Origin of the sequence: Sphingobium sp. YR768, assembly GCF_900111125.1 — a bacterium.
GTDB lineage: Bacteria > Pseudomonadota > Alphaproteobacteria > Sphingomonadales > Sphingomonadaceae > Sphingobium.
In genome coordinates this window covers 1-55,651 of sequence record NZ_FOGE01000026.1, presented here as the reverse complement: position 1 = coordinate 55,651, position 55,651 = coordinate 1, and the positions used below count along the sequence as shown (strand labels likewise).

The following is a 55,651-nucleotide window of genomic DNA, read 5'->3' as shown; positions in this document are numbered from 1 at the left end:
ATCGCGCCCATGGCGTCGACCTGCGCACCGGGGCGCGGATGGATTGTATCGAGGTCAAGGACGGCAAGGCCACTGCCGTGCTGATGGCTGATGGCGAGCGGATCGAAACCGACATGGTGATCGTGGGCATCGGCATCATTCCCGAAACCGGCCCGCTGATCGCCGCAGGCGCGGCGGGCGGCAATGGCGTGGACGTGGACGCATATTGCCGCACCAGCCTGCCCGACGTCTATGCCGTGGGCGATTGCGCATCGCATGCCAACCGCTTTGCCGGCGGCGCGCAGATGCGGCTGGAATCGGTGCAGAATGCAAACGATCAGGCGAAGGTCGCCGTCGCCCATATATTGGGCAAGGAAGAGGCCTATGACGCGGTGCCCTGGTTCTGGTCGAACCAATATGATCTCAAGCTCCAGACGGTCGGCCTGTCGACCGGCTTCGACCAGGCGGTGCTGCGCGGCGACACCGCCAATCGCAGCTTTTCGGTCGTGTATCTGAAGGGTGGCAAGGTGATCGCGCTCGATTGCGTCAACATGGTCAAGGATTATGTGCAGGGCCGCGCGCATGTGCTGGCCGGCGCGGCGCTGGATGTGGCGCAACTGGCCGATGCGAGCGTGCCGCTGAAGGAAGTAGGGCTGGCCTGATCCCTTTGCTTTGGTGCTCCTGCGAAAGCAGGAGCCCAGGGCGGTAAGGCGCACCTAATTGCCTTAGGCTCCTGCTTTCGCAGGAGCACGTCATCCCCTGAACATCGCCTGCATCGCCGGTTCCCACGGCCCGCCGCGATAATGCCAGGCGGCAAGGCCCGCGATCGTCAGCGGGCGGGGGCGGAAATCGGCGCGGAGTTGCGCCGCCAGCACTTTCGCTTCCTGCGGCGACACCTTGTTCTGGACCGTGACATGCAGCCGGGGCCGGGCCTGATCCTGCGGGGTCAGCAGGCCCGTAAAGGCCTCCGCCAACTCCTCCCGCATCGCCATCAGGTCCGGACTGTCGACGCGGAAGGCGACGCCCCGTCCCAGCAGCATCACCTCCGTCAGGCGCGCGGCCGGTGGCGGTCCGGCGCACAGGCGCTTGAGGCGCGCCGCCACCTCCGCCAGCGCGGAGGGCGGCAAATGGTGGAACAGGGTCAGATGCGCCGGGATCAGATTGCGCTCGGGCGGGAAATGGGCGCGGCGCAGGCCATCGGCCCAGGCGAAATCCGCGCGGCCCAGCAGCGCCGTGACGATGATCGGGGCGCCCTCCCCGCCTGTCCCGCCATGGGGCGTCAGCATGTCATCCCCGGCTTCCCCCCTGCCGCGACAAAGCGTAGGATGCGATCATGACGGTCGCGCAACGGCGGGCCGCCTATTCGGGAGGGAGTCACCATGTCGGCACCACGATCCTTCATCCTCATCGCCATCGCGTTCCTGCTGTGGAACCTGATGGGCGTCGCATCCTTCGTCATGCAATATATGATGGACCTCAACGCACTGGAAAAGACGGATCCGGGCGGAGCGAAGATTTTCGCCGCGATGCCGGCCTGGCTGTGGCTGGACTATGCCGTCGCAGTGCTGGCCGGAACGGGCGGCGCGATCGCATTGCTGCTGCGTCGGCGGGTCGCCGTGCCACTGTTCCTGCTGTCGCTGATCGCCGTGGTGGTGCAGTTCGGCTATGTCTTCATCGCCACCGACATCATCGCGATCAAGGGCGTGGCGGTGGCCACGGCCTTCCCGATCCTGATCTTCGTGATCGCGATCCTGCAATGGCGCTATGCCACGGCCCAGCTGGCGAAGGGGGGCATTCGATAAATATCGTCATTGCGAGCGCAGCGAAGCAATCCATGACGCACCATTGGATTGCTTCGCTGCGCTCGCAATGACGAATTCTTCAAAGCTCCCCGCGCGACCGGCGGATTTCGAACCATTTGCGCACATTTTCATTATGCTGCTGGTAGGTGTCGGCGAAGATATGGCCGCCCTTGCCGTCGGCGACGAAATAGAGCGCCTTGGTCTGGGCCGGGTGCAGCACCGCGAGGATGGACAGGCGGCCCGGATTGGCGATCGGCCCCTTGGGCAGGCCGGTCATGGCATAGGTGTTGTAATCATTGACCGCCGCGATTTCCGATTTGCGGATGCGGCGGCCCAGCGGCTTGCCCTTGGTGATCGGGTAGATGATCGTCGGATCGGCCTGAAGCATCATGTTGGTGCGCAGACGGTTGGAGTAGACGCCCGCGACCATAGGCCGTTCCGCCGGGACGCCGGTTTCCTTTTCCACGATGCTGGCCAGGATGATGGCTTCGCGCGGGGACTTGGCGATGGTGCCGGGGTCGCGTTCCGCCCACAGCCTGGCCAGCGCCTTGTCCATCGCGTCCTGCATGCGCTTGAGCACCACGGCGCGCGCTTCCCCCTTGTCGAAGGCATAGCTATCGGGCAGCACGCTGCCTTCTTCGGGCACCTTGATGTCGCCGGTCAGCTGGTCGTTCGCCATCAACCGCTCATAGACGAGGATGGACGGCATGCCTTCGGGGATGGTGATGAGGCGCGTGAGCGTCTTGCCGCCCTGAAGGATGGACAGGATATCGCTGTTGCTGGCGCCGGCGGGGATGATGAATTCGCCCGCCTTGATCGACTTGCCGCCGCCGAACACCTTGGCGCGGGTCAGGAAAGCGTCGGCGGAGCGCACGGCCCCCGCCTGTTTCAGCAGCACCGCCGCGTCCGACAGGGTCGATCCCTCCGGCACGGTGATACTGACATCCCTGGTGGCCGGCCCCTGCTCGCTCCAGCCATGGACGAAGCGGAAGGCGATGAAGGCCGCGACGATGAGGCCGATCAGCATAATGATGCAGCCAAGGCGGCGCATGGGATTTCCCGATCGTCTTGCCATAGCCGTCAACCGATCTCGTCATTGCGAGCGGAGCGAAGCAATCCATGTGGGTGACGATGGATTGCTTCGCTCCGCTCGCAATGACGGTTCAATGTCAGATCGCCTTCATGATCAGCGAGGCGTTGGTGCCGCCGAAGCCGAACGAGTTGTTCAGCACCGCGCGCACCTTGCGTTCCTTGGCGACGTGCGGGACCAGGTCCACGCCCTTGCAGCTTTCGCTCGGTTCATCGAGGTTGAGCGTCGGCGGGACGATCTGGTCGCGCATGGCGAGGATGCAGAAGATGCTTTCCACCGCGCCCGCGCCGCCCAGCAGATGGCCAATGGCCGACTTGGTGGACGACATCGACATGGTGGACAGGTTGTCGCCGAACAGACGCTTTACCGCGCCCAGTTCCAGCTCGTCGCCCAGCGGGGTCGATGTGCCATGCGCGTTTACATAGTCGATGTCCTCAAGGGACAGGCCCGACTTTTTGAGCGCCATCTGCATCGAACGGAAACCGCCGCTGCCTTCCGGGTGGGGCGCGGTGACGTGATAGGCGTCGCCCGACAGGCCATAGCCGATCACTTCGGCGTAAATCTTGGCGCCGCGCTTCTTGGCATGCTCATATTCTTCCAGCACGACCACGCCCGCGCCTTCGCCCATGACGAAGCCGTCACGGTTGACGTCATAGGGACGGCTCGCCTTTTCCGGCGTGTCGTTGAAGCCGGTCGAGAGCGCGCGCGCCTGCGCGAAGCCGGCGATGCCGATCGGGCAGATCGCGCTTTCCGCGCCGCCCGCCAGCATGACGTCGGCATCGTCCATCGCGATCATGCGCGCAGCATCGCCGATCGAGTGGGCGCCGGTCGAACAGGCGGTGACGACGGCGTGGTTAGGCCCCATCAGGCCGTATTTGATCGACACCTGACCGGAGATCAGGTTGATCAGGCGGCCATGGACGAAGTGCGGCGACACGCGGCCCGGCCCCTTATTGGCCAGCACCAGCGATTCGCTTTCGATGCCCGGCAGGCCGCCAATGCCCGAACCGATCGAGCAGCCGGCGCGCAGCCGCTCTTCTTCCGACATATTGTCCAGACCCGCGTCGCGCAGCGCTTCGCTGGCGGCGGAGATGCCATAGACGATGAAGGGATCGACCTGGCGCTGGATCTTGTGATCGACGTCGAGCGAAGCGTCATAACCATATTCATGGTCCTTGGGCTTCACTTCGCAGGCGATGCGGCATTTATATTCGCTGGCGTCGAAGCGGGCGATCGTGGCCGCGCCCGATTTGGAGGCGATGATATTCTTCCAGCTGGTTTCGACATTCCCGCCCAGCGGGCTCACCATGCCAAGGCCGGTTACGACGACACGACGCATATGCTTGCTCCGAATTACCGATGGGCTTTGCGCCGCCCATGTAGCCATTGAAAGCGCGTTTTCAAACCACGCGCCAGATACGAAAAGGCTCCCCGCACTCCGGGATCACCGGACAGGAGGAGCCGTTTCTTATGCGTAAGCGCGGCCCTTCCCCGGTGGGATCAGGCCGGAAAGCGCCTTACTGCTTGCTATCGATATAATCGATGGCGTCCTTGACGGTGGCGATCTTCTCGGCCGCATCGTCGGGGATTTCGACGCCGAATTCTTCTTCGAACGCCATCACCAGTTCAACGATGTCCAGGCTGTCTGCGCCCAGATCGTCGATGAAGCTGGCGTCTTCGGTCACCTTCTCGGCTTCCACGCCCAGATGCTCGACGACGATTTTCTTTACGCGATCCGCGGTCTCACTCATGAGAGGTCCTTCTTGACTGGTATCGTTGGTGGTTGTGAATAACCGTTAAGGCATTGCCCTAGTGCCAAGCCCCGATAGAGGCAAGAGGGAAGGCCGCCAAGCCCCTTCATTCACCTGTGCAACGGTCCGGCAACAAAAACCGACCGGTCCACCGGCCATAACGGCTTATTTACCAATATTTCAGCGCTTTTGTGCGACAGACGCGGCATGGCCACCCTCCCCTTGCTCGACTCTCTGGTCACCCGTGCGCGGGTCCAACTGGCGGCTGTGCTGGTGCTGGCGACGACGATTATCGGGGTCTTCAGCCTGTTCTGGGGCGCGCATGGCACGGTGGATTCGCTCGGCCGGCCATTGGGCACCGACTTTTCCAACGTCTGGACGGCGGGATGGATGGCCGATCATGGCCGCGCGGCGGAGGCGTGGAGCTGGCCCGCGCAGCATGAAGTGCAAAAGCAGGTCCATCATGATCGCGACATTCCCTTCTTCCCCTGGCCCTACCCGCCACCCTTCCTGATCATCGCGACCTTGCTGGCGCAGCTTCCTTATGTCGCCGCGCTGCTGATTTGGCAGGGGCTGACGCTGGTTCTGGCCCTGAACCTTGTGCGACACATCCTGCCGGGCGACCACGTTGCGATGTTGGCCGCGCTGGGTGCGCCGGTGACGCTGGTATGCCTGGGCCATGGCCAGAATGGCTTTCTGACCGCCAGCCTGCTGGGCGCGGGCATGCTGCTGATCGACCAGCGACCATGGGTCGCGGGGATGTTGCTCGGCGCGCTGGTCTATAAGCCGCAATTTGCCGTGCTGATCCCGCTGCTGATTCTGGCGCGGGGCAATTGGCGCGCTTTCGTAGCGGCGGGCGCGACGGCGGGCGGGCTCTGCCTGCTGACGCTGGCGATCTGGGGCTGGCCGGTCTGGCAGGCCTTTCTTGATTCCCTGCCCGCGACGCAGCATGTCATCATTGAGGCAGGCGGACCCGGCTGGTTCAAGATTCAAAGCCCCTTTGCCGCCATCCGCCAATGGGGCGGGTCGATCCCCTTCGCCTATAGCGTACAGGGCATCGTCACCATCATCGCCATGATCGTGGCGGGGTGGGCGGCGCGGCGCGGATCGATGGAATTGCGGGGTGCGGCCGCGCTGGCCGCCGCCCTGCTCTGCACGCCCTATGTGCTGGATTATGATTATGTGCTGCTGGGCGTGGCCTGCGCCTTCTTCGTGGCCGATGCGCTGAAGCGCGGCTGGTTGCCCGGCGAGCGATGCTGGCTGGCCTATGCCTGGGTCGTTCCGGGAGTCGGCCGGGCCTTGTCGGAATGGAGCGCCATCCCGTTCGATCTGATCGCGACGCTGGGCTTCACGGTGCTGATCGTCCGGCGACTGGCAGCGGCGCGGCACAGCATGTCTGGCGAAGACCCGATTAACCATGTTTTAGCGCAGAGCCGATAGAGGCGTGGCCATGGAGCAGGCGCACCCGATCAGGAACCGGCACCCGGACGGGCAGGATGATGGCGGCTGGCTGCTGCTGGGCCTGACATTGTTGTTGATGCTGCCGCTAGAACTGTTCGATCCCTTTTCCTGGTCCATTCACAGCCTGATCAAGCCCTGCGGCTTCGCCTTGCTGCTGGGGGTGATCGGCCGCTTCTACACTCGCCATCGCCCCGACCCGAAGATCAGCGCGATGGTGACGGGATTGCAGGTAATGATGTTGTTCAGCGCAGCGGGCGCTTCGCTGTCCTATATGGTCGCAGCGCGAGGCGGTGCCATGTGGGACCGGCAGTTGACGCTGTGGGACCATGCCGTCGGACTGGACTGGCTGGGATGGATGCATTGGGTGAACGCGCATCCACTGTTCGCGCTGACGATCAACCTCGCCTATCGCACGCTGATCCCGCAGATGATCGCGCTGATCCTGATATTGGGGCTATGTGGTCGCCTCGCGGCGCTACGCATCGTGATGCAGGCGGCGATGATCGCGGGGCTGACGATCATCCTGCTGTCGGGGCTGCTGCCCTCCGCCGGAACCTATAGCTATTATGCGCTCAATGCGGCGGATTTCCCCAATCTGCATCCGGCCGCCGCCTTCCTGCATATGGCCGATATGACGGGGTTGCGCGATGGGACGCTGCGCCTGCTGACGCTGGACCGGATGGAAGGGATCATCACCTTCCCCAGCTATCATGGCGCGCTGGCGGTGATCTTCTGCTGGGGCTTTTCGCGGGCCAGCATCGCCCCGGTCCGCTATGCCGGCATGACGATCGCGCTGCTCACGCTGATCGCGACGCCGGTCGATGGGGGGCATTATTTCAGCGACGTGATCGCCGGCGCGCTGATCGCCGCGATCAGTCTGGCGGTGGCGCACCGGACCATCCACATGACGGTCCGGCTGCGCCCCGCGAGGGCGGCCAGCGCCGTACTGGCGCCAGCAACCTGATCGATCAGATCATCGCCATGCCGCCATTGACGTGCAGCGTCTGGCCGGTGACATAGCCCGCTTCCTTGCTCGCCAGATAGACGACGGCCGCGCCGATATCGTCGCCGCTGCCCAGATCGCCGGCGGGGATCTTGGTCAGGATCGCGCCCTTCTGCGTGTCGTTCAGCGCGTCGGTCATGGCCGAGCGGATGAAGCCGGGGGCCACGCAGTTGACGGTGATGCCGCGGCTGGCCAGTTCCTGCCCCAGCGACTTGGACATGCCGATGATGCCGGCCTTCGACGCGCAATAATTGGCCTGACCGGGATTGCCGGTGACGCCGACGACCGACGTGATCGAGATGATGCGGCCGAAGCGCGCCTTCATCATCGGCTTGGCGGCGGCGCGGACGAGGCGGAAGGCGGCCTCCAGATTGACCGAAATGACCTGCGACCATTCCTCATCCTTCATGCGCAGGATCAGATTGTCGCGGGTGATGCCGGCATTGTTGACGAGGATGTCGACCTTGCCACCCAGCGCTTCCACCGCCTGCGGCACCAGCGCGTCGACCGAGGCCGGGTCGGACAGGTTGCACACCAGCGTCTTGTGATCGCCAGCCAGTTCGGCGGCGAAGGCCTTGAGCTTGTCCTCATTGCTGCCCGACAGCGCGAGCGTCGCGCCCCGCGCTGCCAATGCCTTGGCGATCGAGGAACCGATGCCACCCGAAGCGCCAGTCACCAGCGCGGTCATGCCTGTAAGGTCGAACATAGTCATTACTCCATTATATTTTGTTCGCGCAGAGGCGCAGAGAGCGCAGAGTCGATGTGGTTATTGACGAGACGGCGGACGCCCTCCTTCATCGTTTCACCACCAAAATTCAGGATCAAACCCACCGGTTGCTGCATAAGCCGGAGATAGGTGAGAAGCTGTTTGGCGTGAACCTTATGCAGTTGGTCAAGAGATTTGATCTCTATCACCAGCCGGTCGTCCACCAATATGTCGATGCGAAACGCGCCTTCGACATGCACATCTTCAAATCGAATATCGACCTGCTTTTGCCGGTCGACCTTATAGCCCATGCGCAGCAGCTTGGCGGCCAATATGGCTTCATAGACGCTTTCGAGCAGTCCCGGACCCAAGTCCCGATGAATGCTCATCGCTACACCGATCACATCTCTCGTGATGTCGTCGATCGGCTTCACAACCCCTCCGCGTCCTCTGCGCCTCTGCGCGAAAAATCAAAACGCCGCCAGTGCCGCCTCGATATCGTCCATCGTCACGATGCTGCGCACGGTCGCGTCGGGGGCGATGCGCTTGACCATGGGGCCGAGCACCTTGCCGCCGACTTCCACGAATTCGGTGACGCCCGCGTCCCACATCGCGCTCACGGATTCGCGCCAGCGCACCCGGCCAGTCACCTGCTCGACCAGACGCGCCTTGATCTCTTCGGGATCGGCAATCGGTGCGGCAAGGACATTGGCATAGACCGGCAGCAGCGGCGCGGAGAGCGTGGCGGCGGCCAGCGCCGCCTCCATCGCCTCGGCGGCCGGCTGCATCAGCGGGCAGTGGAAGGGCGCCGACACCGGCAGCAGCACGCCGCGCTTGATGCCGTGATCCTTGACCAAAGCGACCGCCCGTTCGATCGCGCCGTGATGGCCGGAAATGACGACCTGCGAGGGATCATTGTCATTGGCGACGGTGCAGACTTCGCCCTCAGCCGCGGCGTCGGCCAGCGCCTGCGCCTTTTCGATGTCGGCGCCCAGCAGCGCGGCCATCGCGCCTTCGCCCACCGGCACGGCCGCCTGCATCGCCTGACCGCGCAGCTTGAGCAGGCGCGACGTGGTGGCGATGTCGAACGCCTCGACCGCGCAAAGCGCGCTATATTCGCCCAGCGAATGGCCCGCGACATAATCGCCCTTGTCGGCGAGGCTGAAGCCGCCTTCCGTCTGCATCACGCGCAGCGTGGCGATGGCATTGGCCATGATCGCGGGCTGGGCATTCTCGGTCAGGGTCAGATCGCTGTCCGGCCCCTCCACCATGATGCGGAACAAATGCTGCGACAGGGCGTCATCGACCTCCTGAAACAATTGCTTCGCCGCCGGGCTGGCGTCGGCCAGCGCCTTGCCCATGCCCACCGACTGGCTGCCCTGCCCCGGGAAAAGAAATGCCCGCATGATCTACTCCAAGCCAAGCGCCTGCCGAAAAGCGCTGAAATATAAAATCGTTACACTTTGAGACATAAATGTCGTTGAGCCGTACATACGCTTGCGGCAGGCAAGTGATGGATGACCCAACCCCTTTGCAGGGGATTAGCGTGGCGGCCCCTTTAACGATGACGGAGTGCAAGGAAAAGGTGCGATATCGCATATCCTGGATCAGCGGCACGGCGCTTATGCTGTCCGCCTGCGCCGCCGGCCCCGACTATCATGCGCCGCAGACGGGGGCGCTGGGCGTTCCCGGCGCCTATAGCCAGGGCGACGGCGCGGCGCTGGACGAGGCCGATCTGGCCCAATGGTGGACGCGCCTGAACGATCCCGTGCTGACCGGCCTGATCGATCAGGCGGTCACCAACAATCTGGATATCGTGCAGGCACAGGCCCGGCTGCGTCAGGCGCGCGAAAGCCTGCGTCAGGCCAATGCCAGCTTCCTGCCGCAGGTCAGCGCATCGGGCAGCGGCGGCAAAAATTATCGCAGTCAGGCGGGCGGCACCCGCGTCGACGATAGCGGCAATGTGATCAGCACTGGCGCCAGCAACTGGTCCAGCAGCTATTCGGCCAATGCATCGGCCAGCTGGCAGATCGACCTGTTCGGCGAACTGTCCCGATCGGCGGAAGCGGCGCGTGCCGATCTGGCGGCGTCGGGCTATGACCTGGCCAATGTCCGGATGACGATCCTGTCCGAACTGGTCACCAACTATGTCGGCGCCCGGCTGGCGCAGGAGCAGTTGAAGGTCGCGCGCGAAACGCAGGCGATCCAGCAGGATAATTACAAGATTGCCGACTGGCGGTTGCAAGCCGGCCTCGTCTCCTCGCTGGACGAGCAGCAGGCCAAGGCGCAACTGGCGCAGACCAACGCCACCATCCCGCAACTGGAAGCAAGCCTGAAGGGCAGCCTGAACCGCATCGCCGTGCTGACCGGGCAGGCGCCGGGCGAAGCGACCCGCGCGCTGGAAACGCCGGCCGCCATCCCCGTCGCATCGACGCAGATCGCGACCGGTATTCCCGCCGACACGCTGCGCCAGCGGCCTGATGTGCGCAGCGCGGAACGGGCACTGGCCGCCGCCACCGCGCGCATCGGCGTCGCGCAGGCGCAGCTTTACCCCTCGCTCAGCATCAGCGGCAATCTGGGCACGACCTCCAACGCCTTCAGCGACCTGTTCAGCCTGATCACCGGCGGCGTCTTCGGCAATGTGGCGCAGACCATCTTCGATGGCGGAAGGCTGCGTTCGCAGGTCCGCTCGCAAAAGGCCGCGACCGACGCCGCCTTCGCCGCCTATAAGCAGAGCGTGCTGGGCGCGCTGGAGGATGTCGAAAATGCGATGGCTTCGCTCAGCAGCGCGCGCCTGCGCAAGGTCGAGTTCGCCACCGCTTATGAAGCGTCGAACAATGCCGCGATCATGGCGCGCAGCCAGTATCAGGCGGGCCTGACCGATTTCCAGACGCTGTCGACCAGCGAAACCACCCTATTGAACGCGCGCAACAGCCTGGCTTCCGCGCAATCCGACGAGGTTCTGGCCATCGCCCAGCTATATAATGCGCTGGGCGGCGGCTGGCAGAGCATGGACAACCGCCCAAATGAGCAATGACGTGACCCCGGACAAGGATCTCAGCGACTTCCTAGGCGAAAAGCCGCAGAAACCGTGGCGCAAATGGGCGATGCGGGGTGGCGTGGGCGTCGTCCTGCTGATCCTCGTCCTGCTCGTCGCCCGCTGCTTCTCCGGCGAGGACAAGCCCAATTTCGCGACGCGCGAGGTGCGCAAGGGCGACCTGACCGTCAGCGTATCCGCCACCGGCAATCTGAAACCGATCAATCAGGTCGATGTCGGGTCCGAACAGTCGGGCAAGATCACCGCCGTCTATGTCGATGTGAACGACCGCGTGACCAAGGGGCAGAAGCTGGCCGAACTCGACACGCGCCGTCTGGTCGACACGGTGAACCAGAATCAGGCGCAGGTCGCCTCCAGCCAGGCCAGCGTCGCACAGGCGCAGGCGCAGGTCGCGCTGGCGAAAGCCACGCTCGACCGGCAGGAAACGGTGTTCAAGCTGTCGGGCGGCCGCGTGCCGGCCAACACCGAGATGGATTCGGCCCGCGCCGATTATCAGAGCGCGATCGCCAATCTGCGATCGGCGCAGGCGCAGGTCCGCGTGTCTCAGGCCGGATTGTCCACCGCCCAGACCAACCTGTCGATCGCGCAGATCGTCTCCCCCGTGAACGGCGTTGTCCTGTCCCGCGATATCGAGCCGGGCCAGACAGTCGCCGCGTCGCTGAACGCGCCGGTGCTGTTCACCCTGGCCGAAGACCTGACGCAGATGGAAGTCGAAGTGTCGGTGGACGAAGCGGACGTCGGCCAGGTGAAGGATGGCCAGACCGCCAGCTTCGCCGTCGATGCCTTCCCCGGCCGCACCTTCCCGGCGAAGGTCACGCGGGTCAATGTCGGGTCGAATGCGTCGAGCAGCAGCTCCTCCTCCTCGTCCAGCACCACGACGACCAGCACAACCGGCACGGTGGTCGCCTACACGGCGGTGCTGTCGGTCGACAATCGCGACGAAACCCTGCGCCCCGGCATGACCGCGACGGCGGACATCGTGACGCAGGAACTGCATGACGTGCTGCTGGTGCCCAACAGCGCGCTGCGCTTCAAGCCAAGCAGCGGCGCATCGGGCGGCGGCATCACCAGCGTCCTGCCCGGCCCCGGCCGGATGCGGCGCGGCGGCGCCAATCGCCAGGTCAAGTTCGGCGCGGGCAGCAGCCAGACGGTCTATATCGTAGGCGAGGACGGCAATCCCAAGGCGGTGCAGGTCACCGTCGGCGCCAGCGACGGATCGCGCACCGCCATCACCGGCGGCGATCTGAAGGCCGGGGCGCGGGTCATCACCGGCCAGCTTGCCGCCGGGCAGCAGGCCCCCGCCGAAGACCAGAAGGCCGACAGCGGCAGCGACACCAAGGCGCCGGATCGCCGCCAGAACAATCCGGCCGCCGATGGCACGCCCGCCAGCGTCGGCAAGCTCGGCAATTCCGGCGACTCGGCGCCAGACACCGCCCCGGTCGCGCCGACGGAAACACGCGGCACCGGCCGCCCGAGCGGAACCTGATCGCCATGGCTGCCGATCCCATCATCTCCCTGCCCATTATCTCCTTAAGGGGCGTCACCAAGATATATGGCGAAGGGCCGACCGCGTTTCAGGCGCTCAAGGGCGTGGACCTCGACATCCAGCAGGGCGATTTCGTCGCCGTCATGGGACCGTCCGGTTCGGGCAAGTCGACAACGATGAACATCCTCGGCTGCCTCGACGTGCCGTCTGGCGGCACCTATTTGTTCAAGGGTCATCATGTGGAGACACTGGACCGCGACCAGCGGGCGCTGCTGCGCCGCCGCTATCTGGGCTTCGTGTTTCAGGGGTTCAACCTGCTGTCGCGCACGACCGCGCTGGAGAATGTCGAACTGCCCCTGCTCTATCGCGGTGAGGACAAGAAGCTGCGTTATGAAATGGGCATGGCCGCGCTGGACAAGGTGGGCCTCAAGGACTGGTGGGATCATACCCCGGCCGAACTCTCCGGCGGGCAGCAGCAGCGCGTCGCCATCGCCCGCGCCATCGTGACCCAGCCCGATGTGCTGGTGGCGGACGAGCCGACCGGCAATCTCGATTCGCAGCGCTCGATCGAGATCATGGAATTGCTGACCGACCTCAACAGGAATAGCGGCATCACCGTGCTGATGGTGACGCATGAGCCGGACATGGCCGCCTATGCCCGCACCATCGTCCATTTCCGCGACGGGCTGGTCGAAAGCATCGAAGCGGGGGTGACGGCGTGAGGGTGGTCACAATGACCGTTCGCCCTGAGCGAAGTCGAAGGGCATCGCTGAACGCAGTGAAGCGCCTTCGCTACACTCAGGCAAAGGCTTCGACTTCGCTCAGCCCGAACGGATTTAGGGATTACAGCCCGTGCTAGGCACTACAGTCATCCTCGCCTTTCGCGCGATCAACCGGCACAAGCTGCGCAGTTTCCTCACCACGCTGGGCATCATCATCGGCGTGGCCGCGGTCGTCACCATGGTGACGCTGGGCAATGGCGCGACTGCGGCCGTGCGCGAACAGATTAGTTCGCTGGGCGCCAATGTGCTGCAATTGCGGCCGGGTCAGGGCTTCGGCCGGGGCGGCGGCGGTCCCAGGCCGCCGGACTTCAAGGAACGCGACCTGACCGCCATCGAAAACCAGCTGACCGGCGTGCGCGCCGTGGCGCCGGTGGTGCAGTCGAGCGGCACCGCCATCTATGAAGGCAATAACTGGTCGACCACCGTCTATGGCACCACCTCCGCCTATTCGGAGGTGCAGCAGTGGAAGGTGGCGGACGGCCGCCTGTTCCTGCCCGACGAAGAGGAAGCGGGCAAATCCGTCTGCATCATCGGCAATACGGTGCGCACCAACCTGTTCCAGGGCACCGAGCCAGTCGGCCAGCGGATGCGGATCAAGGGCGTATCCTGTCAGGTCGTGGGCGTGCTCGCCACGCGCGGTCAGGGCGGCTTTGGCGATCAGGACGATGTCGTGGTCATGCCAATCAAGTTCGTGCAGCGCCGCTTCACCGGCGACCGCGACATCAGCCAGATCATGGTCGCGGTGGACGACGCCTATGACACCAGCACGGTGCAGGCCAGCCTTGAGGAACTGATGCGCGAGCGGCGCAAGATCAAGGCGGGCGATCAGGACAATTTCAACGTCTTCGACACCAAGCAGATCAGCGACACGCTGACCGGCACGACCACCATCCTGACCCAGATCGTCGGCGCGGTGGCGGCGATATCGCTGCTGGTCGGCGGGATCGGCATCATGAACATCATGCTGGTGTCGGTGACGGAGCGGACGCGGGAAATCGGCATCCGCCTCGCCATCGGCGCGGTCGCGCGCGAGGTGCTGATGCAATTCCTTGTGGAGGCGATCGTGCTATCCTGTCTGGGCGGCCTGATCGGCCTGTTCCTGGCGCTGATCGCCTCCGTCGCCATCGCGCCGCTGATGCAGGTGCCCTTCCTGTTCGACGTGAAGGTCAACGCCATCGCCTTCCTCTTCTCGGCCGCGATCGGCGTGGTGTTCGGCTATTTCCCGGCCCGCAGGGCGGCGGCGCTCAACCCGATCGATGCGTTGCGGCATGAGTAGGTGAAGGGATGCGGGCGAGGCGCGGGACGACTGGTGGCGACCAACGGTGGTCATTTATTGGGGAATGCGCGATGCTCGGAAGCTGACGTTTACGGGAGCACCTGATTTCCCGACATGAAGGCGGTCGCGACGACGAGCGGCGGCTACGACACTGTGTGGATACGGCAAGCCACATTGTGCCATTCCCCTCCGCTGAGACGAAATAGGCAGTCACCACTAGCACCGTCCAGTGAGCTTGCTTGATAACCACCCGAGATTACAATCTCGTTCCCATTCCGTGAAAGGATAAATGCATCCATGTAAGTCCCGTAGCGACGTGCAACGAGCCTTATGACTTTCTTTCCACACCTGATCTTTTTCGGCAATTGCGTATATCCGCCTGCCTCTTGTTGGAGACGCACAATCGTATTTTTGGCACCGCCATCAATGTCTTGACTTATGAATTTCAAGGTCGAAAGTGCAACTTCGCTGACTGCACAGACAACGGCACGGTCTTGCTCGTTGAGTATCTGTGTAGCGGACGCAGGCTGCACATTTACCAGAGCCCATGGGGCGAGTGACATTACCACGATCAACCGCATTGAACACTTATGGTCGATGCATCCGAAGTCTGCAATTCAGTTATCTGTCCACGGCCAGCATGCCGCATCAGGGCGTTGCCAATGGCCTGATTGTCCCGCTCGTTTTCCCGAGGCTTGATTGCCACTCCGTTCATCCTGATTTGATGCCGGAAAACGCCGTCGGATTGGACGAATGCGCGACAACCCCAAATGCAGGGTTTTTCGTCACTTCATTACGGCAGCTATTGGCCCGCACATTCTCGGAAGCCGACATTCCGCTCTCCACCCAAGTACGTCATTCCCGCGACGCTTTTATCAGAGCCCTGCCCCTGCCGCCTCCCCCGCCCCCAACCTTTCCTATCCGTCCCTTTTCTGATTCCTTTCGGGGCATGGTCCGGAACCGATTTGCTTCGCCCTCACCCAGCGGCCCGCGCGCCCGTGACGCGGAAATGGCGCTTACATGGCGCAGGCCTGCCGCGTCGGCGGTGCGCCGCAGACGCGCGGCAGGCGCGTTCCGAAACCCGCCCCTGTGGCGTTACCGGTGCCTATCCGGCGCGTCACAGGCGCGTTCCGGGTGCAAAACAGGCACTTATGCCCGACGACATTGTGAACTTCGGACTATCCTATTGGACGCGGGCCTATTGGACGCGGGCTGGATCAGCCCACCGGTCGCCTCGCCCGCAGCGCCTGCGCCAGCGTGCCTTCGTCCAGATAATCCAGTTCGCCGCCGACCGGCACGCCATGGGCGAGCTGGGTCAGGCGGATCGGGAAGCGCTCCAGCCGTTCCGCCAGATAATGGGCGGTGGTCTGCCCCTCCAGCGTGGCGTTCATCGCCAGCACCACTTCGTCCACGCCGCCCTGTTCCAGCCGGGCGACCAGCGCGTCGATGGTCAGGTCTTCGGGCCGCACCCCCTCCAGCGCAGACAGGCGACCGCCCAGCACATGGAAGCGGCCGGGGAAGAGGCGCGACTTGTCGAGCGCCCAGAGGTCCGACACATCCTCCACCACGCACAGCGCGCGCGGATCGCGGCGATGGTCGGTGCAGATGCCGCAGGGATCGACCGTGTCCACATTGCCGCAGACATGGCAGGTGACGAGCCGTTCGTTCACCGCCTCCAGCGCGCGCAGCAGCGGCTCCATCGCGCCCTCGCGCCGCTTGAGCAGATGCAGCACCGCGCGGCGCGCCGAACGGGGGCCAAGTCCAGGCAGGCGGGACAGCGCTTGGGTCAATGCTTCGATTTCTGGTGAGGCCATATCGTGAGATAAGGGGTTGCATGTCATCCCGACAAGAGCTTTGAGGAGCTTCTTTGGAAATGCGCCTTCGACGCATTTCGGATGCGGTGCCGGCCCGCTCCCCCACCCGGCCACCCAACGGCAGTATCATATGGGTGGCCGGGTGGCGGGGCGGGCCGGTGCGGAACCGGATAAAGATCATCATGCGTATCATCTATATGGGCACCCCCGATTTCGCCGTTCCTGCGCTCGACGCGCTGGTGAAGGCAGGTCATGACGTCATTGCGGTCTATAGCCAGCCGCCCCGCCCCGCCGGTCGCGGCAAGGCGCTGCGCCCCTCCCCCGTGCATCTGCGGGCGGAGGAACTGGGCATAGAGGTCCGCACCCCGGTTTCGCTGAAGGATGCCGAGGTGCAGGCCGCCTTCGCCGCGCTGGACGCCGATGTCGCGGTGGTCGCCGCCTATGGGCTGATCCTGCCGCGCGCCGTGCTGGCCGCGCCGCGCCATGGCTGCATGAATATCCACGCCTCCCTGCTGCCGCGCTGGCGCGGGGCGGCGCCGATCCAGCGGGCGATCCTGTCGGGCGACAATGTCACCGGCGTCACCATCATGGATATGGAGGCGGGGCTGGACACCGGCCCGATGCGCGCCAAGCATGTCACCCCCGTCGAGGGCAAGACCGCCGGCGCGCTGACCGCCGAACTGGCGCAGGCCGGTGCGGAACTGATGGTAGAAGTGCTGGACGATATATCGCTGCACCCGCCCATGGTGCAGCCCGACGAGGGCGTCACCTATGCCGCCAAGATCGACAAGGCGGAATCGCGCATCGATTTCGGCAAGGGCGCGCATCAGGTCGAACGGCTCGTTCGGGCCTTCAATCCCTTCCCCGGCGCCTTTTTCGAATATCAGGGCGAGCGTTTCCGTATCCTGGCCGCCCATGTCGAACATCATGCCGGGGCGGCGGGCGCATTGCTGGACGACAGCCTGCTGATCGGCTGCGGCCATGACGCGATCCGCCCGACGCTGATCCAGCGGGCGGGCAAGGGCGCGATGACGCCGGGCGAATTGCTGCGTGGATTTGCCATGCCCGCCGGGAGCCGGGTGGATGGGTGACTATTCCTATAGCCCCTCCCTTTCAGGGAGGGGTTGGGGTGGGTTGCGAGCAAAGCGAGCCTGCCACCACGGCCGTCTGGCGATTGCTGACGCAATCGCACCCACCCCCGGCCCCTCCCTGAAAGGGAGGGGAGAAAAGGCATGACCCGTTTCGCCTTCACCGTCGAATTTGACGGCCGCCCCTTTATGGGCTGGCAGCGGCAGGCGCATGGCCCCAGCGTGCAGCAGACGATCGAGGATGCGATCTTCGCGGTCACGGGCGAACGCGCCGTCATTCATGCCGCCGGGCGCACCGATGCGGGCGTCCACGGCCTGGCGATGCGCGCCCATGCGGAGGTGGACAAGCCGATAGACCCCTTCCGCCTGATGGAGGCGATCAACGCGAAGATGCGGCCCAATCCGGTCGCGATCCTGGCGTGCGAGCAGGTGGCGGACGACTGGCATGCCCGTTTCTCCTGCATCGGTCGGTCCTATGTCTATCGCATCGCCAATCGCCGCGCGCCGCTGACGTTCGAAACCGGACTGGCATGGCGGGTCATCCAGCCGCTCGACGCCGGGGCGATGCAGGATGCGGCGCAGATATTGGTCGGGCGGCATGACTTCACCACCTTCCGGTCCGCCCATTGTCAGGCACACAGCCCCGTCAAGTCGCTGGACCGGCTGGATGTCGAACGCGATGGCGACCGCATCGCCATCCATGCGGCGGCGCGATCCTTCCTGCATCATCAGGTGCGCTCGATGGTCGGCTGTCTGGCGATGGTCGGCATGGGGCGCTGGTCCGCCGATGACCTGCGCGATGCGCTGGAGGCGAAGGATCGGGCGGCGCTGGGCCTCAACGCCCCGCCAGACGGGCTCTATTTCGTGCGGGCGACCTATCCGTCAGATGAAGGCGGCGCCGCATAGCCGGTTTTTGCCGGCGCGCTTGGCGGTGCGCATCGCATCGTCGGCGCAGGCGATCAGCCGGTCGAGATCGGCCGGATCGGGCAGGTCGGTCGTGACGATGCCAAAGCTGCCGCTGATCCCCATGCCATAGGTGGCCAGCGCCAGCCGTATCGCCTCGGCACTATCCGACACCGGCTGATGGTCCCATTCGGTGGCGAGCAGCAGAAATTCGTCCCCGCCGATGCGCGCGACGATATCGCCGGGACAGGCCTGATCCTTCAGCAACTGGCCGACATCGACCAGACAGCCGTCGCCGGCAGCATGGCCATATTTGTCGTTCAACTGCTTGAAGCCATCCAGATCGAGGTAGAGGAGGCTGACGCTGCGCCCCTGCTGCCCGGCATCGGCCAGCATGTCCCGCGCCCGGCAGGCAAAGCCGCGGCGGTTGAGCAATCCGGTCAACGCATCATGCAGCGCCTCGAAACTGGCCTGCCGCAGGTCCGACAGATCCTCGATCACGGCGACATAAAATTCGGGCTGATCCGCCTCATCCCGCGCCATCGCGACGGTCAGGTTGATCCAGATGATCGCCCCGTCCGCCCGGACATAACGTTTTTCCATGGAGTAGCGCGGTATCTCTCCACTGTTGAGGCGCGCCAGCAGCGCTTCGTCCGCGTTCAGATCATCGGGATGGGTGATCTGCTGAAAACCGGTGCGAATCAGCGTATCGGCATCATAGCCGCTGATCGCGCAGAAGCGCGGATTGACCAGCAGGAAGCGGCCATCCAGCCCGACATGGGCGATGCCGACCGGCGCGTGGAGAAAGGTTGCCTCGAACCGGCGCTGCGCCAGTGCGAGCGCCGCCGCCATGCTCCTATCGATTGGCGAAAGGTCTGAAACCGGCCGATGATTGTCATTATTCGAAAAATGCCGGTGGGACTGCCTGCTCATGCCCCCTCTTGGAGGCCAATCCGTAAATAGAGGCTTTACCGTTGCTGCATTTCCGTAAAATTTCTCAGATGCTAGTCTTGAACGGCGTGAAATCCGTACCGGAATCATAGATATCCAGCCCTTCGCGTCGCTTGACGAAGGCGACCATGGCATAGGTGACCGGCGTCAGGATCGCTTCCCAGCCGACCTTCATCGCCCAATTGGTGACCATGACGGTCAGCACCTGCGCATTGGTCCAGTCACCATAGAAAGCGAGGGGATAGAAAAGCAGGCTGTCGACGCCCTGCCCCACGATGGTCGAGCCGATGGTGCGCATCCACAGATGCCGTCCCTGCGTCAGCAATTTCATCTTGGCGAGGACGAAGCTGTTGGCGAATTCGCCGGCCCAGAAGGCGCAGACCGACGCAAAGACGATCCGCCAGGTGCTGCCAAACACCGCTTCATAGGCTTTCTGGTCGGGCCAGCCGTCCGCCGGAGGCAGAGCGACCACCACCCAACTCATGAAAGCCATGAACAGCATCGCCGCAAAGCCCACCCAGACGCAGCGCCGCGCGCGGGCATAGCCATAGACTTCGGTCAGCACGTCACCCAGCACATAGCCGAGCGGAAAGAAGAGAATGCCTGCGCCAAAGGTGAAGCCGCCCAATGTCGACAGCTTCGCCGCGCCGATCAGGTTGGACAGCAGCAATATGGCGACGAAGGCCGCCATGAAGAAGTCGTAATAGCGCAAGGGGCGCGTACCCAGCGCCGCTGCGTCGATCTTATGAATGGCCCCTTCGCTCATGGCGGTCATGCTTATCGCGCAGACAGGCGATTGCAAGCGGGCTCCACGCCCGCTATCGCGGCATCCGCACGGCCCCGTAGCTCAGTTGGATAGAGCATCCGCCTTCTAAGCGGATGGTCACAGGTTCGAATCCTGTCGGGGTCGCCAATTTCAGCCGTAAAACAGCATGAACAGCAGGCCCATGAGGGTCAGCAGCAGCGCGAACCACAGGAAACCGAAATCGGGCTTGTCGGGGTCACGCATAAGTCAGTCCATCATAAAGCAGCGGCCCGCCCCGACTTTCCAGAACCATGATATGATTCCCGGAAGCCAGGGCGGGCCGGCGCGATTTTATCAGAGAATCGTCTGGCCGGTCTTCGCCCAGTCGGCGGCGAAGCCTTCGAGGCCCTTGTCGGTCAGCACATGCCTGGACAGCATCTTGATGACGGACGGCGGGGCGGTCATCACGTCGGCGCCGATGCGGGCGCTTTCCAGCACATGGATGGGGTGACGGACCGAAGCGACCAGGATTTCGGTGTCGAAGCCATAATTGTCGTAGATCAGGCGGATATCGCCGATCAGCGCCATACCGTCGAAGCCATTATCGTCATGGCGGCCGACGAAGGGCGAGATGAAGCTGGCGCCAGCCTTGGCGGCGAGCAGGGCCTGATTGGCCGAGAAGCAGAGGGTGACGTTGACCAGCGTGCCATCGTCGGTCAGCGCCTTGCAGGTCTTCAGCCCGTCGATGGTCAGCGGCACCTTGATGCAGACATTGTCGGCGATCTTGCGAAGGACTTCGGCTTCCTTCATCATCGTTTCATGGTCGAGCGCGACCACTTCGGCGGACACCGGACCATCCACGATACCGCAGATTTCCTCGACCACTTCCAGGAACTTGCGGCCCGACTTGTGGATCAGCGAGGGGTTGGTGGTGACGCCATCGAGCAGGCCGGTGGCGGCGAGTTCACGGATTTCGGCGGTGTCGGCGGTGTCGACGAAGAATTTCATGGGATGGACTCCGGGGATGGGCGAATCGCGCCCCTTTAGCGGCTGCGGTGCGGATTCGCCATCTTGCGCGACACGAATTGCATCGGCGATGCGGCCAGACTAAGCCGTCGGCACCTTTCCAAAGGACCAGACATGTCCTGTTCGCCCCGCGCCCGCTTCGCCACGGGGCTATGCCTCTTTCTTGCGCCCATGCCCGCCATTGCGGCCGAAAGCGAGAGTCAGGCGTGGATGACCGAACTGGCAACGATCCGGGCGAGCGACAGCGACATCGTGACCATTGATTCGAGCCAACGCCTGCGGTCCGACGCGGATAGCGGCGGTGAGCAATTCGTCGCGCGGATCGGACTGGACCATACCGTCGCACCGCATCTGCAACTGGGTGGCGGCATCGCCTATCTGGATAGTGAGGTCGACAAGGAGATGCGCCTGTTTCAGCAGGCGATCGTGACGAAGGGAATGTGGTTGATCCGCAGCCGGATCGAACAACGATTTTTCAGCACGGCCGATGCGCCAAGCTGGCGGTTCCGGCAGAGGGTGCAGGCATCGGTGCCGATCGATCGCGCGAAGAAGTGGACGGTGGTCGCGGCGACCGAACTCTTCTTTCACCTCAACCGTGCCCGGCCCAGCGACAAGACCGGCCTTGCGATGATGCGTAACCAGATCGGCCTGCGCCACCCGATCGCCAGAGCGCTGGACGCGCAACTCCTTTATATGCGGCAGCAAAATTTTCGGGATGGGCGGCCGGATGTCGTGTCGCACATCCCCTGGCTGACGCTAAGCTGGCGGCTGTAGCCGCGAAGCCATTGCGCCCCGCGCCCAGCGCTTTAAGGACAGTGGCATGTCGTCCCGCGCCCGTGTCCTGATCCTGAACGCTGCCCTGGGGCCGCTCGATTATCGTGTGCCGCATGGCATGCGGGTGGAGCCGGGCAGCATCGTCGTCGCGCCGCTGGGGCCGCGCCAGCTGATCGGCGTGGTGTGGGAGGAAGATAGTTTCCCCGATATCGAGACGGTCGGCGACAACAGGCTGCGCAATCTGCTGGAGGTGGTGGACGCCCCGCCTTTGCCTGAACCGCTCCGCCGATTGATCGAATGGACGGCGGACTATTATCTGTCGCCGCCCGCTGCCGTGTTGCGCATGGCGCTGTCGTCCATGGCGGCGCTGGAGGGCGCGCGGACGGTGATCGAATATCGGGCGACCGGCGCGGCGCCCGACCGGATGACCGAGCAGCGGAGCCAAGCGCTGGATCGGATCGGCGAGCGGCAGGGGCTGATCCGCGAACTGGCGATGATCGGCGGGGTCAGCGACGCGGTGATCCGGGGCCTGATCAAGCAGGACATATTCGAGGCGGTGGAGGTCAGCGTCGACACGCCCTTCCCCATGCCCGATCCCGACCATGCGCCACCCGAACTGTCGGAAGCGCAGCGCAGCGCGGCAAACCAGATGGCGGACGCTGTGCGCGCGCACGACTTTGCGCCCTTCCTGCTGGATGGCGTGACCGGATCGGGCAAGACGGAAGTCTATTTCGAGGCGATTGCGGCGGCGATCCGCGCCGACCGGCAGACTTTGGTGTTGCTGCCTGAAATCGCGCTGACCGAGCCGTTTCTGGAGCGGTTCGAGAAGCGGTTCGGTACGGTGCCGGTCAACTGGCATAGCGGGTTGCGCCAGAGCGAGCGGCGTAGGGCCTGGCGCGCCATCGCCAGCGGACAGGCGCAGGTGGTGGTCGGCGCACGATCGGCGCTGTTCCTGCCCTATCCGAACCTTGGCCTGATCGTTGTCGACGAGGCGCATGAGGCCAGTTTCAAGCAGGAGGAAGGCGTCCATTATCACGCGCGCGACGTGGCGGTGATGCGTGGACTGATGGAGAAATTTCCCGTCGTGCTGGCTTCCGCCACGCCCGCGATCGAGACGCGGCATCAGGTGGAACTGGGCCGCTATGCCGAAATCAAGCTGCCGTCGCGCTTTGGCGGGGCGGAGATGCCGACGATCGAGGGCATCAACCTGCTGACCGATCCGCCAGAGCGCGGCCGCTGGATCGCGCCGCCTGTGGTCAAGGCGATCGACGCGGTGATGGAAAAGGGCGAGCAGAGCCTGCTCTTCCTCAACCGGCGCGGCTATGCGCCGCTGACCCTGTGCCGCCATTGCGGCTATCGCTTTCAATGCCCCAATTGCACCGCCTGGATGGTGGAGCATCGGCTGACGCATCGGCTGGCCTGCCACCATTGCGGCCATGTCGTCCCTGCCCCGCGCCGCTGCCCGGAGTGCAAGGAGGAGGATTCGCTGGTCGCCTGCGGTCCCGGCGTCGAGCGGATCGCGGATGAGGTGAAGGCGCTGTGGCCGCAGGCGCGGATCGCCATCGCGACATCGGATACGCTGCATTCGCCGGCGCGAGCGGCCGATTTCGTGAAGTCGGTGGAGGCGGGCGATATCGACATCATCGTCGGCACCCAGCTCATCACCAAGGGCTATCATTTCCCCAACCTGACTCTGGTGGGGGTGATCGACGCCGATCTGGGGCTGGAGGGCGGCGATCTGCGCGCGGCCGAGCGGACCTTCCAGCAGATCGTGCAGGTAGCCGGGCGCGCCGGACGTGGGGAGAAGCCGGGCAAGGTCTTCATCCAGACGCGCATGCCCGAAAGCGAGGTTATCAAGGCGCTGATCGACGGCGATACCGAACGATTCTATTGGGTCGAGACGGAGAATCGCCGACGCGCCAACGCCCCGCCCTTCGGCCGCTTCGCCGCGATCATCATATCGAGCGAAAATGCCGATGAGGCGGCACAGACCGCCCGGCTGATCGGCAAGTCGGCGCCGATGATAGAGGGGATGCGAGTCTATGGCCCCGCCCCTGCGCCGCTGTCCGTGCTGCGGGGGCGACATCGGCACCGCCTGCTGATCCATGCGACGCGGCAGGTCGATGTACAGGCGGCGATCCGCGAATGGCTGGGCAATCTGGCGTGGAAATCGGGAACGCGCGTGGCTGTGGATATCGATCCCTACAGCTTCATGTGAGTATCAGGACGCATCGGCGGGCGAGACGATGATCACCACGCGGCGATTTTCCCGGCGTCCGTCCGAAGACCGGTTGCTCTCCACCGGCACCCGCGCGCCCATGCCCACGACCCGCATCGCCGGCCGGGCCATGCCGCCGGACATCATCGCATCGGCCACCGCCTGCGCACGGCGGAGCGAAAGCGCCTCATTATAGCTGGCGGCTCCGATGGAATCGGTGTGCCCTTCGACCCGCGCGCCGCGAATATCCACCGCGACCAGCGCAGTGGAAATGCGGCCGATCGCCACCTTCTGGTTCGCGATCAGCGTGCTTTCGTCCGTCGCGAAGAGCAGTCGATCGGCCATGCCGAACTGCCAGTCGTCGCCCACCGCTTCGAAACCCTGCTGCTGAAGCGCGGCTACCTGACGCGGCGTGAAGCCGGACTGCCGCTGCGGCTGAACCGTCTGGCAGGCGGCCAGCAAGCCCAGCGAGACGATCAGCAAAATCCGGTGCATCCTCATATTATTCTCCCTTATTCCCTGCCGCCCGCGCGCCGCCCCTTGGCGGCATACATGGCCGCGTCCGCATGGCGCAGCAGATCGCGCGCGTCTGCGCTGTCCTGCGGGTATCGGGCGCTGCCGATGCTGAGCGAACCGTCGACCCTCTGGCCGCCGGGCAGCATGATCGGCTGGCGCATGCCGTCCAGGATGCGCGCCTTGATCGCTTCCAGTTCCTCCGGCCCGACGCCCGGCGCCAGGATAAGCGCAAATTCGTCCCCGCCCAGACGGAAGGCCTGATCGCCAACACGCAGCCCCGCCCGCAGCCGCGCGGCGATGACGATCAGCATCGCATCCCCCGCATCATGGCCATAGGTGTCGTTGACCGGCTTGAACCGGTTCACGTCCAGATAGAGGATCGCGAAAGGCAGGTTCAGTGCATCCGCCTGCGCCATGGTGGCAGGCAAGGAGCGTTCGAACATGGCGCGATTGCCAAGGCCCGTCAGCGCGTCGCGGGTCGCCTGCCGCTCCAGCATGCGATTTTGCGACAGGACGCCGCTATGCCAGTCGTTCAACTCCTCCAGCAAGGCGTTGAAATCGCGGCCCAACTGATCGACCTCCCGAATATGGGAGCGGGGTGCGCGGCGGTCGAACTGGCGGTTGGCGCGAACTTCATGGGCGACATCCGCGATCCGGCCCAGCGGGTCGGTGACGTCGCGCTGCAAGCGCCGCGCCAGTGCCCATGTCGCGATCAGGGTGAGGACGAGGCAGGCGATCGCCGTGGCCAGACCCGACAGGATGAAGCGCCCCAGCCCCTCTGCCCCGCCATGGACGCTGACCCGCGCGATCAAACGGTCGCCGCGCCGTACCTCTACGGTCGCGGGGGATGGCGCCACCAGATTGGCGATGCCGCCCTCGATCATGGTCATGATGCCATCGCCGGGCCGGCGCCAGAGTACCAGTTCCCGACCCTGCGGATCACGCACATCGACCCGGTGCACGCTTTCCGACGCAGCGACGGCGGCAATGCCGCTACGTGCCGCATCCATATCGTCGAATATCAGCGCCGGTTCGACCGTATAGGCAACGGTCCGGGCGATCAGCGCGAGGTTGCGGTCGGCATAGCCACGAATGACAAGGACGCCGGTGACGGTCAAGGTCACGCCCGCCATCAGTACGGCGAACAGGATGAGGCGCATATGCGCGCGGGCCAACACCTGACGCAGGGTCGGCAGAACGGGCGTGGATGGGGCATTATCGACGGGGGCTGACATGGTTCAATAGCCTCCTTTCGACAGGCGCAGGACGCGGGGATCGATCCGCACGGTCGATCGCGACACCGCATCGATATTGAGCTGGAAAGACAGGGTCTGCGGCGCGTAGAGCAGGCAGAAGATCGCCCCGCTACGGCAATCGGGATCATCCTCCGCAATGGTGAGAACGGGTTGGCCGCGCGTATCGGCGATCAGGCCCTGCATCGGCCCAGGGTCGAGCCGACCGATATAGAGGGCGTCGCAACCTTCTGATCGGGCTGAAGCCGATCCAGTCACACTGGAAAACTGAAGTTGGGCGCCGTTGGACAGGCTGATGTCGGCCAAACGCCCCGCATGGCGCGCATTCCCGGCCAGGCAGAACCGAACCACCGGTCGGGCGGTTGGCCAGCGCGTATATTCCAGCATCGCGCCGACCATGCGCGCAGTCCCCGCCGCCGTCGCATCCGTACCGGTGCCCAGTGGCAACATGGCAGGCTGGATCGTGGGAACCGCAAAGGCGACGGTCGGGATCAATAGCAACAGATAGAAGAAGATACTGCGCAAGCCCGACCTCAATCCCCAGACTCATCAAGGTCGAGCCGAGTATAGTTAATCACACGTAAAATACAGCAAAAATCATTCCGCTCGCGAGACGGTACCGGAACGGGCCGTGCGTCGCTGGCGAAGGCCTGTGCGACAGGCTAGGCTGACGGAATGGATAGCCCCTGCCGCAACCTCTGTTCGCTCGACCAAAACCGGCACTATTGTACCGGTTGCGGCCGAACGATCGAGGAGATCGTCCATTGGCGCAGCCTGGGCGACAAGCAGCGCATGGCGGTCATGCTGCGGGTGCGGGACTTCCAGTCGGGGCAGCAGGCTTCTTCTTCGCCGCCTGCGCATCATAGTCCGCCTTCATCCTGATCGCCGCTTCGCGCATTTCCGATCCGTGCGGGGAAAAGGCGATAGGATCGAGCAGGATCGAGGCGGCTTCATATTCGCCGCGAAAGGCCATCGCCTGGGCGATCTGGAACCGGTAATTGGGATTTTGCGGCAGCAGGGTGAAAGCCTTGTACAGCCCATCATAGCCAATGTCGGGCATCTTGCCGCCCCGCATGGCGTGATAGCGGTAGAAGAGCGCGAGCGGCACGGGATCTTCCGTATCCGCGCGATTGGCGCGAACGATGGAGGTCAGTGCGGCCTTCCAGTCCTCCTCCTTGTCGCTATCCTGCGCCCGGGCCAGCAAGGCTTCCGCCCGAACCGCATAGGCGCGGGAGGATTGGGGATCGATCGCAATCGCACGGTCGGCATCGGCCACCGCGGCATCTGGTTGCTCAGCTTCCCATTCCGCCTCTGCGAGCAGCGCCAGCGCATAGGCATTCCCCGGATATTTGGCGGCGGTGGTACGAATAGACGCGACCAGCGCAGGCATCTCCTCCGTGGTCGGGCGATGGATGAGATGCAGTTCATCCTCCATCAGCGCGCCCTGCGCCGGATCGACAGGCGCTACCGTAACGGCGCCGATATTCATTTCCTGCGGCTTCAGCACCGATATGTAGAGGCGCTTGCCCATATAGGCCTTCAGCACCTTCTCCAGTCCTGCCACGCCCCCTTCGAAATAATCGTCCGCCTTCACGTCCGGCTTCCCTTGCGCCAGATCGTTGAGATAGCGGGTCATGCCCGTCGTATAGGCATTCTTGTTCTGGAAATAATAATGGGTGAGCAGCCAGGCAGTGCCATAATAGCGATCCCCATCCCGCAGGTTCAGGCCATCGGTCGTGCGGGACAATAATTGGGCGAGCGGATAGGGCTGCCCCTGAACCAGCCCCGGCACCCGCCCCATCGGCACCTTGGCGAACTGGATCGACCCGTCCTTGGGAAACTCCACGACCGAGAAAAATTCCGCGAACCCTTCCACATACCAGGCCGGATAGGCGGCCGGGAAATGATGCAGCATGAAATGATGGGTATATTCGTGGAATAAGATTTCTTCAGCGCCGGTGTCATACATGCCCGTCTTGGCGCCCCGCGCCAGAAAGGCATAAGCTGTGCGATCGGAGGTGGTGTAATAGCCCGCGATGTTCGGATTGCGGGCCAGCTCCTTCACCTTGGCCTCGTTCGACAGAAGATAGACCTTTACCGGGCTTCCCTTGTCGGGGCTGGTCACGCCGGTCAGGCGGCGCAGCAGGAAATCGAACTTTTCCAGTCGTTCTGCAAAGCCTCGCAGCTTTTCGTCATTGCCTTCGCTATAGACGGTGAAATGCCGGGTTTGCGCCTGATACCAGGCGGCCTGCGCACCGACCGGCACACCCCCGCCAAGCAGCAAGGCCAGCACGGCTTTCATCCAGAATCGCGTCATCCCCAAACCGCTCCCCAACTACCCGGGAAGCAAGGTGGCCGAAGGCAGGCATGATGAAAAGGCGTAATCTCTCCGTTACTTGCGCTTTTCTCGCGCCAGCAGGGCCTGTTTCTTTTCCAGTCCCCAGGCATAGCCGCCCATGCCGCCATTGCTGCGCAGCACGCGGTGACAGGGGATAAGGACGGCGAGGTTGTTGTCGCCACAGGCCGTGCCTGCCGCCCGCACCGCACCGGGGCGACCGATCGCGGCAGCGATCTGCCCATAGCTGCGCGTTTCGCCCGGCGGGATGGCGCGTAACGCGGCCCAGATCGCTTGCTGGAACACCGTGCCATTCACATCGATAGGCAGGTCCGCCCCGGCTGCCGGGTCTTCCACCAGCGCCGCAACCCGTTGGGCCATAGCATCCAGCGCGGGATTGGCGGGATGGATATCGGCATGGGGGAAGCGCGCGCGCAGTTCCGCCTCCCCTTCCCCGAAGCTGATGCGGCACAGCCCCTTGTCGGTCGCGGCGACGAGCATGGGGCCAAGGCTGCTGCCGATCGTCCGCCAGCGGATCATGATCCCGCGCCCGCCATCCTTCCATGCGGTCGGCGTCATGCCCAGATGTTGCTCCGCATCGGCATAAGCGCGGCTGGGTGCGTTATAGCCCGCTTCATAGATGGCGGACGTCACGCTGCCGGGTTCTTCCAGTGCCGCCTTCAATCGCTCGGCCCGAAGGCCGCGCGCATAGGCGGCAGGGGTCAGGCCGGTTTCCCGTTTGAAGAGGCGATGGAAATGATGCGGGGCATAACCGACATGACCGGCGATATCGTCCAATCGGGGCGGCTCCTCCACAGCCTCGATAAAGGCGATCGCGGCGTCCACTGCCAGCCGATCGCGACCGATCTCGTCGGGTCGACAGCGCAGGCAGGCACGGAAGCCTGCCGCCCGCGCCGCCGCAGGATCGGGCAGAAAGGTCATATTCTCCCGCAGGGGATGGCGCGCCGCGCAGCTGGGTTTGCAATAGATGCCGGTGGTGGACACGCAGCCGACGAAGGCGCCGTCCATCGACCGGTCGCGCGCCAGGAATGCGTGCCAGCAGCTATCGGCATCGGGCATCGCAGCGGGCTGGGCCGGCGGAGAAATGGTGAGGCGAGTCATCTGGTTCATGCGGATATGGGATAGAAGGATGCCGACCGCCATGCTTCCTGCGTCTTGCGCTCAAAGCATTTTGCCTTTTCCCGATTGCACCGCGTGCCGCTTCGCATATGAATGCGCCACGATGGTCCCCTTCCCCCGCCGCTTCGCCCCTTTCCTCGGCTTCATGCTCGCGCTGCTGGCGCCAGCCTCCCTGCATGCCGAACAACAGGATATCGCCGCCGCCGCGCGCGGGGTCGTGCGCGTCGCGCTGGTCGCGACGGACGGGTCGGATGCCTATTTTGTCGGCCATGGCAGCGGCTTTGCCGTCGCGCCGGACAAGGTGCTGACCAACGCCCATGTCGTGGAACTGGCGCGCGAGGAGAAGAATCTGGTCATCGGCGTGATCCCGTCGGAAGGGACCAAGACCTATGGCGGGCGAATCATCGCCTATTCGCCGGGCAATGACCTGGCCCTGATCCAGTTGGAAGAAGGTAGCCTCCCGGTCAGCACCTTCTATGCCGGGGCGCTGACGGACGGGCAGCGTGTCACCGCGATCGGCTATCCCGGCACGGTCGACCGCGCGCAGGGCCTTGGCCTCAAGCAACTGGTCCAGCCGCTGGCGACGGTGAAAACCAGCGGCACCATCTCTTCGGGCCGGGCCAGCCAGAGCTTCGACACGCTGCTGCACACCGCGCCGCTGGCAGCCGGCAATAGCGGCGGGCCGCTGGTGGACGATTGTGGCCGGGTGCTGGGCGTGAACAGTTTCGGTTCCGTATCCGACGGCAATGATGCCGAATTCGGATTCGCCGTGTCGTGGCGCGAAGTCGCGTCCTTCCTGCGGCAGGCGGGCGTCAATTCGCTCCACACCATCGTGGGTTGCAAGTCCATGGCGGAAGCGGACGCGGCCGATGCGTCGCTGACCCAGCGCGAGGCGCAGGTGAGCGAGCAGAAGAACCGCGCCAGCGCCGACGCGCGCGAACAGGCGCTGAGCAAGGCGCGGGACGATGCGGAGCGGGACGTCATCACCGCGCGCGAAAATGCGATGGCGGGCGCGGCCGTGCTGCTGGCGCTGGCGGTGCTGGGCCTGGGCGCGGGCGGCCTGTTCTACACGCAGGGCAAGGAAAAGCAGGCGACCTGGTTCCTGGGCGGCGGCGGCGCGCTGTTGCTGGCGGCGCTGGGCCTGTTCTTCCTGAAGCCCAGCTTTTCCAGCATCGACGAACGGGTGAAGCTGCCCGAAGACAAGAGCATCACCAGCAACGGCGCCTTCGCCTGGGCTGGCGACAATGTCTGCAAGGTCGATCTGAACCGCAGCCGCCTGACGGTGTCCCAGCCCAATGATGTCGGCTTCAACTGGGCCGAGGGCGGCTGCGTCAATGGCGAGACCCAATATGTCTCCGTCGGCACCCAGTGGCAGCGCGCCACTGTGCCCGACGATCATAATTTCGTGTCCACCAGCCAGTTCGATCCGGCGACCGGCACGCTGCGCGTCCAGCGCTGGCTGCCCGACCTCGACACGATGGACAAGATTCGCGCGCTCCAGAAGGACGGGCCGATCAAGGGATGCGGCAGCGACTCCGAACGGCTGACGCGGATCGCGGCGCTCCAGAGCGATATGACAGCGTTGCTTCCGGCCCAGCCCAATGAACGGATCATCTATCATTGCCAAAAGGGTCGGCTTGCACCGGCCGATCCTGCCGAATGATCGATTCGTCGCAGCGGAATTACTCAGGCAAATAGCCGTATTTCATCACTATGGATGGAATCGCGTCACATGACTTGCATAGTCATAATGGCGCTGCTAACCGGCCCGCAACAGGGGCTCGGGACGGATCAGACCGCGCCCCCTTTTTGCATATCGGCAAATCAAGCGGAGGACGATAAGCGCGTGGAGACTACCGGCGGTATTCAGGCCAGCCTCAGTGGCCGTTATGCGGTGGCGCTGTTCGATCTGGCGCGCGATGCACAATCGCTCGACACCGTGGCAGAAAGCCTGGCGGCCCTGAAGGCTGCCGTGGCCGAATCGCCCGATTTCAAGGGACTGATCAACAGCCCCGTGTTGAGCCGCGAGGCAGCAGGGAAGACGATCGCAGCCGTCGCATCCTCCATCGGAATCGACGACCTCACGACAAAATTTCTTGGCGTGCTCGCCCAGAACCGTCGCCTGGGTCAGCTTCCCGCCGTCATCCGCGCCTATGAAACGCTGTTGTCGAATCACAAGGGCGAGGCCCGCGCCGAAGTGACGAGCGCGCATCCGCTGACCAAGACCCAGATCACCGCTCTGCAAAAGAGCCTCAAGGCCCGTGTCGGTCGCGAAGTCGCGGTCGAGGCAAAGGTCGACCCCGCAATTCTGGGCGGGCTGGTCGTGAAGATCGGCAGCCAGATGATCGACAGCTCTATCCGCACCCGTTTGAATACTCTCGCCATGGCGATGAAAGGCTAAGACATGGACATCAACGCCGCAGAAATTTCGAAGGTCATCAAGGACCAGATCGCCAATTTCGGCACCGAAGCGCAGGTCAGCGAAGTCGGTTCCGTTCTGACCGTGGGTGACGGCATCGCCCGCGTCCATGGCCTCGACAACGTCCAGGCGGGCGAAATGGTCGAGTTCGCCAATGGCGTGCAGGGCATGGCGCTGAACCTGGAAGCCGACAATGTCGGCGTCGTGATCTTCGGGTCCGACAGCGAGATCAAGGAAGGCGACGTCGTCAAGCGCACCGGCACCATCGTCGACGTTCCCGTCGGCAAAGGCCTGCTGGGTCGCGTCGTCGACGGCCTGGGCAACCCGATCGATGGCAAGGGCCCGATCCAGTATACCGAGCGCAAGCGTGTTGAAGTCAAGGCGCCGGGCATCATCCCCCGCAAGTCGGTGCACGAACCCGTGCAGACCGGCCTGAAGGCGATCGACGCCCTCGTCCCCGTCGGCCGTGGCCAGCGCGAGCTGATCATCGGCGACCGTCAGACCGGCAAGACCGCCGTCGCGATCGACACCTTCATCAACCAGAAGGGCGTCAACGCAGGCGACGACGAAGGCAAGAAGCTGTATTGCATCTACGTCGCCGTCGGCCAGAAGCGCTCGACCGTCGCGCAGATCGTCAAGCAGCTCGAAGAAAATGGCGCGATGGAATATTCGATCGTCGTCGCCGCGACCGCTTCGGAACCGGCTCCGCTTCAGTATCTGGCGCCCTATACCGGCGTCACCATGGGCGAATTCTTCCGCGACAATGGCATGCATGCCGTGATTGTGTATGACGATCTGTCCAAGCAGGCCGTCGCCTATCGTCAGATGTCGCTGCTGCTGCGTCGTCCTCCGGGCCGCGAAGCCTATCCGGGTGACGTTTTCTATCTGCACAGCCGCCTGCTGGAGCGCGCTGCGAAGATGAACGACGCCAATGGCAATGGTTCGCTGACCGCGCTGCCGATCATCGAGACGCAGGCGGGCGACGTTTCCGCGTACATCCCGACCAACGTGATCTCGATCACCGACGGCCAGATCTTCCTGGAAACCAACCTCTTCTATCAGGGCATCCGTCCGGCCATCAACGTGGGCCTCTCGGTGTCGCGCGTCGGCTCCGCCGCGCAGACCAAGGCAATGAAGAAGGTGTCCGGCTCGATCAAGCTGGAGCTGGCCCAGTATCGCGAAATGGCGGCCTTCGCCCAGTTCGGTTCGGACCTCGACGCGTCGACCCAGAAGCTGCTGAACCGTGGCGCGCGCCTGACCGAACTGCTCAAGCAGGGTCAGTTCTCGCCGCTGCCGTTCGAAGAGCAGACTGCGTCGATCTTCGCGGGCACCAACGGCTATCTGGACGCGATCCCGGTCAAGGACGTGACCCGTTACGAAGAACTGATGCTGGCCTATCTGCGTCACGATCACCCCGAAGTGCTGACCGCGATCCGCGACAGCAAGGATCTGGGTGACGACGCCAAGGGCAAGCTGAAGGCTGCGCTGGACTCGTTCGGCAAGACCTTCGCGTAAGCCCGTGCTGACCGCCCATTCCCTTCTTGCCTGGACCGTCATGTCGATCGGTCTGGTGCTGCTGCCGGGACCGGACACCATGTTGGTGGCCGGTCACGCAGCACGCCGTGGGCTGAAGGCGGGGATGGCGGCGATCGGCGGCATCCAGTTGGGCGGCCTGTTCTACATGCTGCTGTGCGGCTTCGGCTTCCTCAGCGTGCTGAACGCGGTGCCGGGGCTGTTCATGGCGGTGAAGATCGCCGGCGCGCTCTATCTGGCGTGGATGGGCCTTGGCCTGTTGCGTGGGGCGATTAAACCCGCCCCGGCGACGGCTGAGGCAAAGGTCCGGATTGGCGGATCGCCCTTCATGCAGGGTTTCATCAGCACCGTGCTGAACCCGAAGGTCGCGATCTTCTTTCTGGCCGCCCTGCCCCAGTTTGTGGGCACCGGTCCGGATGCACCGTGGCAGGGCATGTTGCTGATTGCGATCGTCTATGCGCTCGGTTTCGTCTGGTGTGCGCTGCTCGCGGCGCTTGCTACCAAGGCGGGCCGTTCGGTCGGTCAAAGCCGCGCGATGCGCTGGTTCGAAGGCGCCATGGGCGTCGGTTTCTTTGGTCTCGCGGGTCGTCTGGCCCTTGCTCGGAACGTATAAACTATGCCTAGCCTCAAGGAACTGAAGCTCCGCATCGGGTCGGTCAAATCGACCCAGAAAATCACCAAGGCGAAGCAGATGGTCGCCGCCGCGAAGCTGCGCAAGGCGCAAGCCGCTGCGGAAGCCGCTCGCCCTTATAGCAGCCGTCTGGAAGCGGTCGTCGCATCGCTGGCATCGAAGATCGCTGGCGGTTCGGGCGAAGGCGCTTCGCCGCTGCTCGCCGGCACCGGCAAGGATGAGGTGCACCTACTGGTCGTCGCCAACTCCGACCGTGGTCTGGCCGGCGCATTCAATGCGAACATCGTCAAGGCCGCTCTGGCCAAGGCGCGCGAACTGGAACTGGATGGCAAGAAGGTGCAGTTCTACCTGATCGGTCGCAAGGGCCGTCCGGTCATCAACCGCGCCTATCCGGGCAAGATCGTCGCGCAATATGACACGACGGGCGCCAAGGAGCCGGGCTTTGCGCAGGCACAGGCTGTAGCGCAGGAACTCAGCAAGATGTTCCTCGACGGCAAGTTCGACGTCGCGCACCTCTTCTATTCGCGCTTCAAGTCGGCTCTGGCCCAGATCCCGACCGAACAGCAGATCATCCCGGTCAAGATCCCGGCCGATGCCGACCGCAACGCCATTCCCGCCACGGTGGAATATGAGCCGAGCGAGGAAGCGATCCTGGACGACCTGTTGCCGCGCAACGTCGCTATCCAGCTGTTCAAGGCGCTGCTGGAAAACAACGCATCCGAACAGGGCGCGTCGATGACCGCGATGGACAATGCGACCCGCAACGCCGGCGACCTGATCAACAAGCTGACCATCCAGTATAACCGCAGCCGTCAGGCCGCGATCACCACCGAACTCGTCGAAATCATCTCGGGCGCCGAAGCCCTTTAAGTGCAGGCAAGGACACTAGTCATGGCAACCACCAACAATGTAGGCCGCATTTCGCAGGTCATCGGCGCCGTCGTCGACGTGACCTTCCCCGATGCGCTGCCGTCGATCCTCTCGGCGCTGGAAACCAGCAACAATGGCCAGCGCCTTGTTCTGGAAGTCGCCCAGCATCTGGGTGAGAACACCGTTCGCACCATCGCGATGGACTCGACCGAGGGCCTGACCCGCGGTCAGGCAGTGACCGACACCGGCGCGCAGATCAGCGTTCCCGTCGGCCCCGCGACGCTCGGCCGCATCCTGAACGTCGTCGGCGAGCCGATCGACGAGCGCGGTCCGGTGCTGACCGAACTCAAGTCGCCCATCCATGCCAAGGCTCCCGAATTCGTCGACCAGTCGACCGAAAGCGCGATCCTGGTCACGGGCATCAAGGTCATCGACCTTCTGGCCCCCTATGCCAAGGGCGGCAAGATCGGCCTGTTCGGCGGCGCCGGCGTGGGCAAGACGGTTCTCATTCAGGAACTGATCAACAATATCGCCAAGGGCCATGGCGGCACCTCGGTCTTCGCGGGCGTCGGTGAACGCACCCGTGAAGGCAACGATCTGTATCACGAATTCCTCGACGCCGGCGTTATCGCCAAGGACGCCGACGGCAACGCGATCAGCGAAGGGTCCAAGGTTGCGCTGGTGTATGGCCAGATGAACGAACCCCCGGGCGCCCGCGCGCGCGTCGCCCTGTCGGGTCTGACCATCGCCGAATATTTCCGCGACGTCGAAAATCAGGACGTGCTGTTCTTCGTCGACAACATCTTCCGCTTCACGCAGGCGGGCGCGGAAGTGTCGGCTCTGCTGGGTCGTATTCCTTCGGCCGTGGGCTATCAGCCGACCCTGTCGACCGACATGGGCGCGCTGCAGGAACGCATCACCTCGACCAACAAGGGTTCGATCACCTCGGTTCAGGCCGTGTATGTTCCCGCGGACGATCTTACCGATCCGGCACCGGCAACCTCGTTCGCGCACTTGGACGCGACGACGGTTCTCAACCGTGCGATTTCGGAACTGGGCATCTATCCCGCGGTCGATCCGCTGGACTCGACCAGCCGCGTTCTGGAGCCGCGCACCGTGGGTCAGGAACATTATGACACCGCCCGCGCCGTCCAGTCGATCCTCCAGAAGTACAAGTCGCTTCAGGACATCATCGCCATTCTGGGCATGGATGAGCTGTCGGAAGAGGACAAGGTCACCGTGGCCCGCGCGCGCAAGATCCAGAAGTTCCTGTCGCAGCCCTTCCACGTTGCCGAAGTCTTCACCGGCATCTCGGGCAAGTTCGTCCAGATGGAAGACACGGTGAAGTCGTTCAAGGCCGTGGTCGAAGGCGAATATGACCACCTGCCTGAAAACGCCTTCTACATGGTTGGCGGCATCGACGAAGCCGTCGAAAAGGCCAAGAAGCTGGCTGCTGAAGCGGCGTAAGCTGATATCCTTCTCCCCGTGGGAGAAGGATACGCAGACTTGCCAGCTTGCTGGCTAGTCGGAGTTGGATGAAGGCGAAGCTGGCATGGCCGATCGCCCTCACCCTCCCACCGCTTCGCGGCGGGCCCCTCCCTCTCCCGATGGGAGAGGGGTTAAGAGGACTAGAGAATGGCACTGCATTTCGAACTCGTGACCCCCGAAAAGCTCGTCCGCTCGGAGGAAGTCTATCAGGTGGTCGTCCCCGGCACCGACGGCGACTTCGGCGTGCTGGAAGGCCATGCGCCCTTCATGTCGACCGTCCGCGACGGCGCGATCCAGATCTTCGCCTCGGCGGGCGCCGCACCGGAAATCATTCCGGTCGAAGGCGGCTTTGCCGAAGTGAATGAAAAGGGCCTGACGGTCCTGGCCGAAAAGGCCGGCTGACAGGACAGAGTCGGCCACGCGGGACGTGGCTGATCTGACGACAGGCTTCTAAAAGGGAGCGGCATCCATGGGTTGCCGCTCCCTTTTGCTATTGCGGGCAAAGCGACGCTCTCATCAGGGTTAATAGGCTCTTTACCTGCTCGATCTAAGGATGGCCGCCTGTTCAGATCAACCCTGTGAGCGTCCTAATGTCGTCGCCTGCCGCCTTTTTCGCCCTCGATTGATATGGGCAGCGACCTGTTCTTCGCTGATCTGCTGGGCTTTCTGGCCGCTACGCTGCTTGGCGCAGTCTGGATATTCCTTCCCGGTGCGGGCCTTGCACGCCTTGTCGCCCTGACCGGGCAGGATATGGGGCGTGGCTGGCCGAGGATCGGCTGGTCGCTACTACTGGCCTTCACGCTGATGCCCGCGATCGACGCGCTGCTGGTCCGTGCCGGCGGCATGATGGCGATGGCGGGCCTGCACGGCCTGCTTGCCATCTACGGCCTGCTGCGCCCCCGCCTGCTATGGCCGGACCGGATCGCTGACTGGCGGATTGCGGTGCCAATGTTGCTGCCGTGGCTGGGGATCGTCGGCTTCGATTTTGTCGATTTTCCGACCGGCGACAATCTCAACCAGTCGCTGCTCGATCTCGATCTCGTCAAACATGCCGCCGTCACCAGCGCGATCGCCCGTGAAGGCCTGCCCTTCGCCGATCCGTTTTTCGCCCGGCCCGGCTATGTCGGCTATTATTATTATTATTATCTCTGGCCTGCCCTGCTGCACTGGTCGAGCGGCTTGCTGATCAATGCGCGCATGGCCTTTGCCGGTTCGGTCTTCTGGACGGGGCTGGCCTTTGTATCGCTGCTGTGGCGGATCAGCGCGGATGGCGGGCTGATCCGGCCCGGTCGCGTCAAGGCTTTCATGGGCCTGATCCTGCTCTTCTGCTTCGTGTCCGGCGCGGACATGATCGTCATGCTCCTGCGGCTACTTGTGACCGGCCGGGTCGAGGCGCAAAGCGACTGGTGGAATGTCGCGGTCAACTTTGCCGTGCATTCGACGCTCTGGGTGCCGCATCATCTGACCGCGATGATCGCGGCATGGGGTGCGATGCTATTGCTGGCGCGCGCGCAAGGGACGTCGCAGCCGGGACGATGGGCGCTGGCGGCGGCGGCCGGTGCCGGGATCGCCACCTGCTTCGGATCGTCGGTATGGATGATGCTGACAATCGCGCCGGTGCTGGCGGGCTGGGGATGTATCGCGATCCTGCGACGCGATCCCCTGCTTCCGCTAGCGGGCATCGTCGCGCTGGCGATGGCATCGGTGCAGATCGCCGATCTGATCGCCTTCCGGCATGACAGCGGTCTACCGATCGCGCTCAATATCCGCCCCTTCACCGTGCTGCTGCCCGAAGGCGGCGCATGGACATGGCTGCATCTGGCATTGCTGCCGCTCAATTACGGTATCGAGTTCGGCATCTTCGGCGTCGGTGCGATAGCCTGTCTGCGATCCGGGCAGCACCGATCCGGCAAAATCGTCCAAAATCTACTGGTCGCCAGTGCCCTATCATCGCTGCTGGTCGCGACTTTCCTCAAGTCCACGATCCTGAACAATGATCTGGCCTGGCGGTCGATCTGGTTCGCGCAGTGCGCAGCGATGATCTGGACCGCCGCCTGGCTGCAAGGCCCGACGCCACGACTGCGCGATCACCCAAGGATGATGATCCTGCTGGGGCTGGGGATGCTGGCCGTCGCCTGGGATGTCGTCGGGATGCGATTGATCCGGCCGCCTTATGTCGCCACCAGCTTCAGCGAACTGATCAGCCCGCGCGCCGATGATGACGATCAGCGGCGGCTTTATGAATGGGCCGCCCATGCCCTGCCCCTGACGGATGTGATCCAGCATAATTCGGCGCTGCACAGGCGCATCTTCAATTTCGGCCTCTATGGCGTGCAGCGTACCGGCGTATCCGATCGCGAAGCCAATCTGTTCGGCGCGTCGCCGGACGCGGTGCGCCAGCGCGTCGCCCTGTTGCGGCCGATCTTCGAGACGCACTTGTCGCCCGGGGATATCCGCCGTCGGGCGGAGGCAGCCGGTGTCGATCACCTGCTTTTCGCATCCGTCGACCCGATCTGGCGCAAGATAGGTGGGCCACCCGAAGGCCTGCATTGCGAACGGCGGGAGCCGCTGGCCTGTATGGTTGCCGTGAAGGATATAGGATCATGACCGCCACGCTACGCGCTTTGGGGATATTGGCGCTGATCTATCTGGCTGCGCTAACGGCCGGGTTCCTGCTCTATATCGGCCTGATCGCTTCGCCCTTGCTAGGGTCTGTTCCGCTGCTCTTCTATCGCGGGGTGGCGATCGCCTTTATCGGCGCGCTGCTGCTGATAGCCCTTCTGGCAATCGCCGCGCGCCGGATCGCTGCGCTCGATCTATCGACCGTGATCGGTGCGGCGGCCCTGTCGCTGGCGTTCAATATCAGCTTCCTGATCGTCTTTCCCGTCACCTTCGACCGGTCGATCACCATGTTCCTGCTGGCCCGAATCGAAAGGCAGGACGGGCAGTTGACGCCGCCCATGCTGGAAGAGGTATTCGTGCGCCAATATCTGGGCGACCTGCATCAGATCGACCGGCGGGTGCGCGAACAGACGCTGTCGGGCAACATCGTCCAGCGGGACGACGGGCGGATCGAACTGACCGCGCAGGGGCGCCGGCTGCTGTCGGGCGCGCGGACGATCGGCGGCTGGTTCGGCGCCGATCCCCGTTTCGTGACGGCGCCAGACTCAGGCTTTCCAGCGCATTAGCCATTTGTCAAAGTTTCCATCCTATTCACCTTCATCATCCTATGATCGGCCCTTCCCAGCGCGGCAGGGCCGAAAGAGACAGAGCGGCGGAGACCTATGAGCGCCTTTGGACGGAAAAATGGACCTGCCGGGATCAAGTCCGGCTTCGGCGTGGCCCGGCCGATGCAGGGCGGTGCGGCAGCCCGGGAAGAATTACCCCGCGGCGGCGACCAGTTTCCTCCCCTCGACATCGCTTCTCTGCCGGGCGAAGCGCCCTTCGATCCGCTGGCCGCACCCACCAGCGCGATGCAGCGGAATGCCGACGCGATGTCGCGCCTGTCCGACCGCGCGAATGCCGAACATGTGCCCGACGCTGGCCCGCAAGGTTTCGAAGCGAGCGTCCACAAGATCAAGGAACAGGTGCTGCCCCGCCTGCTGGAGCGCGTCGACCCGGAAGCCGCCGCAACGCTGACAAAGGATGAACTGGCGGAGGAATTTCGCCCGATCATCATGGAAGTTCTGGCCGAACTGAAGCTGACGCTGAACCGGCGCGAGCAGTTCGCGCTGGAAAAGGTGCTGGTCGACGAATTGCTGGGCCTGGGGCCGCTCGAAGAATTGCTGTCGGACCCGGACGTGACCGACATCATGGTCAACGGCCCGGACCAGACCTATATCGAAAAGAAGGGCAAGCTCCAGATCGCGCCGATCAAGTTCCGCGACGAGGAGCATCTGTTCCAGATCGCGCAGCGCATCGTCAGCAAGGTCGGCCGCCGCGTCGACCAGACCACGCCGCTGGCCGACGCCCGCCTGCCCGACGGCTCTCGTGTCAACGTGATCGTGCCGCCGCTGTCGCTGCGCGGCACGGCCATCTCCATTCGTAAATTCTCGGCCAAGCCGATCACCATCGACATGCTGGCCGGTTGGGGCGCGATGAGCCCCAAGATGGCGACGGCGCTGAAGATCGCGGGCGCCTGCCGGTTCAACATCGTCATTTCCGGCGGTACGGGTTCGGGCAAGACGACGATGCTCAATGCCCTGTCGAAGATGATCGATCCGGGCGAGCGTGTGCTGACGATCGAGGACGCGGCCGAATTGCGGCTTCAGCAGCCGCACTGGCTGCCGCTGGAAACCCGCCCGGCCAATCTGGAGGGCAATGGCGCGATCACCATTGGCGACCTTGTCAAGAACGCCCTGCGTATGCGCCCTGACCGCATCATCCTGGGCGAAATTCGTGGCGCGGAATGTTTCGACCTGCTCGCCGCGATGAATACGGGCCATGACGGGTCCATGTGTACGCTGCACGCCAACAGCCCGCGCGAATGCCTGGGCCGTATGGAAAATATGATCCTGATGGGCGACATCAAGATTCCCAAGGAAGCGATTTCCAAGCAGATCGCCGACTCGGTCGACCTGATCGTGCAGGTGAAGCGCCTGCGCGATGGTTCCCGCCGCGTCACCAACGTCACCGAAGTCATCGGCATGGAAGGCGACGTCATCGTCACCCAGGAACTGTTCAAGTTCGAATATCATGACGAGGATGACAGCGGGAAGATCATCGGCGAATATCGGTCGATGGGCCTGCGCCCCTATACGCTGGACAAGGCCCGCATGTTCGGTTTCGATCAGCCTTTCCTGGAATCCTGCCTCTGAGGGAATAAAGTTCCCCTCCCCTGCGTAGACGTGGACTTGTCCATTATCGCAGGGGGTTCATCTTGTTTCGACGAAGCACACGCCATCCCGTCCGCCACGGGGTGGCGTTTCTGTTTATCGGCCTCTGGTCGCCCGCAGAGGCCCAGACCGATTATCCTGACGTTCCCGAACCGATGATATTCGACATGATGCGCCCGCTCGGTGCGAAGCGGGGCGAGCTTGAGGCGAACGCGCTGGCCACGACGCCGCTTTCCGGTTCCGACAAGACCGTCCAATGGGCGCCGGAGGTGGAATATGCGGTGGCCGACGGCTTCGCGATCGAAGGCGAATTGCCGTTCGAGGATGGCAAGCTGGTCGATCTGAAATTGGGTCTTCAGGCGGCGTTCGGTGCGTTCAATGGCGGCCGCAGCGCCCATGGCGTGCAATATCTGGGCATCTATAACCGCGAGGCCCGCCATTATCGCAGCAGCTTCGCCTATATGCTGGCGCATCGCTACAATGCCCGCTGGAGCAGTATCTCGATGGCCGGTCTGGGGGATATCTCCTTTTCGGGCGGACATGGCCGCAACAGTGCGATCGTTAACCATTCCCTCTTCTATGATAGTCGCGATGGACAGGTACTGGGGCTGGAACTCAATTATCGCGGCGGATCGGACGGCTATGTCCTGGTCATGCCGCAAATCCACCAGCAACTGGCCGAAAAGGTCAACGTCCAGGCTGGACTGGGCGCGGAACGGCCCCATGGCGGCACTGTCCGGCCCAAGGCAGGGATCAGGCTGATCCGGGAATTCTGACGCAAAAGGAAGCGCTTGTCAGGCCGGTGCGGAGCGGGCACATCGGGCGCCATCATAATCATGATATAAGGAGTGCCCGATGCGCCTTTCCGCCATGTTCGCTGCCGCAATGGTCCTGCCAATGGGCGTCGCCGTCGCCCAGCATGCCAGCCATCACAAGGCCGTGGACCCGATCGCGACGGCCATCGCCGCGCCCAGCCGCACGCCGACCAACGTCGTTCGCGACACATATCGCCACCCCGCCGAAACGCTTGCCTTCTTCGGTGTGACACCGACTGCGACAGTTGTGGAATATGCGCCGAGCGGCGGCTGGTATACGGAAATCCTGGCGCCGTTGCTGCGGGACAAGGGCACTTTCTATGCCTTGCAACCGTCCGGCCGCTATCTGGACGGGTACAAGACCTTTCTTGCCGCCAAACCGGACGTCTATGACAAGGTGAAGCTGGTCCCTTTTCCCGAGGAAACCGCCAGCATCCCCGCCAATAGCGTCGACACTGTGCTGACGTTCCGCAATGTGCACAATATGGTCATGGGCGGAACCGAAGGCACGACCTTCAAGGCCTTTTTCGATATGCTCAAGCCCGGCGGCACGCTGGGCGTCGTCGACCATCGGTTGCCGGAGGATCGCGACACGGCGCTGGAAAAGAGCAGCGGCTATCTGAAAGTATCGACCATCCGCCGGATCGCGGAAGCCGCCGGCTTCGAATATGTCGGCGCGTCGGAAGTGAATGCCAATCCCAAGGATAGCGCCGACTGGCCCAAGGGCGTGTGGACGCTGCCGCCGACGCTGAGCCAGAAGGATGTCGACAAGGACAAATATCTGGCCATCGGCGAAAGCGACCGCATGACGCTGAAATTCCGCAAGCCGACGAAATAGGCCTCAATTATCCCTTCCCCGGTTGCGCCATCGTGCAACCGGGTTAGAGCGGCGGCGTGACCTCCGCCGCATCTTCTTCCCGCCCTCATCGGCCCATGCTGGCCATCGGTCTGCGCCTGATCGCGGTGCTCTGTCTGTCGATCATGTTCGTGAGCGGGCGGATCGCCAGCGAGCGGGGCGTCAATCTGGTCGAGACGGTCTTTTACCGCCAGTTGATCGCGCTGCCGGTCGTATTCGCGTGGATCGCTTACACAACAGGCCCTTCCGCCATCAAGACCCGGCGGATCGGCGTGCATGCCACCCGCATGGCCATCGGCCTGATCGGCATGATGCTGAATTTCCTGTCCTATATCCTTCTGCCGCCAGCCGAAGCGGCCACGATCGGTTTCACCATGCCGATCTTCGGAACGATCCTGTCCGCGCTGATACTGCGCGAAGCGACGGGCATGCATCGCTGGGCGGCGGTGCTGATCGGTTTTGCGGGCGTGCTGGTGATGGTCCGGCCGGATGCAGGCCATTTCCCCTTGCACGGTGTGGCCGTCGCCATCACCGCTGCCCTCGTCACGGCCAGCGTCAGTCTGGTCCTGCGCGAACTGGGGCGGACGGAAAGCGCGGGCGTGGTCGTATTCTGGTTCACTTTGCTGTCGATGGTGCCGCTGGGCATCGCCATGCCCTTTTACGCGCAGGCGCATGATGCGACGACATGGGGCTGGCTGCTAACGATCGGCGTGGTCGGCGGTGTGGCGCAGATCTGCCTGACGGCCGCCTTGCGCTGGGGGCCGGTATCGGTGGTGCTGCCGATGGATTATAGCGCGATCATCTGGACTACGCTGCTGGGCGTGGCGATCGGTCAGGGCTGGCCGATGGCGACCACCTGGATGGGGGCAGCGCTGATCGTGGGGAGCGGCCTTTATATTGCCTGGCGCGAACATGTCCGCGCCAGGCAGATGCGGATCAGCCCAGCAGTTCCGCGTCCAGACTGATATCCGCCTTCAGCAGCTTGGATATCGGGCAATTGGCCTTCGCCTTGCCCGCCAGCTCCTGAAAGGTCGCGTCATCGGTGCCGGGGATCGTCGCCTTGAGCGTCAGCTTGCTGGCGGTCACGGCAAACCCATCGTCCAGCTTCTCCAGCGTTACGACGGCGCTCGTCTCCATCTTCTCCGCCGTGAGGCCCGCTTCGCCCAGGATCAGCGACAGCGCCATGGTGAAGCAGGAGGCATGGGCGGCGGCGATCAGTTCTTCCGGATTGCTGCCCGGCTGCCCTTCGAATCGCGTGGCGAAGCCATAGGGATAGGCGTCCAGCGCGCCGCTCTGGGTGGAGATGGCGCCCTTCCCGTCCTTCAGGCCTCCCGTCCAGACTGCCGAACCGCTGCGATTGATCTTCATAGCCAAAGCTCCTTCAGGTGAAGCGGAGGAACCCCGGCGGTCCCCCATGGTTGCATGCTAATAGAGCATTTCATGCAGGAGAGTGACAATGACCGACCTGACTCTTGAAAATCGTGGCGACCTGATCGCATCCGACCGGGTGGAGGGCACCGCCGTCTATAATCGCCAGGGTGAGCATCTGGGCAAGATATCCAACTTCATGGTCGACAAGGTGAGCGGACAGGCGCGCTATGCCGTGCTGTCCTTTGGTGGCTTTCTGGGCGTTGGGAATGATCATTACCCCCTGCCCTGGTCGATGCTGAACTATGACAAGGCGCAGGGTGGCTATGTCATCGATCTGGACAAGCAGTTGCTGGACAATGCGCCCCGCCACGGGCTGGACCAGCGGCCCGACTATGACGATGCCTATGGCCGCAACGTCTATCAATATTATGGCCTGATCTATCCCTGGTGATCTGTCCATAACCAGTTCGAACAGCCCGGCGACACCCTGTCGCCGGGCTGTTTGCACGACTGATCGCCGCGCTTTTCCGATTGCCTAACTTTCACCACATTTCACCGCTTGCCCATTGTCTACCAGATGAATAGAATTATTGTCAGACCCTCGACATAGAGGATGAGGACCAGACCATGGAGCGATTCGGTTTTTCGAGTGACACGCGCCAGCCGGTCATACTGACCATCCCAGGCCTGAATAATAGCGGGCCGGGACATTGGCAGACATTGTGGGAGGAAAAGCGGGGCGACTGCGAACGGGTCGACCTGGGCAGTTGGGCCAGTCCCAACCGCAATGCCTGGGTGACACGCCTGGACGCCGCCATCCGACAGGCCAATGGGCCGGTCATATTGGCCGCGCATAGTCTGGGCTGCATGGCCGTCGCCTGGTGGGGCGCGCTTCAGAGCCAGGCCTATGGCTGGCCGGTGACAGGCGCGCTGCTGGTCGCGCCACCCGATTGCGACCGGATGGAAACGCCCGAGACGATCGGCGGCTTCGGCCCCACGCCGCGCGCGCAACTGCCCTTCCCGTCCATATTGGTCGGCAGTCGCGACGACCCCTATATCTTCTTCGAGCGCGCCCACAGCATGGGCAAGAATTGGGGCAGCGAGTTTGTCGACGCAGGCTATGCCGGGCATATCAACGCGGATTCCGGTCTTGGCGACTGGCAGTTCGGCCAGTCGCTACTGGAACGCCTGATCGACAATGCGCAGGAGCAGGCATCGGCGATGCGCCAGATGCGGCCGGCCATCCCGCTGGCGCAGCAGGATCGCAAGCCGACCCGCGCGGCGATGCATCCATAACAGGCTCACCCCCGAGGGGCGCGACAAGACAAACTTGCGCGCCCCTTATATTTGCTTTTTTGTCTATCTTTGAAGTTGAGATACTAAGGCGAAAGAGGGTTATATGAACGAACACAGACCAATAGACATTCGCCACGGCCGCACCGAAGGGCAGCGCGCCGACATCAGCGTCAGCATCGACAAGGTGCGCGACGTGCTGGAGGGGCTGCGCTTCGGATCGATCACGCTGACCGTCCATGACGCGCGCGTGGTCCAGATCGATGTAACGGAAAAGACGCGCCTCAGCGCAAGCTGAACAATTTATCACAGGGGCGCGAGAGGGTTACGGGTCGATAGCGACCCAAAGGCGGTATGGGGTGAGCCGTCGATACATAGCATCATTCCCGACTGTGTCGGCCCAGCCCGAATAACCGGGATGGCCGCAACCAAAGATCACCGGACCGCCGGATATAAAGGGGAATATCATGATTGCGCGTTTCCTGTTGCTCGCCAGTGCGGCGAGCGCCTCCATCATCACGCCCAGCGCCTTTGCGCAGGACGCGACGCCTCAGCCCGCAGCGGACGAACTGCAATCGGCCAATACGCGTGGCGATGTGATCGTCGTGACCGCACGCCGCCGTCAGGAAACCGCACAGGAAGTCCCGCTGGCCATTTCTGTCGTCAAGGGCGACAGCATCGAGGCGACCGGCAACTTCAACATCGTGAAGCTGCAACAGCTCGCCCCGACATTGCAGGTCTACACGACCAATCCGCGCAACACGTCAGTCAATATTCGCGGCCTGGGCGTGCCATTCGGCCTGACCAGCGACGGCTTCGAACAGGGCGTTGGCATCTATGTCGACGATGTCTATAACAGCCGTGTCGCCGCCGCGACGTTTGACTTTCTCGACGTCAGCCAGGTGGAAGTGCTGCGCGGCCCGCAAGGCACTCTGTACGGCAAGAACACCACCGCCGGCGCGATCAACATCACGACCAACCAGCCGACCTTCGATTTCGAAGGCCGCGCCGAACTGACCGTGGGCAACCTCAATTACAAGCAGGCCAAGGCCGCTATTTCCGGCCCCTTGTCGGAAACGATCGCCGCCCGCATCGCGGTCGCCGCGACCACCCGCCGCGGTACGCTCTATAATGTGACGAGCGAGCGCTGGATCAATGAGCAGGACAATCTGGGTATTCGCGGCCAGTTGCTGTTCAAGCCCAGCGAAGATTTCAGCATCACCCTGTCGGGCGACTACAGCAAGCAGGATCCCGAATGCTGCGGCACGACCTTCGTGCGCGTCGGCAAGACCCAGCGTCCACTCAACCGTCAATATGACGCACTGGCCGCTGCGCAGGGCTATGTCGTGCCCAGCCGCAATCCCTATGACCGTCTGACCGATCTCGACTCCAACCTGAACGCCGGTAACAAGATCGGCGGCGTGTCGGCCAAGATTAAATGGGATGTCGGCCCGGGCACGTTGACGTCCGTCACCGCCTGGCGCTTCTGGGACTGGAAGCCGGAAAATGACCGCGACTTCACCGGCCTGTCGATCGTCTCGCGCTCGCAGAACCCATCGCAGCAGGACCAGTATAGCCAGGAATTCCGCTACAATTACGAAAGCAAGGATGTCGACTTCGTCTTCGGCCTGTTCGGCTTCAAGCAGCGGATCGACACGCAGGGCACCGAACAGCAGGGCGACGATGCGGCCCAATGGAGCCTTGCGCCCTCCACCGATCCGACCAACCCCGCCAATATCCCGGCGACGTTGTCCGGCCTGACCGCCAGCAACACCCAGTATCTTAAAGCCGACAGCGCAGCCCTGTTCGGCCAGCTGAGCTGGAAGGTGACGGATGCCCTGACCATCCAGCCGGGCCTGCGCCTCAACTATGACAAGAAGTCCGGTTTCTACCAGCGCGTCGTCACCAACGCGCAGGGTCAGGCGATCAGTTGCACCACGGTCGCGGAACCCGGCACCATCAAGGGCACGACCCAGCAGTGCGGGGTCTATCAGCCGCAGATCAGTTCGCCGTCGGACAGCGCCTGGAACTTCACTTACGACTTCAACGTCAACTACAAGGTCGCCCGCGACGTTCTGGCCTATGCGACCTATGCCAAGAGCTTCAAGACGCTGGGTATCAACCAGAACGGCCTGCCGCTCAACGCCGACAATACCGTCAATTATGACGCCAGCACGGTGAAGCCGGAATCGGTCAATCATTATGAGCTGGGCCTCAAGACCCAGTTCTGGGACCGCCGCGCCACCTTCAACCTCACCGCCTTCCGCACGGAGATCAAGAATTTCCAGGCGACCGTGAATGGCGGCCAGTTCGGCACCGTGCGCGGCTATCTCGCCAACGCCGAAAAGGTGCGCTCGCAGGGTATCGAGGCGGACTTCAAGGTGGTTGTGAGCGACCGCTTCACCGCTTATGCGAATGGCGCCTATACAGACGCCAAATATAAGAAGTTCACCAATGCCCCCTGCCCGCCCGAACTGTCCGGAGGCACATTGCAGGCGAGCGGTGCCACACCGGATTATTCGCAACCCGGCGTGCCGGGCGCCCTCAGCCCGCGTCAGTGCGACATTTCGGGTCAGGATCTGCCCGGCGTGTCCAAATGGGCCTTCTCCTACGGCGCGGAATATAATGTTCCCGTCACGCTACTGGCGAAGGAAGGCCAGGTCTATCTGGGCGTCGACGGCAATTACCGCTCGCACTGGAACAGCAACGCCTCGCCGTCCATCTATACCGAGGTGAAGGGCTATGCGCTGACCAACGTCCGCGCCGGCTTCCGAGGCGAAGGGTTCGACGTCTTCGGCTGGGTCCGCAACGCCTTCGACGTGAACTATATCGAGAATCTCCAGGTCGCGCCGGGCAATACCGGCTTGATCGCCGGCCAGGTCGGCGACCCGCAGACCTGGGGCGGCACGATCAAGTTCAGCTTCTGATCGGATTTTCTGATGTCGGACGGGGCGGCAGCGATGCCGCCCCGTTTGTGTTGGGTGCCAAGACAGACTATATATGGTCCGAATTTGTTCGAGGGCCGAAATGATGCGCTATTCCACCCGGATCAAGCCGATCAGCTATTTCAAGGCTAATGCCGCCGAAGTGCTGGCAGAGCTGAACGACGGCGCCGAACCGATGATCCTCACCCAGAATGGCGAGGCGAAGGCAATCATTCAGGATATCCGGTCCTATGAAAAGACGCAGGAAACTTTGGCGATGCTAAAGATACTGGCGCTGGGGATGCAGGATATCGAAGCAGGCCGTGTCAGACCGGCACGGGAGGTCTTTGAAGAGATCAAGGCGAACCGTCGCAAGAATAATGGCTGAAAAACGCTATCTGGTTGACATCACCCGAGGCGCTGCCAGCGATCTGGACGCCATCCATGCCTATGCGGCAGATCAGCGCTCACTGGATGAGGCCGATGCGCTTCTCGACGCCCTTTATGGCCGTGTAGAAACGCTGGAACATTTTGCGCTACGCGGCAGCATGGTCCCGGAAGCAGCGGAAGTCGGCAATTGGGAGATGCGGCAGATTCTGCATTTGCCTTATCGCCTTATCTATCAAGTTTCTGAGGATAGGGTCGCGATCATAGCGATCGTGGATGGCCGACGCGACGTGCAGACACTTTTGAAAGGGCGCCTGCTGGATCCATAGAGCCAGAGTCGCCGCACCCGCATTTGCGCCCTGCCCCGCGCTGGGCTAGACCGCGCGCCATGTCCACGACCTTCACGCTCGACACCGCGACCAGCCGCGCCAACCCCACCCCCGCGCCGATGAAGCGCCTGACCGTGCCTGCCATCCAGCGGCGCAAGTTCGAAGGGAAGACGCAGGAACCGCTGGTCATGCTGACCGCCTATACGGCACGTCAGGCCCAGTTGCTCGATCCGCATTGCGACATGCTGCTGGTGGGTGATTCGCTGGGTCAGGTCATCTATGGCCTGCCCTCCACCCTGCCCGTCACGCTCGACATGATGATCGCCCATGGCGCCGCCGTGGTACGTGGCAGCTATCATAGCGTCGTTCTGGTCGATATGCCCTTCGGCAGCTATGAAGCCTCCCCGCAACAGGCCTTCGCCAGCGCCAGCCGCATCATGGCGGAAACCGGCGCAGCCGGCGTGAAGCTGGAAGGCGGCGTTGCCATGGCCGAAACGATCAGCTTCCTGACCCAGCGCGGCATCCCGGTCATGGCCCATATCGGGCTGACGCCGCAGGCGGTGAATGCCCTTGGCGGCTATGGCGCGCGCGGCAAGAGCCAGGAAGAACATGCCAAAATATTGGGCGATGCCCGTGCCGTAGCGCAGGCTGGCGCCTTTTCCATGGTGATCGAAGGGGTGATGGAGGATATTGCCATCGCCGTCACTGACAGCGTCGACGTGCCGGTCATCGGCATCGGCGCATCGGCCCGGTGCGATGGTCAGGTGCTGGTCACGGAGGACATGCTGGGCATGTTCGAACGCGTGCCCCGCTTCGTGAAGCGGTACGATAATATCGCTGAAACAATCGGTAATGCGGCGCAACGTTATGCCGCAGATGTCCGTGACCGGACATTTCCGACAGAAGAACAGGTCTATCGCCCTAAAAAGTGATTTGCCTGTGGCATAAGCGCCGCTATTGATCGCGCCTTCCGGCAGATATTTCTGACCCATTTCTCGGAGAATCCCGTGGCCCTCACGCCGCAAAACAGCGAAGCCTTCATGCGCGAGGTCGACGAAGCGGTTCGGCAGGACCGCCTTCTGACCTATTGGGAGCGCTATGGCCGCCTGACGCTGGCCGCTATCATCCTGGCCCTGGCCGCTTTTGGTGGCTGGCTCTATTGGCAGCATTATAGCAAGACCCAGTCCGAAGCCGTGTCCGAGAAGATGGACGCCGTGCTGACCACGGCTGCGGGCGGTGGCACGCCCGATGCCAAGGAACTGGACACCCTGGCCGATGCAAGCCAGCCGGGCTATCGCGCCTCCGCCCTGCTGACCAAGGCGGGTCTGGCTGCGCGCAAGGGCGACAGCAAGGCGGCGATCGCCGCCTATGCCGCCATGGCCGCCGACAGCAAGCTGGACCAGCCCTATCGTGATCTGGCGCTCATTCGCCAGACCGCGCTGGAATTCGATACGCTCAAGCCACAGCAGGTGGTCGACCGGCTGAAGCCGCTGGCGATCGAGGGTGCGCCCTGGTTCGGCAGCGCCGGAGAACTGGTTGCGCTGGCCTATGTAAAGATGAACAAGACTGACCTGGCCGGCCCGATGTTCGCCGCCATGGCCAAGGACGCCAATGTACCGGAGTCGATCCGTTCACGCGCGCGTCAGATGGCCGGTGTCATGGGCATCGATGCGGTCGAAATTCCGACCGAAACCACCGAAGGATGATCGAGCGGATGGCAAGCATGAAGATGGGCCGTGCAGTAACGATGGCGGCTCTGGTCGCCTTGCTGGCGGGTTGCGGCATCGTCGGTGGCAAAAAGGGTGGTCCCAAGACTCCGGTTCTGGGCAACCGCGTATCGATCCTGAGCAACGAACAGGGTGTCGAGGTCGAGCCTTCGCTGGCCGACGTGCCGGTCAGCCTGCCCGCGCCCTATGTCAATGACGCATGGGCGCAGCCGGGCGGCGATCCGTCCAAGGCGATGGGCCATGTGTCGCTGGGCGGTTCGCCAAGCCAGGTCTGGAGCACCAAGATCGAGGGGAGCACGCCACAGGCGCGCCTCGCCGCTTCGCCGGTCGTATCAGGCGGCAAGCTGTTCGTGACCGACGCAGGTGCCCATGTCATCGCCTACGATGCGGCCAGTGGGTCCAAGCTGTGGCAGACCAGCCTGCCGTCCGAAGGCAAGGGCAATGGCCGCGCGCTGTTCGGTGGCGGCGTGAGCGTACTGGGCGATCGCCTGTTCGCCAGCACCGGCCTGGGCGACGTATTCGCGCTCAATGTCGCGGATGGATCGATCATCTGGAAGAAGCATCCGGGCGGCCCGTTGCGCGGCGCTCCGACGCTGGAAAATGGCCATGTCTATGTGATGGGTCAGGACAATCAGATCTTCGCAATCAACCAGAGCGATGGTGAAACCCAGTGGACCGATAGTGGCACGCTGCAAGTGACCGGCATTTTCGGTGTGGCCGCCCCGGCCGCTGCGCAGGGTACGGTGATCGCGGGCTATAGCTCGGGTGAAATCACGGCCTATCGTTATGAAAATGGCCGCAGCCTGTGGGGCGATGCCCTGTCGCGCACCAGCATTTCGACGGCGGTGGCGACGCTGACCGATATCGATGCCGATCCGGTTATCGATCGTGGCCGCGTGTTCGCCATCGGTCAGGGTGGCCGCATGGCCAGCTATGAACTGACCAGCGGCCAGCGCCTGTGGGAAATCAATATTGCGGGTATTTCGACCCCGGCCGTCGTCGGCGAATGGGTGTTCGCCGTAACCAGCGACGCCCGCCTGCTCTGCGTCGCGCGCGCCACCGGCAAGATCCGCTGGGTCAGCCAGTTGCGCCGCTGGCAGAAGGAAAAGAAGAAGGACAAGGCGATTCGCTGGACCGGCCCGGTTCTGGCCGGTGGCAAGCTGATCGTCGTGTCGACGCGCGGCGAAATGGTCTATGTCGATCCGGCCAGCGGTAACGTCCAGTCGACCGTCGATATGGACAAGCCGATGTCGCTATCCCCGATCGTCGCCAATAATATGCTTTATATTCTGGCGGACGATGGAAAATTGACAGCGTTCCGCTAAGAGCGACAAATATGCTAAGCGCTACTCCCGTGCAGGCCCTGCCTGCGCGGGAGTAGCGCGTTTGATCGGTTTGAATTTTTGGAAGGAATACGGGCATGCTGCCCACGGTAGCTATCGTCGGACGTCCCAATGTGGGCAAGTCCACCCTGTTCAACCGTCTGGTCGGCAAGAAACTGGCGCTGGTCGACGATCAGCCCGGCGTGACGCGCGATCGGCGGGAGGGCGAGGCAAGCCTGCTCGGCCTGGACTTCACGATCGTCGACACGGCCGGTTATGAGGATGAGGACGCCAACTCCCTGCCCGGCCGCATGCGCATGCAGACGCAGGCTGCCGTGGACGATTGCGACGTCGCCTTGTTCATGATCGATGCCCGCGCCGGCATTACCCCGCTGGACGAGGAAATCGCCCGTTGGCTGCGCGCCAACGACACGCCGGTCGTCCTGATGGCCAACAAGGCGGAGGGCAAGGCGGCCGACGATGGCGTCATGGAATCCTTCAGCCTGGGTCTGGGCGAACCTATCCCCTTTTCCGCCGAACATGGCCAGGGGCTGGCCGACCTGTTCCAGGCACTGCTGCCCCTTCTCGATCGCGAAGAGTTTCAGGCGGACGAGAAGGAATTTTACGAAGACGAGGAAAGCGCGCCGCTGAAGCTCGCCATCGTCGGCCGCCCCAATGCGGGCAAGTCCACGCTCATCAACAAGTTTCTGGGCGAAAACCGCCTGCTGACCGGACCGGAAGCCGGCATCACGCGCGACAGCATCGCCGTCGACTGGATATGGACCGACCGCGAAGGGCTGGATCGTCCCGTTCGACTGATCGACACGGCCGGGATGCGCAAGCGCGCGAAGGTGCAGGAAAAGCTGGAAAAGCTGGCGGTGTCGGACGGCCTGAACGCTGTGAACTTCGCCGAAGTCGTCGTGCTGATGATCGATTCCACCCGTGGCCTTGAGGCGCAGGATCTGCGCATCGCGGACAAGGTGCTGGAAGAAGGTCGCGCCCTCGTCGTCGCGCTGAACAAATGGGACACGGTGGAACATGGTTCCGCTTTGTATCAGGGCATCAAGCAGGCGCTGTCCGATGGTCTGGCGCAGGTGCGCGGCGTGCCGATCATGACGATTTCCGGAGCGACCGGAAAGGGTCTGGACGACCTGATCCAGGTCGCCTTCGAAACCCGGACCGCCTGGTCGAAGCGCGTATCGACCGGCATCCTCAATCGCTGGTTCGAAACCGCGCTGGAAGCCAATCCGCCGCCAGCGCCGGGCGGCAAGCGGATCAAGCTGCGCTACATCACCCAGAACAAGACGCGGCCGCCGACGTTCGTGCTGTTCGGCACGCGGCTGGACGATCTGCCCGAAAGCTATCGCCGCTATCTGGTGAACGGCATCCGCAAGGAACTGGGCTTTGGCGCGGTGCCGGTGCGACTGACGCTGCGCAGTCAGAAAAACCCTTACGCGACCAAATAAGCACGATGGCGGCCGACATGCTGCATGTGAACGCCAGGGGCATGAAATGTCCCTGGCCTGCCCTGCGCGCGGCGCGCGCCATGCGGGAGGCGGACGCCATCCTGATCGAGGCTGATGATCCGATCGCCCCCAGCGAACTGGAAGCGCTCGCCCAGCAGCAAGGATGGGCCTTTGCGGCGCTCGACGCCTGCCACTTTTCGCTCCGACGGACGATCTGATCGATCATTCAAATCCGTTGCGCGCTGCGACCCTTTAACCCCCTGTTTAGAGGATGCAACGGAAATCCGCGAGTCGCGGGCCGGTTTTGTTTTGGTTTGAAGAATCACCGTTCGTTCGCCTCCCACTTTGACATGGCCCTGATCGCCAATTTTCGCTGATCGCGCAGCTTGGCGTAATGCTCCACGACCTGAAGTGTCTGGCCGCTAATCGCTGCCGTTTGAGCGACGGTGCACCCCGCTTCCAGAAGCGCATTCACGGCATTCTTGCGCAGTCCATGCGGCACGACGTCATGGCCTCGCTCCTTCGCCCACGCCTGCACATAGTGGCGCAGGGTGCTGACAGTTATGGCCGAACCGCGAGCCGTTATGATGATCGGGCCGATCTGTCGGCCGGCCTTTCCGATCTCAGCCGCAAGCAAGGCATGAACCGGGATATCCAGTTCCTTGCCGGTCTTTTGCTGGCGAACGAAGAGCGTGCCATCCTTGATGTCTGCGAACTTCATCCGCACGACGTCACCGATTCGTTGGGCGGTGTAATAGAGCAGATGGACAGCCAGCCTGATCCTGTCATCGTCAGACGCCAGTGCCTCAGTCAGAAGTTCATCCGGCCAAGGCTGATGCTCGCCCAACTCGTTCAGTTCGATGTCCGAGCAGGGATCGGCGGTTATGTGGCCCCGGCTTCTCGCCCACTTGAACAGCGCGCGGGAGATTTTCAGGATCATGTTAGCTGCGGCTGGATGCTTTGCCCGCTTGTCGACCAACAGGACAATATCCGCGCGCGTCACCTCGTCGGCTGGGGCCATGCCAAGCATCGTTTCCAGTTCGCCCAGATAGATGTCATAAATGCGCTTCGATCCGGCCGCTAGTTTGGTGTATTTCTGACTGAGGCGGTACAGCCCGATCATGGCAGTCACAGTCATCTGCGCCGCCGCGTTCGCCCGCCGGGTCCGGTGGCCCATCATTGCGGAATAGGCCGCTCCGAACGCGGTCTTGTCCGATATATCTGGCAGGCGCGTGAATATCTTCTTGCCGCGCTCGTCAGACGTGCCGGTATCGAAATACCAATAGCGGTGACCCTTGCTCACCGTCGTCTTGACGAACGGAAGGCCTGATTTCGATGTCCTAGCCATTGTAAAGGGGGCTGGCCTTTCTCCAGTCGCTCGCCTGGTGGCCGCCAGTCAGGCGCTCAACATAGTCGTCCAGCTCGACTCGGCTCCAGTGCAGGCCGTTGCCAAGCATGATCGGGTGCGGCAGGCGTCCACCAGCAATCTCGCGCTCCAACTCGGCCGCAGACAGGTCCAGATAGGCGCAAGCGGTCGTCCGCTTCATCATGCGCGGCCAGTTCGGGACGTGCACGCCCATCTCACCCCTCCCCTTTCAAAGCGGCGTCGATCGCGGGAAGCGCAGGAAGCGGCATCCAGTGGGTGGGGTTGATCGGGCGATTGTTTTCATCCCGCCAGCCCTTGGTTCGCGAGGATGGCGCAAAATACCAGCCAAGCCGGATGACCTTCGGGCGGATAAGGACCAGAACCTCGGTCATATCAAGTGGCGCGGTTTCTATCGGTTGCCAGCTAGACATGGCGGCAATCGACCGAATGCGATGGCGCGCGGCTTCTACGCAACCCTGCTCGTAGTCGCCGCGCCTATTGAACTCGTGCCATGAGGCCATGTGTCCGCCGATAGCTTCAGCCGCCACTTTGTCCGCCAGCGTCACACGCTCGATCATCGTCTGGTCAATCATGGGCGCTTCTCCAGATGCCAGCCATAAAGATCGCGGGTGGTCGAAGCTTGGCATCCGCACTCACGCCCATCACAGCAATAGGTTGCGTCGAGATCAACCTTCCACACTTCGGCCTTCCATTGCTCGAAAGCGCCGCGCATGAAAAAGGCCAGCACGCGCAGTTTGAAGATCAGGTCACTCATCCCCAGCCTCCGCTCTTGCGCGCAATGCGGCGGCGCATAGGGCGAGCGCGGGGGTGGCGGCCAGCCCATGCTCTGTGCTTTCCATGG

General features: G+C 63.3%; 58 protein-coding genes and 1 tRNA gene (1 of these 59 cut by a window edge). 38 read left to right on the top strand and 21 right to left on the bottom strand.

What is annotated here, in order from left to right; all coding sequences use genetic code 11:
* Nucleotides 1-641, top strand: the 3' portion of a protein-coding gene (locus BMX92_RS21255) for an NAD(P)/FAD-dependent oxidoreductase (RefSeq protein WP_093020272.1). The gene continues 586 nt to the left of window position 1, outside the view; 641 of the gene's 1,227 nt are visible here — the last part of the coding sequence; its start codon lies beyond the left edge, outside the window; it ends in the stop codon at nt 639-641.
* Nucleotides 642-731: 90 nt separating this feature from the next.
* On the opposite strand, the gene BMX92_RS21250 is transcribed toward BMX92_RS21255, so the two are convergent.
* The gene (locus BMX92_RS21250; protein ID WP_093020270.1) at nt 732-1,265 is read right to left on the bottom strand and encodes a 2'-5' RNA ligase family protein; all 534 of its coding nucleotides are present in this window, start codon (nt 1,263-1,265) and stop codon (nt 732-734) included.
* A 93-nt stretch (nt 1,266-1,358) separates the two neighbouring features.
* Between BMX92_RS21250 and BMX92_RS21245 the strand changes: the two genes are divergently transcribed.
* Nucleotides 1,359-1,781: a sugar transporter gene (locus tag BMX92_RS21245; RefSeq protein WP_093020268.1), complete on the top strand. Its 423-nt coding sequence runs from the start codon at nt 1,359-1,361 to the stop codon at nt 1,779-1,781.
* A 79-nt stretch (nt 1,782-1,860) separates the two neighbouring features.
* Here the strand turns inward: BMX92_RS21245 and mltG are convergent, their stop codons facing one another.
* The 3 genes from mltG to BMX92_RS21230 all read right to left on the bottom strand — a co-directional run bounded on the left by mltG (nt 1,861) and on the right by BMX92_RS21230 (nt 4,622).
* On the bottom strand, nt 1,861-2,832 hold the full coding sequence (gene mltG / locus BMX92_RS21240; RefSeq protein WP_093020266.1) for an endolytic transglycosylase MltG: 972 nt from the start codon (nt 2,830-2,832) through the stop codon (nt 1,861-1,863).
* A 118-nt stretch (nt 2,833-2,950) separates the two neighbouring features.
* On the bottom strand, nt 2,951-4,210 hold the full coding sequence (fabF, locus tag BMX92_RS21235) for a beta-ketoacyl-ACP synthase II (protein ID WP_093020264.1): 1,260 nt from the start codon (nt 4,208-4,210) through the stop codon (nt 2,951-2,953).
* Between the two features lie 178 nt (nt 4,211-4,388).
* Complete coding sequence (locus tag BMX92_RS21230) at nt 4,389-4,622, bottom strand: acyl carrier protein (protein ID WP_007689016.1); 234 nt, start codon at nt 4,620-4,622, stop codon at nt 4,389-4,391.
* 207 nt (nt 4,623-4,829) lie between these two features.
* On the opposite strand from BMX92_RS21230, the gene BMX92_RS21225 reads away from it, so the two are divergent.
* A complete protein-coding gene (locus tag BMX92_RS21225; RefSeq protein ID WP_093020262.1) occupies nt 4,830-6,062 on the top strand; it encodes a glycosyltransferase family 87 protein in 1,233 nt (410 codons plus the stop codon).
* 10 nt (nt 6,063-6,072) lie between these two features.
* On the top strand, nt 6,073-7,047 hold the full coding sequence (locus BMX92_RS21220) for a phosphatase PAP2 family protein (protein WP_093020260.1): 975 nt from the start codon (nt 6,073-6,075) through the stop codon (nt 7,045-7,047).
* A 4-nt stretch (nt 7,048-7,051) separates the two neighbouring features.
* On the opposite strand, the gene fabG is transcribed toward BMX92_RS21220, so the two are convergent.
* Genes fabG through fabD form a run of 3 tightly spaced genes read right to left on the bottom strand, consistent with a single transcriptional unit; the run spans nt 7,052 to nt 9,198 of the window.
* Entirely contained in the window at nt 7,052-7,792 is a 741-nt protein-coding gene (fabG, locus tag BMX92_RS21215; RefSeq protein ID WP_093020258.1) for a 3-oxoacyl-[acyl-carrier-protein] reductase, read from the bottom strand.
* A gap of 5 nt (nt 7,793-7,797) precedes the next feature.
* Complete coding sequence (locus BMX92_RS21210; protein ID WP_093020256.1) at nt 7,798-8,226, bottom strand: GxxExxY protein; 429 nt, start codon at nt 8,224-8,226, stop codon at nt 7,798-7,800.
* 36 nt (nt 8,227-8,262) lie between these two features.
* Nucleotides 8,263-9,198 (bottom strand): ACP S-malonyltransferase, encoded by a 936-nt coding sequence (gene fabD / locus BMX92_RS21205; protein WP_093020254.1) that lies wholly within the window; start codon nt 9,196-9,198, stop codon nt 8,263-8,265.
* A gap of 158 nt (nt 9,199-9,356) precedes the next feature.
* Here fabD and BMX92_RS21200 point away from each other — a divergent pair, with 158 nt between their 5' ends.
* The 4 genes from BMX92_RS21200 to BMX92_RS21185 all read left to right on the top strand — a co-directional run bounded on the left by BMX92_RS21200 (nt 9,357) and on the right by BMX92_RS21185 (nt 14,394).
* On the top strand, nt 9,357-10,829 hold the full coding sequence (locus tag BMX92_RS21200) for an efflux transporter outer membrane subunit (RefSeq protein WP_177185179.1): 1,473 nt from the start codon (nt 9,357-9,359) through the stop codon (nt 10,827-10,829).
* Complete coding sequence (locus BMX92_RS21195) at nt 10,819-12,336, top strand: efflux RND transporter periplasmic adaptor subunit (protein ID WP_093020252.1); 1,518 nt, start codon at nt 10,819-10,821, stop codon at nt 12,334-12,336. Before BMX92_RS21200 ends, BMX92_RS21195 begins: the two co-directional genes overlap by 11 nt.
* Before the next feature lie 5 nt (nt 12,337-12,341).
* Nucleotides 12,342-13,058, top strand: a complete 717-nt coding sequence (locus BMX92_RS21190; RefSeq protein WP_093020250.1) for an ABC transporter ATP-binding protein — start codon at nt 12,342-12,344, stop codon at nt 13,056-13,058.
* Between the two features lie 130 nt (nt 13,059-13,188).
* Nucleotides 13,189-14,394 (top strand): ABC transporter permease, encoded by a 1,206-nt coding sequence (locus BMX92_RS21185; protein ID WP_093020248.1) that lies wholly within the window; start codon nt 13,189-13,191, stop codon nt 14,392-14,394.
* A 1,217-nt stretch (nt 14,395-15,611) separates the two neighbouring features.
* Here the strand turns inward: BMX92_RS21185 and recR are convergent.
* Nucleotides 15,612-16,208: a recombination mediator RecR gene (gene recR, locus BMX92_RS21180; RefSeq protein ID WP_093020246.1), complete on the bottom strand. Its 597-nt coding sequence runs from the start codon at nt 16,206-16,208 to the stop codon at nt 15,612-15,614.
* 182 nt (nt 16,209-16,390) lie between these two features.
* Here recR and fmt point away from each other — a divergent pair, with 182 nt between their 5' ends.
* On the top strand, nt 16,391-17,299 hold the full coding sequence (gene fmt / locus BMX92_RS21175; protein WP_093020298.1) for a methionyl-tRNA formyltransferase: 909 nt from the start codon (nt 16,391-16,393) through the stop codon (nt 17,297-17,299).
* 141 nt (nt 17,300-17,440) lie between these two features.
* Nucleotides 17,441-18,202, top strand: coding sequence for a tRNA pseudouridine(38-40) synthase TruA (gene truA, locus BMX92_RS21170; RefSeq protein ID WP_093020244.1), 762 nt, complete (start codon nt 17,441-17,443; stop codon nt 18,200-18,202).
* On the opposite strand, the gene BMX92_RS21165 is transcribed toward truA, so the two are convergent.
* Nucleotides 18,179-19,051, bottom strand: coding sequence for a GGDEF domain-containing protein (locus tag BMX92_RS21165; protein ID WP_256213538.1), 873 nt, complete (start codon nt 19,049-19,051; stop codon nt 18,179-18,181). The two genes, truA and BMX92_RS21165, sit on opposite strands and share 24 nt — an antisense overlap.
* A 145-nt stretch (nt 19,052-19,196) precedes the next feature.
* On the bottom strand, nt 19,197-19,916 hold the full coding sequence (locus BMX92_RS21160) for a queuosine precursor transporter (protein WP_093020296.1): 720 nt from the start codon (nt 19,914-19,916) through the stop codon (nt 19,197-19,199).
* A 70-nt stretch (nt 19,917-19,986) separates the two neighbouring features.
* On the opposite strand from BMX92_RS21160, the gene BMX92_RS21155 reads away from it, so the two are divergent.
* Nucleotides 19,987-20,063: transfer RNA gene (locus BMX92_RS21155), tRNA-Arg, on the top strand.
* A gap of 186 nt (nt 20,064-20,249) precedes the next feature.
* Here the strand turns inward: BMX92_RS21155 and fsa are convergent.
* Nucleotides 20,250-20,903 carry a fructose-6-phosphate aldolase gene (gene fsa, locus BMX92_RS21150; protein WP_093020240.1) on the bottom strand — a complete coding sequence of 218 codons (654 nt, stop codon included), beginning with the start codon at nt 20,901-20,903 and terminating at the stop codon, nt 20,250-20,252.
* Between the two features lie 132 nt (nt 20,904-21,035).
* Here fsa and BMX92_RS21145 point away from each other — a divergent pair, with 132 nt between their 5' ends.
* Complete coding sequence (locus BMX92_RS21145; RefSeq protein ID WP_093020238.1) at nt 21,036-21,695, top strand: DUF2490 domain-containing protein; 660 nt, start codon at nt 21,036-21,038, stop codon at nt 21,693-21,695.
* Nucleotides 21,696-21,741: 46 nt separating this feature from the next.
* Complete coding sequence (locus BMX92_RS21140) at nt 21,742-23,913, top strand: primosomal protein N' (RefSeq protein ID WP_093020236.1); 2,172 nt, start codon at nt 21,742-21,744, stop codon at nt 23,911-23,913.
* Nucleotides 23,914-23,916: 3 nt separating this feature from the next.
* On the opposite strand, the gene BMX92_RS21135 is transcribed toward BMX92_RS21140, so the two are convergent.
* Genes BMX92_RS21135 through BMX92_RS21125 form a run of 3 tightly spaced genes read right to left on the bottom strand, consistent with a single transcriptional unit; the run spans nt 23,917 to nt 26,207 of the window.
* Nucleotides 23,917-24,414, bottom strand: a complete 498-nt coding sequence (locus BMX92_RS21135; RefSeq protein WP_256213537.1) for an OmpA family protein — start codon at nt 24,412-24,414, stop codon at nt 23,917-23,919.
* Between the two features lie 11 nt (nt 24,415-24,425).
* Nucleotides 24,426-25,664: a diguanylate cyclase domain-containing protein gene (locus BMX92_RS21130; protein WP_093020232.1), complete on the bottom strand. Its 1,239-nt coding sequence runs from the start codon at nt 25,662-25,664 to the stop codon at nt 24,426-24,428.
* 3 nt (nt 25,665-25,667) lie between these two features.
* Nucleotides 25,668-26,207 (bottom strand): YfiR family protein, encoded by a 540-nt coding sequence (locus BMX92_RS21125; RefSeq protein WP_218145817.1) that lies wholly within the window; start codon nt 26,205-26,207, stop codon nt 25,668-25,670.
* Between the two features lie 150 nt (nt 26,208-26,357).
* Here BMX92_RS21125 and BMX92_RS21120 point away from each other — a divergent pair, with 150 nt between their 5' ends.
* Nucleotides 26,358-26,564 (top strand): DUF1289 domain-containing protein, encoded by a 207-nt coding sequence (locus BMX92_RS21120; protein ID WP_093020230.1) that lies wholly within the window; start codon nt 26,358-26,360, stop codon nt 26,562-26,564.
* Here the strand turns inward: BMX92_RS21120 and BMX92_RS21115 are convergent.
* Together BMX92_RS21115 and ada are read right to left on the bottom strand one after the other, a co-directional pair.
* Nucleotides 26,482-27,999, bottom strand: coding sequence for a hypothetical protein (locus BMX92_RS21115; protein WP_093020228.1), 1,518 nt, complete (start codon nt 27,997-27,999; stop codon nt 26,482-26,484). The two genes, BMX92_RS21120 and BMX92_RS21115, sit on opposite strands and share 83 nt — an antisense overlap.
* Nucleotides 28,000-28,074: 75 nt before the next feature.
* Complete coding sequence (gene ada / locus BMX92_RS21110) at nt 28,075-29,148, bottom strand: bifunctional DNA-binding transcriptional regulator/O6-methylguanine-DNA methyltransferase Ada (protein ID WP_093020292.1); 1,074 nt, start codon at nt 29,146-29,148, stop codon at nt 28,075-28,077.
* 112 nt (nt 29,149-29,260) lie between these two features.
* Here ada and BMX92_RS21105 point away from each other — a divergent pair, with 112 nt between their 5' ends.
* The 13 genes from BMX92_RS21105 to BMX92_RS21045 all read left to right on the top strand — a co-directional run bounded on the left by BMX92_RS21105 (nt 29,261) and on the right by BMX92_RS21045 (nt 43,569).
* Nucleotides 29,261-30,820 (top strand): S1C family serine protease, encoded by a 1,560-nt coding sequence (locus tag BMX92_RS21105; protein WP_093020226.1) that lies wholly within the window; start codon nt 29,261-29,263, stop codon nt 30,818-30,820.
* 183 nt (nt 30,821-31,003) lie between these two features.
* Nucleotides 31,004-31,558: a F0F1 ATP synthase subunit delta gene (locus BMX92_RS21100; RefSeq protein ID WP_093020290.1), complete on the top strand. Its 555-nt coding sequence runs from the start codon at nt 31,004-31,006 to the stop codon at nt 31,556-31,558.
* 3 nt (nt 31,559-31,561) lie between these two features.
* Complete coding sequence (gene atpA / locus BMX92_RS21095) at nt 31,562-33,091, top strand: F0F1 ATP synthase subunit alpha (RefSeq protein WP_093020224.1); 1,530 nt, start codon at nt 31,562-31,564, stop codon at nt 33,089-33,091.
* Between the two features lie 40 nt (nt 33,092-33,131).
* On the top strand, nt 33,132-33,722 hold the full coding sequence (locus BMX92_RS21090) for a LysE family translocator (protein ID WP_093020222.1): 591 nt from the start codon (nt 33,132-33,134) through the stop codon (nt 33,720-33,722).
* Between the two features lie 3 nt (nt 33,723-33,725).
* A complete protein-coding gene (locus tag BMX92_RS21085) occupies nt 33,726-34,610 on the top strand; it encodes a F0F1 ATP synthase subunit gamma (RefSeq protein WP_093020220.1) in 885 nt (294 codons plus the stop codon).
* A gap of 21 nt (nt 34,611-34,631) precedes the next feature.
* Nucleotides 34,632-36,077: a F0F1 ATP synthase subunit beta gene (atpD, locus tag BMX92_RS21080; protein ID WP_093020218.1), complete on the top strand. Its 1,446-nt coding sequence runs from the start codon at nt 34,632-34,634 to the stop codon at nt 36,075-36,077.
* A 168-nt stretch (nt 36,078-36,245) separates the two neighbouring features.
* A complete protein-coding gene (locus BMX92_RS21075) occupies nt 36,246-36,500 on the top strand; it encodes an ATP synthase F1 subunit epsilon (protein ID WP_004210764.1) in 255 nt (84 codons plus the stop codon).
* 225 nt (nt 36,501-36,725) lie between these two features.
* A complete protein-coding gene (locus BMX92_RS21070; RefSeq protein WP_093020216.1) occupies nt 36,726-38,705 on the top strand; it encodes a hypothetical protein in 1,980 nt (659 codons plus the stop codon).
* On the top strand, nt 38,702-39,286 hold the full coding sequence (locus BMX92_RS21065) for a hypothetical protein (protein ID WP_093020214.1): 585 nt from the start codon (nt 38,702-38,704) through the stop codon (nt 39,284-39,286). The genes BMX92_RS21070 and BMX92_RS21065 overlap by 4 nt, the downstream gene beginning before the upstream one ends.
* A 96-nt stretch (nt 39,287-39,382) precedes the next feature.
* Complete coding sequence (locus tag BMX92_RS21060) at nt 39,383-40,915, top strand: CpaF family protein (RefSeq protein ID WP_093020212.1); 1,533 nt, start codon at nt 39,383-39,385, stop codon at nt 40,913-40,915.
* 62 nt (nt 40,916-40,977) lie between these two features.
* Nucleotides 40,978-41,709 (top strand): hypothetical protein, encoded by a 732-nt coding sequence (locus BMX92_RS21055; RefSeq protein WP_256213536.1) that lies wholly within the window; start codon nt 40,978-40,980, stop codon nt 41,707-41,709.
* Between the two features lie 79 nt (nt 41,710-41,788).
* Nucleotides 41,789-42,586: a class I SAM-dependent methyltransferase gene (locus tag BMX92_RS21050; RefSeq protein WP_093020210.1), complete on the top strand. Its 798-nt coding sequence runs from the start codon at nt 41,789-41,791 to the stop codon at nt 42,584-42,586.
* A 95-nt stretch (nt 42,587-42,681) separates the two neighbouring features.
* Nucleotides 42,682-43,569, top strand: a complete 888-nt coding sequence (locus tag BMX92_RS21045) for a DMT family transporter (protein WP_371262494.1) — start codon at nt 42,682-42,684, stop codon at nt 43,567-43,569.
* Here BMX92_RS21045 and BMX92_RS21040 read toward each other — a convergent pair.
* Nucleotides 43,541-43,972, bottom strand: a complete 432-nt coding sequence (locus tag BMX92_RS21040) for an OsmC family protein (RefSeq protein WP_093020206.1) — start codon at nt 43,970-43,972, stop codon at nt 43,541-43,543. The two genes, BMX92_RS21045 and BMX92_RS21040, sit on opposite strands and share 29 nt — an antisense overlap.
* 88 nt (nt 43,973-44,060) lie before the next feature.
* Here BMX92_RS21040 and BMX92_RS21035 point away from each other — a divergent pair, with 88 nt between their 5' ends.
* The 11 genes from BMX92_RS21035 (at nt 44,061) to BMX92_RS20985 (ending at nt 53,641) form a co-directional block, all read left to right on the top strand.
* Entirely contained in the window at nt 44,061-44,426 is a 366-nt protein-coding gene (locus tag BMX92_RS21035; protein WP_093020204.1) for a PRC-barrel domain-containing protein, read from the top strand.
* 176 nt (nt 44,427-44,602) lie between these two features.
* Nucleotides 44,603-45,271, top strand: a complete 669-nt coding sequence (locus BMX92_RS21030; protein WP_093020202.1) for an RBBP9/YdeN family alpha/beta hydrolase — start codon at nt 44,603-44,605, stop codon at nt 45,269-45,271.
* Between the two features lie 103 nt (nt 45,272-45,374).
* Complete coding sequence (locus BMX92_RS21025) at nt 45,375-45,566, top strand: YezD family protein (RefSeq protein WP_093020200.1); 192 nt, start codon at nt 45,375-45,377, stop codon at nt 45,564-45,566.
* A gap of 169 nt (nt 45,567-45,735) precedes the next feature.
* Nucleotides 45,736-48,195: a TonB-dependent receptor gene (locus tag BMX92_RS21020; RefSeq protein WP_093020198.1), complete on the top strand. Its 2,460-nt coding sequence runs from the start codon at nt 45,736-45,738 to the stop codon at nt 48,193-48,195.
* A 103-nt stretch (nt 48,196-48,298) separates the two neighbouring features.
* Entirely contained in the window at nt 48,299-48,580 is a 282-nt protein-coding gene (locus BMX92_RS21015) for a type II toxin-antitoxin system Phd/YefM family antitoxin (RefSeq protein WP_093020286.1), read from the top strand.
* Entirely contained in the window at nt 48,573-48,908 is a 336-nt protein-coding gene (locus BMX92_RS21010; protein ID WP_093020197.1) for a type II toxin-antitoxin system RelE/ParE family toxin, read from the top strand. The genes BMX92_RS21015 and BMX92_RS21010 overlap by 8 nt, the downstream gene beginning before the upstream one ends.
* 59 nt (nt 48,909-48,967) lie before the next feature.
* Nucleotides 48,968-49,840 carry a 3-methyl-2-oxobutanoate hydroxymethyltransferase gene (gene panB, locus BMX92_RS21005; RefSeq protein ID WP_093020195.1) on the top strand — a complete coding sequence of 291 codons (873 nt, stop codon included), beginning with the start codon at nt 48,968-48,970 and terminating at the stop codon, nt 49,838-49,840.
* A gap of 75 nt (nt 49,841-49,915) precedes the next feature.
* Nucleotides 49,916-50,614, top strand: a complete 699-nt coding sequence (locus tag BMX92_RS21000; protein ID WP_093020193.1) for a tetratricopeptide repeat protein — start codon at nt 49,916-49,918, stop codon at nt 50,612-50,614.
* Between the two features lie 8 nt (nt 50,615-50,622).
* Nucleotides 50,623-51,960: an outer membrane protein assembly factor BamB family protein gene (locus BMX92_RS20995; RefSeq protein WP_256213535.1), complete on the top strand. Its 1,338-nt coding sequence runs from the start codon at nt 50,623-50,625 to the stop codon at nt 51,958-51,960.
* Between the two features lie 95 nt (nt 51,961-52,055).
* Nucleotides 52,056-53,423 (top strand): ribosome biogenesis GTPase Der, encoded by a 1,368-nt coding sequence (der, locus tag BMX92_RS20990; protein ID WP_093020191.1) that lies wholly within the window; start codon nt 52,056-52,058, stop codon nt 53,421-53,423.
* A gap of 17 nt (nt 53,424-53,440) precedes the next feature.
* Nucleotides 53,441-53,641: a sulfurtransferase TusA family protein gene (locus BMX92_RS20985; protein ID WP_256213534.1), complete on the top strand. Its 201-nt coding sequence runs from the start codon at nt 53,441-53,443 to the stop codon at nt 53,639-53,641.
* 104 nt (nt 53,642-53,745) lie between these two features.
* On the opposite strand, the gene xerC is transcribed toward BMX92_RS20985, so the two are convergent.
* From xerC to BMX92_RS20965, 4 genes are read right to left on the bottom strand one after another with little or no spacing between them, the layout of a single operon-like run.
* Nucleotides 53,746-54,726: a site-specific integrase gene (gene xerC / locus BMX92_RS20980; RefSeq protein WP_177185178.1), complete on the bottom strand. Its 981-nt coding sequence runs from the start codon at nt 54,724-54,726 to the stop codon at nt 53,746-53,748.
* A 37-nt stretch (nt 54,727-54,763) separates the two neighbouring features.
* The gene (locus tag BMX92_RS20975) at nt 54,764-55,003 is read right to left on the bottom strand and encodes a hypothetical protein (protein WP_093020185.1); all 240 of its coding nucleotides are present in this window, start codon (nt 55,001-55,003) and stop codon (nt 54,764-54,766) included.
* 1 nt (nt 55,004) lies between these two features.
* Nucleotides 55,005-55,382, bottom strand: coding sequence for a hypothetical protein (locus BMX92_RS20970; RefSeq protein ID WP_093020183.1), 378 nt, complete (start codon nt 55,380-55,382; stop codon nt 55,005-55,007).
* Nucleotides 55,379-55,564, bottom strand: a complete 186-nt coding sequence (locus BMX92_RS20965; protein ID WP_093020181.1) for a hypothetical protein — start codon at nt 55,562-55,564, stop codon at nt 55,379-55,381. The genes BMX92_RS20970 and BMX92_RS20965 overlap by 4 nt, the downstream gene beginning before the upstream one ends.
* Nucleotides 55,565-55,651 lie beyond the last annotated feature (87 nt).

Excerpts from the sequence above, each read along its gene's own strand:
- BMX92_RS21250 (WP_093020270.1), bottom strand. The coding sequence starts at position 1,265 with ATGCTGACGCCCCATGGCGGGACAGGCGGGGAGGGCGCCCCGATCATC.
- BMX92_RS21245 (WP_093020268.1), top strand. The coding sequence starts at position 1,359 with ATGTCGGCACCACGATCCTTCATCCTCATCGCCATCGCGTTCCTGCTG.
- mltG (WP_093020266.1), bottom strand. The coding sequence starts at position 2,832 with ATGCGCCGCCTTGGCTGCATCATTATGCTGATCGGCCTCATCGTCGCG.
- fabF (WP_093020264.1), bottom strand. The coding sequence starts at position 4,210 with ATGCGTCGTGTCGTCGTAACCGGCCTTGGCATGGTGAGCCCGCTGGGC.
- BMX92_RS21230 (WP_007689016.1), bottom strand. The coding sequence starts at position 4,622 with ATGAGTGAGACCGCGGATCGCGTAAAGAAAATCGTCGTCGAGCATCTG.
- BMX92_RS21225 (WP_093020262.1), top strand. The coding sequence starts at position 4,830 with ATGGCCACCCTCCCCTTGCTCGACTCTCTGGTCACCCGTGCGCGGGTC.
- BMX92_RS21220 (WP_093020260.1), top strand. The coding sequence starts at position 6,073 with ATGGAGCAGGCGCACCCGATCAGGAACCGGCACCCGGACGGGCAGGAT.
- fabG (WP_093020258.1), bottom strand. The coding sequence starts at position 7,792 with ATGTTCGACCTTACAGGCATGACCGCGCTGGTGACTGGCGCTTCGGGT.
- fabD (WP_093020254.1), bottom strand. The coding sequence starts at position 9,198 with ATGCGGGCATTTCTTTTCCCGGGGCAGGGCAGCCAGTCGGTGGGCATG.
- BMX92_RS21200 (WP_177185179.1), top strand. The coding sequence starts at position 9,357 with ATGACGGAGTGCAAGGAAAAGGTGCGATATCGCATATCCTGGATCAGC.
- BMX92_RS21195 (WP_093020252.1), top strand. The coding sequence starts at position 10,819 with ATGAGCAATGACGTGACCCCGGACAAGGATCTCAGCGACTTCCTAGGC.
- BMX92_RS21190 (WP_093020250.1), top strand. The coding sequence starts at position 12,342 with ATGGCTGCCGATCCCATCATCTCCCTGCCCATTATCTCCTTAAGGGGC.
- recR (WP_093020246.1), bottom strand. The coding sequence starts at position 16,208 with ATGGCCTCACCAGAAATCGAAGCATTGACCCAAGCGCTGTCCCGCCTG.
- fmt (WP_093020298.1), top strand. The coding sequence starts at position 16,391 with ATGCGTATCATCTATATGGGCACCCCCGATTTCGCCGTTCCTGCGCTC.
- truA (WP_093020244.1), top strand. The coding sequence starts at position 17,441 with ATGACCCGTTTCGCCTTCACCGTCGAATTTGACGGCCGCCCCTTTATG.
- BMX92_RS21165 (WP_256213538.1), bottom strand. The coding sequence starts at position 19,051 with ATGGCGGCGGCGCTCGCACTGGCGCAGCGCCGGTTCGAGGCAACCTTT.
- BMX92_RS21160 (WP_093020296.1), bottom strand. The coding sequence starts at position 19,916 with ATGAGCGAAGGGGCCATTCATAAGATCGACGCAGCGGCGCTGGGTACG.
- fsa (WP_093020240.1), bottom strand. The coding sequence starts at position 20,903 with ATGAAATTCTTCGTCGACACCGCCGACACCGCCGAAATCCGTGAACTC.
- BMX92_RS21145 (WP_093020238.1), top strand. The coding sequence starts at position 21,036 with ATGTCCTGTTCGCCCCGCGCCCGCTTCGCCACGGGGCTATGCCTCTTT.
- BMX92_RS21140 (WP_093020236.1), top strand. The coding sequence starts at position 21,742 with ATGTCGTCCCGCGCCCGTGTCCTGATCCTGAACGCTGCCCTGGGGCCG.
- BMX92_RS21135 (WP_256213537.1), bottom strand. The coding sequence starts at position 24,414 with ATGAGGATGCACCGGATTTTGCTGATCGTCTCGCTGGGCTTGCTGGCC.
- BMX92_RS21130 (WP_093020232.1), bottom strand. The coding sequence starts at position 25,664 with ATGTCAGCCCCCGTCGATAATGCCCCATCCACGCCCGTTCTGCCGACC.
- BMX92_RS21120 (WP_093020230.1), top strand. The coding sequence starts at position 26,358 with ATGGATAGCCCCTGCCGCAACCTCTGTTCGCTCGACCAAAACCGGCAC.
- BMX92_RS21115 (WP_093020228.1), bottom strand. The coding sequence starts at position 27,999 with ATGACGCGATTCTGGATGAAAGCCGTGCTGGCCTTGCTGCTTGGCGGG.
- ada (WP_093020292.1), bottom strand. The coding sequence starts at position 29,148 with ATGAACCAGATGACTCGCCTCACCATTTCTCCGCCGGCCCAGCCCGCT.
- BMX92_RS21105 (WP_093020226.1), top strand. The coding sequence starts at position 29,261 with ATGGTCCCCTTCCCCCGCCGCTTCGCCCCTTTCCTCGGCTTCATGCTC.
- atpA (WP_093020224.1), top strand. The coding sequence starts at position 31,562 with ATGGACATCAACGCCGCAGAAATTTCGAAGGTCATCAAGGACCAGATC.
- BMX92_RS21090 (WP_093020222.1), top strand. The coding sequence starts at position 33,132 with ATGTCGATCGGTCTGGTGCTGCTGCCGGGACCGGACACCATGTTGGTG.
- BMX92_RS21085 (WP_093020220.1), top strand. The coding sequence starts at position 33,726 with ATGCCTAGCCTCAAGGAACTGAAGCTCCGCATCGGGTCGGTCAAATCG.
- atpD (WP_093020218.1), top strand. The coding sequence starts at position 34,632 with ATGGCAACCACCAACAATGTAGGCCGCATTTCGCAGGTCATCGGCGCC.
- BMX92_RS21075 (WP_004210764.1), top strand. The coding sequence starts at position 36,246 with ATGGCACTGCATTTCGAACTCGTGACCCCCGAAAAGCTCGTCCGCTCG.
- BMX92_RS21070 (WP_093020216.1), top strand. The coding sequence starts at position 36,726 with ATGGGCAGCGACCTGTTCTTCGCTGATCTGCTGGGCTTTCTGGCCGCT.
- BMX92_RS21065 (WP_093020214.1), top strand. The coding sequence starts at position 38,702 with ATGACCGCCACGCTACGCGCTTTGGGGATATTGGCGCTGATCTATCTG.
- BMX92_RS21060 (WP_093020212.1), top strand. The coding sequence starts at position 39,383 with ATGAGCGCCTTTGGACGGAAAAATGGACCTGCCGGGATCAAGTCCGGC.
- BMX92_RS21050 (WP_093020210.1), top strand. The coding sequence starts at position 41,789 with ATGCGCCTTTCCGCCATGTTCGCTGCCGCAATGGTCCTGCCAATGGGC.
- BMX92_RS21045 (WP_371262494.1), top strand. The coding sequence starts at position 42,682 with ATGCTGGCCATCGGTCTGCGCCTGATCGCGGTGCTCTGTCTGTCGATC.
- BMX92_RS21040 (WP_093020206.1), bottom strand. The coding sequence starts at position 43,972 with ATGAAGATCAATCGCAGCGGTTCGGCAGTCTGGACGGGAGGCCTGAAG.
- BMX92_RS21035 (WP_093020204.1), top strand. The coding sequence starts at position 44,061 with ATGACCGACCTGACTCTTGAAAATCGTGGCGACCTGATCGCATCCGAC.
- BMX92_RS21030 (WP_093020202.1), top strand. The coding sequence starts at position 44,603 with ATGGAGCGATTCGGTTTTTCGAGTGACACGCGCCAGCCGGTCATACTG.
- BMX92_RS21025 (WP_093020200.1), top strand. The coding sequence starts at position 45,375 with ATGAACGAACACAGACCAATAGACATTCGCCACGGCCGCACCGAAGGG.
- BMX92_RS21020 (WP_093020198.1), top strand. The coding sequence starts at position 45,736 with ATGATTGCGCGTTTCCTGTTGCTCGCCAGTGCGGCGAGCGCCTCCATC.
- BMX92_RS21015 (WP_093020286.1), top strand. The coding sequence starts at position 48,299 with ATGCGCTATTCCACCCGGATCAAGCCGATCAGCTATTTCAAGGCTAAT.
- BMX92_RS21010 (WP_093020197.1), top strand. The coding sequence starts at position 48,573 with ATGGCTGAAAAACGCTATCTGGTTGACATCACCCGAGGCGCTGCCAGC.
- panB (WP_093020195.1), top strand. The coding sequence starts at position 48,968 with ATGTCCACGACCTTCACGCTCGACACCGCGACCAGCCGCGCCAACCCC.
- BMX92_RS20995 (WP_256213535.1), top strand. The coding sequence starts at position 50,623 with ATGGCAAGCATGAAGATGGGCCGTGCAGTAACGATGGCGGCTCTGGTC.
- der (WP_093020191.1), top strand. The coding sequence starts at position 52,056 with ATGCTGCCCACGGTAGCTATCGTCGGACGTCCCAATGTGGGCAAGTCC.
- BMX92_RS20985 (WP_256213534.1), top strand. The coding sequence starts at position 53,441 with ATGCTGCATGTGAACGCCAGGGGCATGAAATGTCCCTGGCCTGCCCTG.
- BMX92_RS20975 (WP_093020185.1), bottom strand. The coding sequence starts at position 55,003 with ATGGGCGTGCACGTCCCGAACTGGCCGCGCATGATGAAGCGGACGACC.
- BMX92_RS20970 (WP_093020183.1), bottom strand. The coding sequence starts at position 55,382 with ATGATTGACCAGACGATGATCGAGCGTGTGACGCTGGCGGACAAAGTG.
- BMX92_RS20965 (WP_093020181.1), bottom strand. The coding sequence starts at position 55,564 with ATGAGTGACCTGATCTTCAAACTGCGCGTGCTGGCCTTTTTCATGCGC.